We start from the raw sequence: 57671 nt of genomic DNA on the forward strand, positions 1-57671 counted from the left end.
CGCGACACTGGCAGTGTCGAGGTGGGGAGTTCGAGTCTCCCATGCTCCACATAGGAGACTGCGGTTCTTAACGTAAAATTTTGTGCCGCGTTCATATAGCAAATATATTTTATTAATGCTAATATTACGTAAATCCATAAAAATTTTATATATTTTCAGGAGGGCGTTAACGAATGGCAATAAGTCTATACAAGGGTCAAAAAGTTGACTTAACAAAGGGGAATCCGGGACTCTCCCGCTTGCTTGTCGGACTCGGCTGGGACACTAATAAATATAAAGGCGGGGCAGATTTTGATCTTGACGCGGCGGCATTTCTGCTCGGTTCGGACGGTAAAGTTACGAATGATATGGATTTCGTGTTCTATAATAATTTAAAGCACTATTCAGGAGCTGTGACTCATACGGGCGACAATTTAACAGGAGAAGGAGAAGGCGACGACGAAGTTATAAAAGTTGACCTCTCAAGAGTCCCCCCTATTATCAGCAAGATTACTTTTACAGTTACTATTCACGAGGCAGAACAGAGAAGACAGAATTTCGGCCAAGTTTCTAATGCTTATATTCACATTTTAGACGAGGCAAATAATAAAGAGTTAATACGCTATGATTTAGGAGAAGATTTCTCGGTTGAGACTGCTGTTGTTGTCGGTGAGATTTTCAGGAGCGGCTCAGACTGGAAATTTAACGCAATAGGTTCAGGCTATAAAGGCGGCTTGCGTGCTTTGTGCTTAGATTTCGGAGTAAACGTCTAAATGGATATACAAAGGGGATTCAGGGATAAGCTCGAAAAATATTTAAATCCTGCTAATATTTTTGATGTAGATATGAGCATATCGGGCGGCTCTGTCTATGATTTTTCCTGCTTCGGTGTTGACTCAAATAATAAGCTTTCTGATGATAGATACATGATATTCTATAATCAAAAGAGTTCGCCGAACAACGAGATAAAATATTCGTCTTACAATAACGGCGCAAAATTCAGCGTAAATCTTTCAAATCTGCCTGAGTCAATAAATAAACTTGTTTTCACGGCAAATATAGACGGCACCGGCACAATGAACGAAATAAAATCACACTCATTAATTATTAATTACCGCAATGAGCCCGTATTAATATGACTCTCACCGGCCAAGACTTTAATAATGAGCGCGCAATAATATCAATAGAAATTTACAGGAAAGACGGCTGGAGAATTGCAGCAATTGCTAACGGTTTTAACGGCGGATTAGGCGATTTATTAAAATTTTACGGCGGTCAAGAGATAAAATCAGAAAGTAAAGCACCTGAAGCACCCCGCAAACCCGTAGAACTCCGCAAAGGCCAGAAAGTAAATCTTGAGAAGAAAACTCCCGTACTGGGCGAAATCTCCATAAATCTTAACTGGCATCAAGGCACAAAATCGGGCGGCTTGTTTTCCATGTTTTCGTCAAAGTCTGAAGCTATAGATTTAGATTTAGGCTGCTTATTTGAGCTTAAAAACGGTCTAAAAGGTTCAGTTCAGGCACTGGGAGAAACTTTTGGAAGTCTTGATAATGTCCCGTATATTGCACTTGACGGCGATGACAGAACAGGAGCAAGCGAGGGCGGGGAGACTCTGAGAATCAACGGCGCAAAAATTTCACAGATAAAAAGAGTCTTGATTTACACGTTCATTTATGAAGGTATTGCTAACTGGCGCGAGGCTGATGGAGTAGTTACTGTTAAATGTCCCGGCAGTAATGATATTATCGTAAGAATGGACGAATATGACACCCGTAAAGGAATGTGCGCTATTGCAATGCTCGAAAACGTAAATAATGAAACTTTCAGCGTTGAAAAGCTCGTTAAATTCTTTGACGGCCACGTAGACATGGATAATAATTATAAGTGGGGACTCAGATGGGTTCACGGTACTAAATAAAATAATTTAATGAACACAAACGAAATTAATCAGCAAACTCTACAAGAAAAATTTGACGCTGATAAATCAAATGAATTTAATTTGTCACCCGGCGAATATCAGGGAGCTTTGAAAATTTCCCGGCCTTGTGTAATAAACGGTAACGGATCGACTCTATGGGCAAAACTCGGACCCGTCATATTAGTTAAATCGCCCGGAGTCGTTATAAAAAATTTACGCGTGGAAATCACAGAAGATGCCTCAACCCCTGAAGAGAAGACAGCAATAAAAACTATTTCGCCGGATACTAAATTAATTAATATAGAAGTCTCAGGAGATATTAAAGGCTTCCCGAACGAGCCTGACGCTTGGAATTTGCCGAGAATTATAAAATTAGGCAGTTTTGCAGCAGACAAAGCTAATTCTATAGCAGTAAATATTAACGCAGCTTCTGACTGTGAAATCGTGAATAACATCAAAGATACAAAAATTTTGCCGGAAAAACTCGCAAAAGGCAGCAATAAATTAATTATAAATATTTCAGCACTTAAAGATAACACGATTTTATACGGAAATATTTTCATTAAGACTCTAGTAACACGCAGAATTTATATCACCGGCCGATCTGTAAAGGGAGCTAAAGAATTTCATGACACGCCGGCACCTCCTGCTCCGCCTGCAAAAATTTCACCTGCATTTGAACTCGCAAAACGCGGTCAGAGATTTTCACTTGACTCGATTAAAGACGGCATAATAACAATAGAATTTACTCAAGACTCAATCAAGAAAGATTTTGACCTTGATGCATATATTTTCATGCTCAGATCAGATAATAAAGTGAGATCCGACGATGATTTAATTTTCTGGGGGAGTCAAGTTCAGAATCAAGCAATAAAGCTCGATAAGACAAAAATATTTATATCGCCCTCAAAAGTTGATCCTGAAATTGAAAAAATTTCCGTATGTTTCTCGATCTACGGCGATAACCCCGCGCAAAATTTTTCACTCTCAATCAATCCCGCAGTGAATATTTACGCGAATAATAAAAATTTTTGCAGGTTTGAATTTGACTCGCTCAATATCGAGAAATCTATAATTGCACTTGAGCTTTACAGGTATAATGGCAGCTGGAAAATTAATTTTGTCGGTGCAGGCTGGAAAAATGGATTAAAGCAGCTTTGTGAAAATTTCGGGCTGGAAGTCATGAATAATTAAAGAATTTATATTTTATATATTATATTTATGTATTGTATTATTATGAAAGGAGATTAATTTTTTATCATGTCAGACTATGTAAGAAGATTACCAGTTTATTTATTGCTTGATTGTTCGGGCTCTATGCTCGGCGCACCCATTGAGGCAGTAAAACAGGGAATCAAGACGCTTTTATCAGAACTCAAAGGAGACCCTCAAGCACTTGAGACGGCTTATTTATCAGTCATAACGTTTGAAAGCACAGCACAGCAAGTAGTACCATTGACGGAATTAATGCAATTTCAGGAGCCTAATTTGAACGCGGGCGGAATGACTGCACTTGGGGGAGCACTAAATGTATTAATGGACTGCATAAAAAACGAAGTCCGCAAATCTACAGAGAATCAAAAAGGGGACTGGCGGCCTATGGTCTTTATTATGACTGACGGCTATCCAACTGATGATAACGAATTAAACGCGGCGATATCAAAGCTTAAATCAATGAAGACTGCAAATATAATAGCTTGTTTATGCGGCGATGATGCTACACCCGATTTTTTACGGAAAATTACAGAGTGCGTCGTATGGATGAATCAAATTACTCCCGGAGCAATGGCGGCATTCTTTAAATGGGTATCAAGTTCTATCAAGATGACTTCTAGCAGCTTGAGCGCAAAACCGGGCGAAAATATACAGCTGCCTCCTCCTCCCAGCGGCTTTACGATTGTCCCATAAAAAAATAAAATTATGCCGGATTTAGTTAAAAATTTATATTTGGACTCAAAGCCTAAACAAGAGCCGGAAATAATTAAAAAAGTTTTTATCGCTATTGATAAGCCCGCAGAATCTCCCGCACCTGCTCCAAGCGCGAGTCCTGTTTTAGTTATTCCTGCTCCTAAGCCGTCAAGTGATAAAGAGAATCAAAGAATAATAAATCCTGTACTGCCAGCTCCTAAGCCTCTAAAAGATAAAGAAGTTACGGATAAGACAGCTTTATTATGGAAATATAACCCAGTCCCGGAGAATGAGCCGGAAGCTACTAAAGATTTTGTCTGCTGTACTCAAAAATTTTTAAACGGTGAATTCATTGCAGCAAGAGTCCGGGGCAAAAAGCATAAACATAACGGCACTAACTGTGATGACTGGTTCGAAATAGGCAGTGCGGGACAAATAGTTTTTGCTGCTGTATCAGACGGGGCAGGCTCTAAGAGATTATCAAGAATAGGCGCAAAATATTCGTGTCAATCAGCTGTCTATAACATGAGACAAGAATTTAATAAATTGCATCTTAGCGCAAATCCGCCGTTATTAGACTCGTCATCGCCTGACTTCTCGGAACTCGCAAAAAATGAATACGGAAAATTTATTGATATAGTAAAAAACTCTGTGAAAGCTGCGAATCAATCCGTAAAATTTCACGCTCAATCATGCGCGGCTGATCCTGATTACTGCGATTTGCTTGGCCGTGAACCTGAGCTAAAAGATTTCTCGGCTACTTTGCTTGTTGCTGCATTTATTCCATTAGGTGATGACGGTGCTGATAAACTTGTCATAACTTGTCAAATAGGCGACGGAATGATGGCACTTCTCAAGACTTCCGGCGAATATGATAAATCACTGCGCTTAATGGGAGATCCCGACACCGGCGAATTTTCCGGAGAAACAGATTTCTTGACTTCATTGACTGATGACATGTTAGACCGTAAAACAAAAATTGCTTTTTCCGACGCTGATTTATTTTTCATGATGTCCGACGGAGTTGCAGATGACTACTTCCCGAATAATCCTGAGATAATAAGGCTGTATTATGATTTGATTCTTAACAGCGTTCTCGACGGCGTGAAAATTACTGAGATGCCTTTAACTGCCGATGAAATCAATATAGCGAGAAAATTATTATATGAGCCGAATTTGACGGATTCTGATTCACAAAAATTAAACGCGCTGAGAAGTGATTACGAGAAAAAGCACCGCCCTGAAAAAATGTTGAAGAGCCTAGCAATATCATATCCTGCATTAACAGCAAATAATCAGAATCAAAGCGTGAAAATCCCTATTCAATATACAAATCGAATTTGTGAAGGTCTAAGCGCAATGCAAAAACGCAAAGTAACTATTAAAGATTTATGGAGCGTCAAAGATAGAGAGATTTTATCCCGAATCAGAAATAACCCGGATCCGAATTTAACGGAAAAAGAAAAAATTTTAGCATTATGGCTCGATAATTACACCGTGAGAAGTTCTGCCGATGATAGGACGCTCGTAATAATTAAATTTTCCAACGGAGAAATTAAATCATGAGCACTAATATAGCCGAAGCAATTTTATCAGACGGCACTAAATTGCCATATGTCGTAAACGATGACCCACCTAGAGGCGGAATGAAATATACTTATTTTGCTCCTGATAAATCATACGTCGTGCAATTCTTTAATAATCCCGCGGAAATAGCAAAGACTAATATCAAGAGCAGACTCGAGGCAATTATAGGCAAATATAACCCGACCCGTGCAGCTCAAGACGGGGGCGCGCAAGGAAATACACAACAAACAGCTAAATATTTTGCGAGTAAATTCTGCTGGCCGACTGCTATAATAAAATCGCCTGAATTCGGTATAGTATGCCCGACTTATCCCGGAAATTTTTTCTTTAGTGATACTTCTTCAGCCAAATTACCGCTAAATGGCCGGGACAAGAAAAGCAACTGGTTTACTTCTAAGAATCGCAAATATTTAAATCCGTCTGAGCTGGGCGATTTTCGATCAATGCTGCAAATAGCTATAATTCTTGCCCGTTCTATAAGACGTATGCATCAAGCCGGATTATCGCATTCTGATTTATCATGCAATAATGTATTAATAGATCCACGCTCAGGAACTTGCATAATAATTGATATAGACTCGCTTGTTGTGCCGGGGTTATTTCCGCCTGAAGTAGCAGGGACTCCGAAATATATAGCTCCTGAAGTACTTGAGACGACTTCACTGTCATTTAATGATAAAGCGAAAAAATTGCCGTGTGCTTATACAGATCTGCACGCTATGGCCGTATTAATTTATGAATATTTCTTTATGCGTCACCCATTGAGCGGCCCTAAAGTGTTTTCTAAGGCAAGTGCTGAAGAAGATGATTTCTTAGGTTTTGGCTCAAAGGCTTTATTTATCGAGAATCCTCATGATACTTCTAACCGGCCTAAAGATTTAAAGCTTACTATTAAAGATTTCGGCCCAAGTCTCGAAAAATTATTTTTGCGGGCATTTGTTGACGGTTTGCACAATCCTAACGCGCGGCCGGCTGCTATGGAATGGGAGAAGGCTTTGACTCAAGCGTGGGACTTATTACAGCCGTGTACAAATCCTAAATGCAGTGCTAAATGGTTTATTCTGCATGATCCGTGTAAACCTGTTTGTCCGTTCTGCGGTCATAAAGTCAATAATCATGATTTTATACGTCTTCAGCTTAAAAGCAACTTACGCGGAAATTCTGCACAGTGGCGGCCTGCTCAAGAAATTAACGTTTATGACGGTCTGCCTTTATTTGAGTGGCACATATTCCCGAATATTTACCCCGACGAGAAAGCAAACCGCGATTTAATGGCATATGTCCGCAAAGTAAATAATCAATGGCTGCTCATAAATCACAGTGTACAAGGTATGAAATCCCCCGGAGGCAATCTAGTACCTTCGGGGCAAGCGATTTTATTGAATAATGGAGCCGTTTTCCTTGCGTCTGATTCTCATAGGGGCGGCTATCTCGTTGAAGTCAAATCTTGAAATCATAAAGTGTCCAGCAAACTTGCTATAATTTCTGCTGCCTCTCCCCTCGTTATGCCGGTGAAATTCTGAATATTGATTTTACGGCCGGCGAGGGCGTTTATTTTCTCGGCAATTTTCGCGAACTCTTCAGCACTGATTATATCTTCAGCTCCGAAAATATTTATATCTTTAGGCTGCATTAAGTCATAAAGGCTCACTATTTGAATATTAGCAAATCTTTTATCATTTTCCGGAACGTCTGAATAATTACAGAGTGATAATTTTACGCCTGATTTCAATAATTCGCGCTGTACTTGTATAGCTTTTACTTCACGGGGCTGAATTTTTTGACTCACTGCGAGTGCTGCGAGGACTCCGGCGGCCTGTCCTGTCATCATTGTTATAGGCTGAACTCTTAACGCTCCTGATACGAGTCTTGACATTGATAAATTTTTTTCTGCTGCGATTAGTCCGTCAACTTTAGCGGGAATTAATATACTTAATGGGATCTGGAAATTTCCGACCGGTTTATGACTCGTTATAAATTCGCGCTTCTCGTCTAAATCCATATCTGAATCAGAGTCGGCCAAGTGCAGATCTAAATCATATCGCCCGATTGCTATAGCGTCATTAAATTCATTATTGCCGTTGTCGCCGTGATAACTCAAAGAGTTTCGATATAATTCTTCAGATGTAAGAGTATGAACACCTATAATGCGCCGTGATTCTCGAACATATGGGACGGGGGGTAAATGCCGGGCTATTTCCTGCCATTCTAAGGGCAAATCTTTAGCACATTCTGGGAGCTCGTTATATTCGTTGTCATCGACTGACCAGTTTTCGCCGAGTTCATTCTGAATATAATATATAAAATGTAGAGTCTTTATTAATGCGTCGCGTTCGACTCGTTTTCTCAAATTCAAGTCCGTTAAATATTCGACTGGGAGTCCGTATTGTCCGCGCCATTTATATTGTCCGGGGTAATCATTAGCCCAGTTCACGCAAGTTTTTGTAATGAGTTCCGGCTGTTCTGCGTCATAATTTCCGGGCAAAAATGAGTCCGGGAGTCCTCTATATGCATTATGAGTTATGAAATTTACAGGCGGTTTAACTGGGTAGACTCCTTCAAAGCCTGCTGCATCCTTAGAAACATAATTCTCATAGTTCCATTTTGCTGAATCATAACCGGGCAAAGGATTCAAAGGCTTTAAATTTGCGGGGATTCCTCCGGGATATTTGCGGATTATTGCCGTCCACGTTATATCTTGAATCATTGCGGGGCCTGCTCTGAATTCTGCGCCGGACATTGCTAGAACATCGCCGTATTCGCTAGCGTCAATTAAAATTTTGCATGATATATTTTTCCTGCCTTCAGGTGTCTGAATAATTACGCCTCTTACGCATAAAGTCTCGTTCAAATTTTCGCCCGATATAGATATAATTTTTTCTGTCAATACGCCTATAATCTGCGATTTATAAATTATATCGGGTTCGTCTTCTCCGCCGGCCATGAGTGATAAAATTTTCATTGCAACATGAGGCTCAATAGCTTTATTGCTTTTCTCCCAGTAACATGTCCCGATTGATTTGCCCCGGCTTGTGTAATATTCTTCAGCCCGCGTGATAAATTCTGCATATAAGCCGCTTGCTTGGCCGCTTAGATCGTCCATAGTAGAGACTCCGGCCGCAGTCATTTGTCCGCCTAATAAATTAGTAGGTTCGACAATTAAGACACTTGCTCCCATTTTTGAAGCCTGAATACCTGCACAAATTCCGCCCGTTCCTGCTCCTGCGATTATAATATCGTAGTCATCACGCAAATTATCAGCTAAAACGGGACTCGCTGCCAACGCACTAATAAATAAAGCAAGTAAAAATTTTCGCATAATCTACACCCTTTCTGTTACAATTTTGAAGCCTTCACGTGTGAGTCTTTCTTTGATTGCGTTAATCTGTTCGTTATTCAAAGTCTCAAGTGCCAATTTAAGAAAACAGCTAGTTATTGCCATGTTAGTATCTCCGTGATCATAATAGACTGATACGACATTTGCGCCGCACTCGGCAATAATTCTTGATACGTCCTGCAACTGCCCTGGCTTGTCGATTAATTGAATGGTGAGATTTATATTTCGTCCTGTCATCATCATGCCGCGCGTTATGACTCGCGATAAAATATTTACGTCAATATTTCCGCCCGATATTACACAGACAGTTTTCTTGCCTTCAACGGGTAATTTATGGAACATTTCAGCAGCTACACTGACAGCCCCGGCACCTTCTGCGATTAATTTCTGCTTCTCGATTAATTCAAGAATGGCCGCCGCGATTTCGTCTTCTGATACGCAGACAATATCATCTACATAATTCGAGATTATATTAAAAGTGTTTTCGCCGGGACTCTTTACTGCTATACCGTCGGCAAATGTAGATACACTTTCTAGTATTTCGCGGTTATGTGCCCTGAATGAATTATACATACTGGGTGCGCCTGCTGCCTGGACTCCATAAATTTTTACATCAGTTTTGAGTGATTTAATAGCAAACGCCACGCCTGAAATCAGCCCGCCGCCTCCTATGGGAACTATTACGGCCCCAACGTCTTCTAACTGGTCAAGAATTTCAAGCCCTATAGTTGCCTGACCTGCTATAACAAAATCGTCGTCATATGGGTGTATGAAAGTCGCTCCGGTCTCGTTTACAAGCTGGACGGCCCTGTCGTGTGCATCGTCGTAAGTGCCTTTAACGAGTTCTACATTTGCACCGAGTTTCTTTGTGCTGTCTACTTTCATGACTGGCGCGCTGTCCGGCATACAAATTGTTGAAGTTATACCTTTGCGGGCTGCTGACATTGCCACTCCCTGAGCGTGATTCCCTGCTGAACATGCAACTATTCCGCGTGATTTCTCCTCGTCCGATAATTGAGAGATTTTATAATACGCGCCTCGTAACTTGAAGCTCCCAGTTACCTGCAAATTTTCAGTCTTGAGATAAAGATTTTCGCTGATTTTGGGAGCTGCTATTAAATCCGTCTTTCTTGCGCATTCACGTAATATATAAGCCGCGTGATAAACTTTATCGAGTGTTAGCAAAATTTATTCCTTCTTTATTATTAATATTGCCTAATTATAAAGTAAATTTGCTTTGAATGAATAAAATTTTTTGAGTTCGTGATAAGAATTAAGAAATAAAGAAATCCCCCCCGCAGCCTGAATCACTACGAGGGGATAATATTTTATTAATAATTAATATGCTGACTGTACAAATTTAAGCACTGCCTTGTCCTTGCCTGCTTGAATCGTGATATATCCTGTTCTTGTTTTGCCCGTATTATTCGGCGTTACTGTGTAGTAAAAATCTACTCCCGCAACTTGGCCGCCTGAAGTTGATTCAAGTTCTATCCAGTTTACATCAGCTTTTGCCGTCCAGTTCTCATCAGTGTATAGTTTCGTCGAGTATAATTTGCCTTCTTTGCCGCCATCGGTTGAATTATCAGTAAGTGCGATTCTCGGAGGTCTGGGAAGAGTTATATTTACAAAGTTGCCCGAATGAGTTACTGCGCACCAATATTTAGGATAACCTAATATCCAGCTGTCATGACACCATGCGAAACCTTCATACCAAAGAGCGCGCCCCTTAATCATGAAATTTCGAGATGTTGAAGCCCAAATTGACTCAGTCCTCAAAGTTACAGAAGATTTTGCAGCCGTTGAAATTATCCATCCGCCGTCAGCAAACCCCGGATAATCAACATCTAGCAGCCATCTAGCAAGCCAGCTGCCGTTCGGCTTGGGTATTACTTCATAGTCTTGTCCCTGCCATGTCGTTGCGCTTGTATGACTCACTGATGCAGAAAATGAACTAGTTGCATCCGCAGCAAGTGCATTATTTTGTGTTCCGCCTTTGAACGATACCCCGCCGGTGAGACTCCAGCCCTTAGTGTCAGTATAGCTCTTATTTTTATTTACTGTCTGATCAGGCATATAATATACATGATCCCCGAATTTATAAACACGTTCAATGCTGGTAAATAGTCCGCTCGTTGCTCCGAGAATCACAGCGTAATTATAAGCTCCTGACCCGGGGATTTCTTTGCGAGTATATGTACCTTCATCTGCTGCTATAACGAGGCTTTGAGGCTGGGTATTAGCTCGGCTCATTATCAAGAAATAATCACAGTGATTCTTGAATGAGTGAAAACTTATCGCCCTATATTGTGAAAAAGTATTCCGGCTTATCTTGAACCCGCTCCAATATTTATTGAGTAATCTCTCATTATCAAAGTCGCATTTATCAGCAAAAACCTTAAAATTATTATTATTCTTGCCGAACTTGTTATAATAATCAGCAAATGACCATGAAACATTATCGGCCTTAGTAGTAGTTAATCCTGTTACAAGTTTTTGAATGTCTTCTGTAGTGTTCGCAGCAGTCTTTAATTTTGCCGTCAAAGTTCTCATATCATCGGCCGCGCTTTGAATTTCAGAGTCTAAACTATTCGCCCATATAAATAAATTTTCTACTCTTGAAATATGTAAATCGGCCTCTATTTCTTCAGGAGTCAACGGTGTAATATTGTCGGAGTCGTCCCCTGTGTGATCTCCGCTGATAGATATATCATTGCTGTAAATGTCAGGAGATTTTATTAATAAGTCGTCGCTTAATTCTTGAAAGTCTAGCATTTCACCGTAATTTGTATCACTGTCATCTACATATACAAAAGTGTGAGGCATTCCATCGGGTAAATATCTTAATGCTGCGGCTATAATCTCAAAATGAGGGTCTTTAGCGTCAACTACCGGCTCTGATAAGCAGTTATTATGATATTCGCTCAAAAGTGTTTCTATAGCGTCAATGTCTGCTGAGTCGGGATAAACAGCTGCGAGAATTACCCCGTTTTTATGGGCATTGATGAGACTTTCATAAAATAATCCGCTGTTCTCTTCGGGAATATTTTTATCGGCATCACTGAAGAAAATCATATCTCTTGAAGTTAGTGACTCAATTACAGAAATTGCGCCTTCTATGTCTGCCAAGTCAAGTTTTTCTGTAATTTTGCCGGTTAAATATGGAGTCAAGTCGCTATTAATTAAGCGTGAGTCCGTCAAACTTCCTGCGATAACATAACGGGGACTTGATGGAGTCGGGGTGTCAGGTTCATACGGGACGAAATTATTGCTGCTTCCTCCACCGCAGCCGGCACTAACAATTACAAATAAAGCAAGTGCAATAATTAATACTCTATAAAAATTTTGCGATTCATGCTGTAAATTACCTCTCTAAATCATGAAAATTTTTAACACGAATTATATAAAACTTGTAGAAATTTTTAAATATTGATTCACACTGATAGAGACAAATATTTTTGCAGGAATTATATATATCATGCCTCACACATTAAGAAACACTCTCAAATTTTTAGACTCTGACTCTATAATAAATAAAATATTTACGCGCAAAAAGCATACACAGAATTTTATCTCACACTGATAGAGGGTAAATATTTTTGCAGGGAATTATATATATCATGCCTTACACATTAAGCACTCTCAAAATTTTAGACTCTGACTCTATAATAAATGCGCAAATTATATAGAAAATTTAAATCATGCCTCACACATTTAGCAAAAATAAAACTAGAGTAAAATATTCACACACGCATAATTATAAATGGGAGGAATCTAATAATTGATCAAAGAATTACGAGATTATCAAGTCCGTGCTATTCGAGAAACTTATAAATGGCTGGCAGCAAATAAAGGCAATCCCTGTGTAGTTGCTCCGACTGGATCGGGGAAGGCTTATATAATCGCAGGTTTCTGTGAAGACATATTAAAGCGCGACCCTAACAGGAAAATTTTAGTGTTATCTCACGTCAAAGAATTACTTGTACAGGACGCAGAAAAAATTACACTCGCTTGGCCTGAAGCACCGGTCGGAATCTACAGCGCAGGACTCGGCAGTAAACAGACAAATATTATTACAGTCGCGGGGATTCAATCAATCTGGAAAAAAGCAAATGAACTCGGACATATCGATATGATAATTGTAGACGAGGCTCATACGATTCAAAACGAGGACTCCGGCATGTATAGGACTCTAATTTCTGACCTCAAAAAAATAAATCCTTCAATGCGTATAATCGGACTCACTGCTACACCGTATAGACTCGGGCAGGGGTTATTAACTGAAGGCGACGAGGCAATTTTTGACGCTTTAATTGAACCTGTTACTATTTCCGAACTCGTGAAGCGGGGATTTCTGGCAAAATTGACTTCAACATTTACGGACCTGCAAATGAACGTAGACGGAGTCAAAAAAGTTCAGGGAGATTTTGAGAAGCGCGAACTTGAGAGTCGAGTCAACAGCGAGAATATTAATTCAAAAGTTGTAGAAGAGACAATCAGGCGTGCGGGAGATCGTACGGCGTGGCTGATTTTCTGCGTAAGTATCTCACATGCCGAGGCAATGCGCGACGAATTTATTTCACACGGAGTCAACGCGGCGGCAATCACTAGCAAGACTTCAAATGAAGAGAGAGCTAAAATTTTTGCTGACTTCAAAGCGGGCAAAATCAAAGCAGTTACAAATGTCGGAGTCGCTACTACAGGATTTGATTATCCTGATATTGACGTTATAGTAATGGCACGGCCGACTCTTTCACCGGGATTATATGCTCAAATGAGCGGGCGGGGCATGAGAGTCAAAAGCAAGGGCCATCATCAAGACTGCATTGTTTTAGATTTCGCGGGTAATATAATACGTCATGGGCCGGTTACGAAAATTATTCCACCTCGCAGAATGGTAAACAAAGCAAAAAAATTTACAAGTGAGAATATAGGCGAACTCTTTAAAATCTGCCCGAAATGTCATAAAGCAGCGTTAAAACGAGCACGGGAATGTCCGCACTGTAAATATCAATTTAAGGAATTGAGCGAGCTTAACACGACCGAAAATATTATGGAGATTGACGAGTCATTTAATGACGAGAACGAGAGAAAGCCGGCACTTGAAAGAATGAACGTTAAAAGCTGGTACTGGAAAGTTATATACTCGAAAAAAGAAAGTATCCCGATGTTAAGAGTCGATTTTTACAGTCAAGACTTAATGCAGGGGCCGAAACAATTATTTTTGCGTTTAATGCATGATGATGTTCAGAAAAATAAATCATATAGAAATCTCAAGAGTCTTTTACAGGGAGTCAGAGTCCCGCCTTTGGAAGAATTGAACAGTGCCCGGGCTTTGCATTATTTAGCGGACACTATTAACGAACATTATTCGCCGCCTTCTTATATCGAGTATAAACAGGACGGAAAATTTATAATTATTAATAACTGGGGCTGGGAAGATTAATAAAATTTTTGCGCGTGAAAAATTAAATATATAACAAAATTTTTAGCTGTGTGAGTGATTGCTGTTACTTGAAAAATTTAATATTTTTGTAGCTGTAAATGTAGCTGTAAAAGTGTTATATTTTCTCGTAAAAATTTGTGCATAAAATAAATTAGGAGTAATATAATTTGCTGTTTTTTTTGCGTTACGTGATATTATTTTAGCATTATTTATTTTATCAGGAGGGTTAGGAAAGTTGAATCTGCAAACCGATAAAGTGAAAGTCTCAAATACAGGCGAGGGCGTGCAGGAAGTATTAAAGCTCGCAGAAAATTTCGCAGTAACAATCGGTCTTAACAGCAAAAATTCTCTTAGGCTGCGTTTACTGACAGAAGAAGCAATCAGCATGTTAAAATCAGTAACAAAAGATTTTCAGGCCGATTTATGGTTTGAGCAGGACAATAACACTTGCAAATTATATCTTGAGGGCAAATCTTCAAATATGGACTACGGACAGCGCAAAAATATTCTCGAACTCTCAAGCACAGGCCAAAATACTGAAAGACTCGGCATAATGGACAAAGTAAGAGAAATCTTTGAGGCCGGAATGTACGGACTTGAAGAAAGTTTTAAGCTCCAAAACGAGTCAGGAGCAGGAAATTTCAATTACGGCGCACTGGGAATGTTAGACGCGGGAATGTCTGAAGCTGTTTATGCGTGGTCAATGCAGAAATATAAGGACGAAATCAACGCAGCCCGCGAAAAAAATCAGGATTCACAAACTGATGAGGCAGCCGACGAGCTTGAGAAATCAATTATTGCGAATTTGGCCGATGATGTTCAAGTCGGAATCACCCGCGATAGTGTAAAATTAGTTATCACTAAAAAATTTTAGTATGTATTTATTCAGGAGGTAAAATTTATCATGTTAATCAACAAAGAAGCAAAGGGCGACGAACTTATAATCGCAATCGACGGAAGACTCGACACAACAACAGCACCCCAGCTCGAGGCAGAAATTAATTCAGGTCTTGAAGGAGTTAAAACGCTCACAATGGACATGTCAAAACTTGTTTATATTTCTTCAGCGGGACTCAGAGTCTTACTCAAGGCACAAAAAATTATGAACAAGCAAGGCAAAATGACAGTAATTAACGTTAATCAGGAAATTAAAGAAATTTTCGAAGTAACAGGCTTTGATGAGTTACTCACTATTGAATAATAAATAAATGAAGCGCAGAAACACGACTCTTGACATAGCGCGGGGTCTGGGAATAATCATCGTCTGCATTTATCATATTGTATACAGGCCTGAAAAGGGTTTAGCTGACATGTTAATACTCTGCGGGATCTGGTTTATATTGCCGTTTTTCTTTGTCATATCAGGATATTTATACAAGCCTCATAGATATTCAATAAGTGATTATATAATTCACAGGGGTAAATCTTTATTAATTCCGACTCTGAAATATACGATAACATTATTGCTTTTATGGGGGCTTTACTGCGTAATAATTCACGGAGAAACTCTCAAAGAATGGGCGCGCGATATAGTATTAACTTATTTGAGGCCGGAATTCTACAGATTATTAATTTCTCCGGATGTCAACACCGACGGCCTTATATATGACATGATTTCTACAGTATGGTTTATGTGGACGATGATATTTTCTGCGCCTTTATTTTATGGATTTGTAGAATTCACGAACAAGAGAGCCGCAAATTTATTTATTGTCTGTGCAGTGTTAATAATTATCAGCACTCTTTTACACCCATATAGAGCAAAATTTTCATGGAGTCTGACTCTTGTTCCCGTTTATGCTGCAATTTCTTTGTGCGGTTCATTTATGAAGACTCATGATTTAGTGAGTAAATTTTTTGCTGGTAATTATAAATATATTCTTGCAGTAATCGCGGCAGTTATTCACGTGAAAATATTTTACAAGTTCGCTAGTTTCTGGGTATTCTCGAACGAAATCGGGAATTCAGCAGCCGGAAATTTTGCAGTGTTAATATTTTTCCTGCAGACATTTATCGGCGGTTATGCTTATATAGTGCTGTGTGAATTAATAAATAAACTCGGCTTTCTTGAAAAAATTTTAGCTTTTATCGGGCAAAACTCGTTAATGTTCATGTTCACACATAGAATTTTCTCGACAATTTTCGCTGACATAATCGGAGCACCCATAAAAAGCTGGGAATTCTGGTACGTGCCATTCACAGCTGAAGCATTTATAAAGAGTCTCGGCGGCTTTATTTTCGCAATGATAATGTGTTCGATTTTAGCTTTTATCAGCAATAAAAGGAGTGCGGCCAAGTTATAGAATTATGAAATTGAGATTTAGACGTAATATAGCAGTAGAAATTATTGCAGGTGTCGTGATAGTTCTTGCTGCATTGACTCTAATAATAAGCATAATCGGCTATTATGAATTTACCGGTGCAATACAGGATCAATACGCTGACAGTGCATATAATACGGCTCGGACTGCGCGGGCTATGTTGAGTCTTGCATTTGTCAAGAGCAGCAATTACACCGGGACAGAGTGGCAGCGTCAATATAACCGCGTAAAACTCGAATGGAACAGGCTGGCAGTGACTCAAGACGCTACATATATATATTTATTCAAGGCTTCAGGCGATCAATATCAAGACGTAACTTTTTTAGTGAACGTTGCCAACCCTAAATTTACGAAATTAGGCGCGTATTCTCCCGGACATTCTTTTACTCAGACTGACCCCGTATATTTAAATGCATTCAGTGAGATTTACAGGGATAATAATTTAAGATCAGAATTTGCCAGTTACAGGCCCGAAACTGAATATCAATCAGGAAATCATGTTACAGTCTTTGTGCCTATTTACGAGATTCGAGAGGGCAAGGGCAATATTTTAGGAGTTATAGGCGTTGAGAGGCGCATGGAAGATTTAGACTCTGCTCGGTGGTCATATTTATATGGGACTCTCAGGGCTGCGGGGATTTTATTATTATTCGTGTTAATTATTTACGGGCTTTATTTAAATCGCAACTTGTTAGCACCGATTCAAAAAATTGCGAAAGAAGCTACACGATTTGCAAGAAAGAATACTTTACCCGATGAGTCACTAAGCGCGAATATACGCACAAAAAATGAAATAGGCCAGTTAGCACGGACTATTGACTCAATGGAAAGCGATATAATTAATTATGTCGAGAATTTAACGCGTGTAACTCAAGAAAAAGAACAGATAAAAGCCGAGTTAAACGTCGCTACACAGATACAAGCCGACATGCTGCCTAAAGACTTCCCGAACCGCAAAGAATTTGAATTATACGCCGCAATGAAGCCGGCTAAAGAGGTCGGGGGCGATTTCTATGACTTCTTTATGATTGATGATAATCATATTGCCCTAGTCATGGCCGATGTATCAGGGAAGGGAGTCCCTGCTGCTTTGTTTATGGTAATTGCTAAGACTCTAATCAAGAATCGCGCGTTAATGGGCGGGAGTCCTTCTGAAATTTTAGGCGACGTAAATAATCAATTATGCGAGGGCAATGAGGCGGATTTATTTGTAACTGTCTGGCTTGGAATTCTTGAGATCTCAACGGGCAAAATCACAGCGTCAAACGCAGGCCACGAATACCCGGCAGTAAATAACGACAGCGCAAATTATGAACTCGTCAAGACAAAGCAAAGCCCGGCACTTGCCACTATGGAAGGAATTAAATTCAGGCAGTACGAAATTGATTTACACAAGGGCGAGAATCTTTATATTTACACTGATGGAGTAGCAGAGGCCACTAACATAAATGAAGAGTTATTCGGGACTGATAGAATGTTAGAGGCTTTGAATCAGACAAAAAATTTTAATGCAAGCGAGATTTTAACTTATATGAAGAAAACAGTTGACGATTTCACAGGAGAAGCCCCGCAATTTGATGATATAACTATGCTTTGCCTGCGATACTTTGGAGGTGATTAATTTATGAAGGAACTAGAAATAGCAGCCGATATAAATAATCTTGATGAAGTTCTTGCGTTTATAGATGCTGACTTAGAAGAGAATGACTGCCCGCCTAAGACTCAAATGCAGCTCGATGTAGCCATTGAAGAATTATTTGTGAATATAGCTCATTATTCAGGCTCGGAACGCGCAATAATTCAGACCGAGATAAATTCAGAAATTGCCTCTATAACTTTTATAGACAGCGGAGTTTATTATGATCCTCTAGCAAAACCCGATCCCGATGTAACACTCTCAGCAGAAGAACGGCAAATCGGCGGACTTGGTATATATCTCGTCAAAAAAAGCATGGACTCAATGAATTACGAGCGCAGGGACGATAAAAATATTTTGACGATTACTAAGAGGCTTTCATAAATGAGTAATAAATTTAGCATAAAACTTTCAGCAATGGGAGCATTAAAATTTTCACTCAATGGCAGACTTGACTCGAACACTGCGCAGGATTTCCTAAATGCCGTAATATCAAATATCGGCGATAAACAAAATGTCTCGATTATATTAGACTGTAAAGGACTCGTCTATGTTTCAAGCGCGGGGCTGCGTTCAATGCTCAATATCAAGAAAAAAACCGGCTCGCCCGTGATTTTGATAAACGTATTGCCGGAAGTATATAATATTCTCGAAGTAACGGGATTCACTGAAATTCTTGATGTCGCACAAATTAGGGAGGATTCTATATCGTCAGAAATTAAGGAACTTGACAAAATTGACGGTCAATTAATCGGCGAAAACGGCGGAGTCTCAATTTACAGGACAAATTCAGACGAGTTATTGAAATTATATCCTGAAAGCGTGAATCTCAATGATATAGAGAACGAGCTAAATTATACGAAAATTGCATTTCTAAGCGGAGTCCCGACTCTGATTTCATGTTATGTCGTGAAATTTAATAATAGATACGGGCTTGTTTACGAGATGCCGAACGCTAAGACAGCCGCCTCAATGATAAATTTTCAGCCTATGAATCTAAACACTTATGCGAAAAATATGGGATTCACTCTCAAGCAAATTCACTCGTGCGATATTCAAGAGGGTATTTTGCCGAAGACAAGCGATTTATATTTGGATTATCTCAAGCGGGTAAGTGCTTATTATAAACCTGATGAGATCTCAAAACTTGCTGAAATAATACGCGCCATTCCTGAAAAGAAATCTTTTATTTATGGGAATTATCACGCCGGGAATGTCTTTATTCAGAATGACGAGATAATATTATTAAACATGTCGGGCGTAAGTGTCGGCAACCCTTTATATGACCTCGCAAAAAGTTATATGATTAATGTTCTCGAGTCAGAAATTTTTGCGAAAACTTTAATGGGATTTGATGTTAATCGAGCCAGTATATTTTCACATGTCATGTTATGCGCTTATTTCGGTTCGGTAAATATCACGGAGCAGGAAAGAGTCATAAAAATGGGTGCTTCTCTGTGTTCGGCATTATTACCGGGAATGGGCAAATTTTCACCTGAACAAATAGCGAATTTTACAGCAAAGGCACGGGCAAATATTTTCACAAATTTTGATGAGTATATCAAGATTTTATCTAGCATAAATTTTTAAGGAGGCTTTATATTTTTATCATGAAAAAATTTTTATGTGCATTATTAATATTATTATTAGTCAGCTCAACAAGTTTTGCGGCGGCCAAGAAACAAGGCAGGCACGATCAGAAATCCGTAAATGCAGGCGTATTAACTTATTTAGGCACGACCGAGTCAGAATTTCAGGAGAGTCTTGACGATTTGCGAAAAGCTGTAGCCCCGTTGATTCCCACTGATGAAGAAAAAGGAGAATGGGCAAGTTATGACCGTTTAGAAGGCTTTCTTGCTGATTTGGTGAAGACTCGCAGGGTTATCAAATTTTTTGACTCGTTAATGTCTATGGAGATGGCTTTACGTGCTCACAAGATTGACGAGCTTGCACTGCCTGAAGTTGTAGGATTATATCTCGTGCAAAATAATGACAAGTACGATATTTTATTCTCGCTTAACATGATGCCGTCAACTATTTCATTTGGATTCAAGAATGGAAATACTAAGCTGCAAAAAGAATTTAACTCGGCAATTTCAGCAATGAAGAAGGACGGGACATTAGCAAAACTTGAGAGTCAATATATTACAGACTTGGCCGGAAGTGAACCTAAAGCCGTAAAATTTCAGGAGTTCAAAGGCGCACAAACAATAAAAGTTGCTGTTACCGGAGATTTACCCCCTATAGATTTTATTGCGGCAAATGGGACTCCGACGGGATATAACACTGCGATTTTAAGCGAAATAGGAAAGCGGCTCAAGAAAAATATTAGACTCATTAGCATAGATGCAGGCGGGAGATCTGCGGCTTTAGCTTCAGAACGTGCTGATGTCGTTTTCTGGTATAGAAACACTGAAGGCTTGAATACTAATAAAGTTAAAGGCTTGCAGGGCAAAAATATCAACATGAAAGATTCTATTCAGGGTGTAATATTGTCAGAGCCATATTATACATGGGACACGGATATAATAATCGGAAGAAGAACGCAATAATTATATTTTATTCAGGAGGTATTGAATCATGCGTAAAATTTTGTTAGCTTTATTGCTTGTAATAGTTTTTGCTAGTATGAGTTTCTCAGCTCCGGCAAAAATCGGAATGCTTACACCGGTCGGACTTGACGAGTCAGGCGTTAAAGAATGGACAGAAAAAATTGCGAAACTTGAGGGCAAGACTGAAGAATTCACAAATAATAACGAAATCATATTTTATGAAAATTTAACGTCTATGCTCATGGCTCTTCAGGCGGGACAAATTGACAGAATGGCTTTATCTTCAATGCCGGCACGTTATATCGCAGCCCGTAACGAAAATTTAAATTATATCGATAATCATCACAATGCGATAATAGGCTACTCTTTAGCAGTTCCCGAGTCTAAACGCGCTATGTTAATGGGAATAAATCTCGCAATTTTTGACATGAAAGCAGACGGGACTCTCGCAAAATTAATGCGTAAATATATAGTCGAGCTCGGCAAGAATGACCCAGAACCCGTTATTATGCCTGTTATTCACGGTGAGCAGACTCTGAAAATCGCAGTAACAGGAGATTTGCCCGCGATGGATTGTATATTAGCAGACGGGACTCCAGCAGGATTTAACACGGCTTTTCTCGCTGAATTAAGCAAACGAATCAAGAAAAATTTTGAACTAGTAAGTATCTCTACAGGAGCGCGCGAGACTGCATTATCTTCCGGAAAAGTCGACATGTTATTCTGGACTCGTTCAGTTTATAACGACAAAGGCGAGAGAATGCCCTTCCCTCTTGATAATTTCACAGGTGTAGCAATTTCTGAGCCTTATTTGCTTGATTCACGTGCTGCACTTGAGCTTAAAAAATAGGAGGCCGCTATAATGAATATAAAGAAAAAAATTTTTTGTGCGTTAATTTTGCTTGTGTTAGCTGCTGTGAGTGTAAATGCATTCGAGATAAAATTAATAAAGCTCGGCTTACTGGCAAAAATGAATTCCACCGAGTCAGAATATACTAATACATGGAAAAAAACTTTTGCGCCTCATAATGAAATATTAAAGCTCAACGTCAAATTTTATGATAGTCTAAGTGCTATGCAGCTTGCTTTAACTAAGGGAGAAATCGATCAAATGGTTTTGCCCGAGTCAGTCGCAAATTATTTCTTGAACAGCACTCACAAAGATTTTGAGGCAGTACTCGCCTTGCCTTCACCGGGTAGGGGACTCGCTTTTGGATTTCTTGAATCTAATAAGAAATTACGCGACGAATTTAATCAAGCTCTGCAGATTTTGCGCGATGACTGGACTTTATCATCACTTGAAGGACTCTATATAAGCTCGATAACTAATGAAGATAATCTTGAGCCTATAGAATTCCCGAAATTTGAGAATGCCGAGACTATAAAAGTCGCTGTAACAGGAGATTTGCCGCCTATAGATTTTATTACACCTACGGGAGCTCCGGCTGGGTTTAATACTGCTGTGCTTGCTGAAATCGGGAGATTACTCAAGAAAAATATCGAGTGCGTAAATATTGAAGCAGGCGGAAGAAGTGCGGCTCTCTCATCGGGGCGTGTTGATGTCGTTTTCTGGTATGAGATTGACACAGCCGGCCGGGATAAAGCTGACATTCCCGACGGAGTTATTTTGTCATCGCCCTATTTCACATGGAATAAATTTATTCACATTAAGAAGATGCCCGAAAAAGTTAAGGGCGGAGCAAGTTGGCATTATAAGCGCGATTTCTTGAATCTTTACAGGAGATAATTATTTGTCATGAAAAAGTTTTTTGCGCTGATTATAATATTATTGCTTGCATGTCCGTTATTTGCTGCTGAAGTTCCCGAAGATTTAGAAGTAGGCTTCTTGACTCGGCTTAAGACAAATCCCGATGAGTTTTACAAGATAGTAAAAGAGTCATGGACGACTAAAGGCTGGGCAATTTTAGGCGGTAATCACTCGTTAAGCACGGCGAAATTTTATGATTCACTCTCGGCTATGCAGTTAGCACTAGATCGCAATGATATAGAAGAAATGATTTTGCCCGATTTTGTTGCTGAATATTTAATCAGGACTAATTCAAAATATACTGTGTCATGCATGTCAAGGGCTGAGACTATGAGTCTTTGCTTTGGATTCATGAGAGATAATAAATCTTTACTTGACAAATGGAATTCTGCCCTGCGTTCAATGAAAGCCGACTGGGTATTGATGGCCATAAATCAGAAATATTTAAAGGATTTCGCAGCGAGTAATAATCAATATGATTATATTTACGGTAATAATCCGAGAAAGGAGCGCGAAAAATTTGCGGTAAAACTCGAACACTTCCCCGGAGCTGATACAGTCAGAGTAGCAATTACAGGAGATTTGCCGCCGGTTGATTTCGTGAATGAACAGGGACTCCCGGCAGGTTTTAATGTTGCAGTGCTCGCAGAAATCGGCAGGCGTTTACGAGTCAACATTCAGCCCGTCCAAGTCGAAACAGGTTCAAGGGCAGCGGCTCTTGTGTCAGGTCGTGCGGACGTAGTTTTCTGGTTTGAAGTTGATAGATCAAAAGATGCCCAGTTAGATATACCCGACGGAATAATTTTCTCGGATTCATATTTGGACTGGAACACATTTTTACATGTTAGACTAGATGAGGAGTGATTTATTATGAAAAAATTTTTACTTGCTTTATTATTAATTGCGTTAATTGCGAGTTCGTCATTTGCCGCGAGTCATAGAGTCGGCCTTATTGAAAAAATTAACATAAACGCGTCGGACTTTGCAAAAGTTTATCCTGTAGGTTTTACGCGTGCTAATGAGAGTTTACCGGCTCCGACATTCAAATTTTATGACACTATTAATGCTATGCAGTTAGCTTTAAAGGCCGGAGAAATTGACGAGCTGGCATTTCCTGAAGTCGTAGCAAATTATTTAATGAGTGCTAACCCGAATTATTTAATAAATTGTGTTGTTGTCTTTAAAGATACTCAGCTGGCCTTTGCATTTGGCTTTAAGTCAGATAATGAATCTCTCAGGGACGAATTTAACAAGGCACTTGACGAGATAAAGCGCGACGGGACATTAATAACTCTTCAAGCACAATTTTTAACGCCTAATACGTCAATGATGGGAATTCCCACGCCGATTTATTTCACGAAATTTGACGGAGCTAGAACTATCAAAATCGCTGTAACAGGAGACTTGCCTCCGATTGATTATATTTCGCCAGATGGTAAGCCGGACGGGTTTAATGCTGCTTTACTGTCAGAAATTGCCCGGAGATTAAAATTTAACGTTGAATTCTTAAATATTGACTCACATGCAAGGGCTTCTGTTCTCTCATCAGGGCGGGCGGATTCAGTTTTCTGGTTTGAGATTCAGCGCGGACTAAAGACTCAGTCAGATGTGCCGGAGGGTATAATTTTGTCAGAGCCTTATTATAATTTTGACACGGTTTATCATTTGAAATTAGCTGATTAGCTTAATAGAAGGAGTAAAACATGACTCTCAGCGATATATTATATAAAATTTTGATTCAGGGCGGATCATACTGGACGATTCTTAAGGGCTTAGGCTCGACTGTAGAAATTTCTGTATATTCGCTTTTATTCGGGACAATACTGGGCGCGTTTGTGTGTATGCTCAGAATGTCAAAGATAACAATTTTGAGATTTCTTGCGACGGTTTATATAGTAATTTTGCGCGGGTCTCCTGTGTTAATGCTGTTAATGCTTATGTATTACGGGATTTTTGCGCGGAGTTCACTAGAGGCGAATACTATAGCAATTATCACATTTGCATTGAATGTAGCTGCCCATGTTGCCGAGTTATTAAGAGCGTCAATTAATGCTACTGATTACGGCCAAGTAGAAGCAGCTAGAACACTGGGATTTTCTGCGTTTCAAGCATTCAAGCTCGTTACTTTGCCGCAGATTGTTACAATAGCAAAGCCCGTTTATCAGTCTACAGTTATAAATTTAATTCAATGGACGAGCGTCGTCGGCTATGTGTCGATTACTGATTTAACGCGGGTAATTAATAATATAGCGTCAAGAACTATGCAGCCAATGATTACGATTATAATCGGCATGTTGATTTATTTGGCACTTGCTTATATAGTACACGGATTATTTGCGCTGTCTGATTATATGCAGGCTCGTAAAGAAAGAGAGGCCGCTGTTTATGAGTAAAATTTTTCAGCGTTATATTTCTCAAGTCAGAGTCAGCAGCGTTATTAGTACTCGTATAATATGCGTGTTTGCTGCTCGTTATGTTCATGACAGTAAAAAATTTTTAGAGACTCGCTATAATTCCGGGCATTATAATAATAGTGCTTTATTAAAGGAGGCTGCGTAATGAGCTTAATTCAAGTTAAAAATTTGTGTAAATCATTCGGGAGTCTTAAAGTCTTACAGGGCGTTAATCTCGAAGTTGACGAGGGCGAAAAAATTGCAATAATAGGCGGCTCAGGCTGCGGCAAAAGTGTATTCTTGCGTTCACTGGAATTATTAGAAGTCCCTGACAGCGGACAAATTTTTATAGACGGTGAAGAGATTACAGCGAGAAGTGCAGACGTTAATAGAATCAGGCGCAAAATGGGCATGGTCTATCAGAAATTTTATTTATTCTCGCACATGAATGTATTAGATAATTTGTGCCTTGCTCCCGTTAAACTTTTAGGAATTTCTCGCAAAGAAGCAGAAGAGCAGGCTATGGACTGGCTTGCAAAAGTCGGCTTAACTTCAAAAGCTCATTCAATGCCCGCTAAATTGTCAGGAGGTCAGCAGCAAAGAATCGCAATTTGCCGTTCACTCATGATGAAGCCGAAAGTTTTATTATTTGACGAGCCGACTAGCGCATTAGATCCCACTATGGTCGGGGAAGTTCTCGCTATGATTCGAATGCTCACAAAACATAATATGACTATGTTAATCGTAACTCATGAAATGAATTTTGCGCGTGAAGTTGCTGACAGAGTTTTATTTTTTGCCGACGGGGGGATTTATGAGCAGGGAACGCCGGATAAAATTTTTGACTCGCCTGAACGTGAAAAGACTATAGCATTTATTCGCAAATTAAAATATTTCACGTACGATATTAACTCGCGGCATTTTGACTTGTTAGCACTGCACGGGGGGATTCACAATTTCGCGGAGAAATACGGGATTGACTCAAAACTTTCATACAGGCTGCAATTATGCTGTGAGGAGCTTGTATACGAGATTATTTCAGGCTGCTATGATAATGACTCTCAAGTTGATATTAATATCAGCGTCTCATATTCAGAAGCCGACTCTACGACTTTAATAAATCTCACTGCCAAGAATGCGAAAAAATTCAACCCCTTTGAGATTAACGAGTCAGACGACGAAGAAAATATACATCTGGGAGTCGCCATGTTAAAGCGGATTTCTCAAGATATAAAATATAATTTTGACTCAGGCAGTAATAATATTGAAATTGTCTTAGGTGAAAGGAAGTAAAAATTTTTATGCGCAAGATTTTAGCGTTGATTTTAATATTAGCTGCGTTAAATATTCCTGCTTATGCTGTGAATTTACCCGATAAAGATATATTTATCATTTACACGAACGACGTACACTGCGGAATTGATGATCACATAGGTTATGATGGACTCGCTTATTACGTCAAGCAAATGAAAGAGTCAAATCCATATGTAACACTTGTAGATGCCGGAGACGCTGTGCAGGGTGATACAGTGGGCGCGATCTCTCACGGGCGATATATAATCGAGTTAATGAATTTCTTGAGCTATGATATTGCAGTACCCGGAAATCATGAATTTGATTACGGCTGGGGACAATTTGAGAATTTCGTCAAGAATCTCAAGTGCGGCTATCTTTCTTGTAACTTCAGGGATATAGCGGCGAATAAATTAATTTTGACACCGTATAAAATTTTGAATTACGGAAATGTAAAAGTTGCTTATGTCGGAATCTGCACGCCCGAAACTATGGTAAAATCAACGCCCATGACTTTTATGGACGAACACGGAAAATTTATATATGATTTTGACGGAGAAAGCACGGGTAAAAAGTTATGCGCTTCAGTCCAGAAAGCAGCCGATGACGCACGGGCAGCCGGAGCAGATTTTGTTGTAGCAGTCGGACATTTAGGCGAATATGAAGACATTATGAAAGAATGGAGCTCACCTTTTATAATCGCAAATACCCGCGGAATTGATGTATTAATTGACGGACATTCGCACGAGATAACGCCCTCGCTGAAAATCAAGAATCTTGACGGCCGCGAAATAAATATAACTCAATCGGGTACAAAATTAATGCGTATAGGCCAAGTTGTAATTCATACGGACGGGACTATAACGACGGGCTTAATTGACAAAGTTGACGGCAAAGACTCCGACACAGATAATTTAATTCAAGACATTAGAAAGCGTTATGAAGGCACGTTAAAATCTCATTTAGCTTATACTAGTTTTGATTTACTTGCTTTGAACGATCAAGGCGAGTGGCTTGTAAGGGACGGCGAGACAAATTTATGCAACCTCGCAGCAGACGGGGGACTCTATGCGGCAAAAGAGACGAAAACCGGACACGCTGATATTTCATTAATAAACGCCGGTGCACTCCGCAAAAATATTAAAGCCGGAGAAATTACATATAATGAAGCCTTATCAGTCCAGCCATTTGGCAATACTTTCGGGCTTTATGAGATGTCAGGCCAGACTATTCTTGACGAGTTAGAATTTGGCGCGAGACTCATTCCGAACAGATTCGGCGGTTTCTTGCATGTTGCCGGATTGACTTACACAATTAACGAGAAGATACCGACTCCCGTAAAACTTGACGATCATGGAAAATTTATAGGCATTGAGGGCGAACGCAGAGTCAGTGATGTACTTGTGAACGGCCAGCCTATTGACCCGAATAAAAAATATATAGTATCAGGGACAGATTTTGTCATACGAGGCGGCGGAGACGGGCATGTGTTCAAGGACGCAAAATTAATCGAACGTGATTTTATGGTCGATACTGATGTATTTGCGCATTATATAAAGTCTTTAGGTGTAATTCCTGAACGTTATAGCAAGTCCCAGAATAGAATCAAATTTGTGAAGTAATATATTTTATTCAAGCAAAAAAAAAATTAGAGGCTGATTCACTTATTGCGAGTCGGCCTCTAAATTATAATTATATTTATTTTCTGCGTTTTCTCGGCTTATTAGTTGCGTCCATATGATTTAAGGCTTTCTGTGCAGGCTCATAATTAGGGTTAATGCTTAGTGCTGTCTCGAACCATTGACGGGCTTCGGGACGTTTACCCATTGAGAGAGCTGTATCTCCGGCCTTGTATGCTGCTAAATAATCACTTGGATTCGAGTTTGCGAGTTCAACGTATTTATTATAAGCTCGTGCGCCTTTGAGTTTTCTTGCGTTTATATGAGCGACTCTTAACGTGTTAGCTTGTCCCGATGGGAGGCCGTAACTTGCAATAACTTTTGCGGGATCTGTTGATTTATTCTCGAATCCTCCGGAATTTGCGGGGACTGCTGCCGGTCTTGCTTTTCTGGGTGCCGGTTCGGGTTCGGGCGTGTATTCAGGCTCAGGCGTATAATTTTCTGTTGGAGTCTGTGCACTTCTCAAAGCGTTATCGAGTCCTTCAATATCAGAACCGAGCGAAGATCTTGGCCGTGATTTCGGGAATTCTTTACGTTTTGCTAAGTCTCTTGCTTCACTTGCTGAAATAGGAGCGATTTTATCTCCCCTGCGAATTAATGACACGTCGCCGCCTTCTTTAACGCCTCTTGCCATGCTGAATCCCGTTTGAACGTCCATAATCTGCACTACTGCTATAGTATTCGTCTTGCGCCCTAAAATATTCCCGTCCATGTCGTAGACTGCTTCACCTTCGGAAAAAACGCGGTATAATGCCCCTTTTCTAGCTCCTGAAGTTGCCCCGACACTTAATGTAATATCACGGCCGCCAGCTGATAGAACCTGCATATATTCGTCTGCTACAGTTTCACGGACTCTGACTCCTAATTTCGTTACAGCGTCTTCAACTGCCTTTGCTTCAACGCCGCTGATTGCAGTTCCTTCACTTGATGATATGCCGTAACCTGATACGCTCGTTGATTTGTCGGTCGCTGTGCCTGTCTCTGCCATTGATAAGACTACTTCACCGGTTGTAACGTTTACTATACGCATATCAATTGTAACATTTGCCGTGTAATTTGACTCGCTGAAATCAATCGGCAAAAATCCCGCGAATCCTGTAGATCCGTGCTTTGTCTCAAATTGAGTTACTGACCCGAAAATCATATATTGACAGCCCGCGAGTCTTCCTATTTGGACGGCCATATTTGCGTCAACAAGTCCCGACATTGACAGCCTATGTTCACGCCCTATATCTTCGAGTCTTTCACGTTCGATTACGGCAATTTTTTTAGAGTTCGTTATCATTCGCGTAAAAATATCTGTGATTATTTCTGCTTGGCGGTCATTCATGCCCGGTGCTTTATTGGCGAATCCCATCACGCCGATTCTGTAAACGTCTGCAGCTGATGCCGAACTGATTAACGCAATAACGAGAATAAATGCGATAAAAAATTTTCTCATGATAATAAATGCCTCCCTGCGATATTAAAACATTTGATACATTCCTGCTTCTACTGCTGACATTATAGCCTTATATGCCGCCTCGTCATCAGTATAACCGACTTGTTTGCCCATTGAGGTTTTGCCGCCTAATTTAGTCCCTCGTGAAGTTACTGCCATTATAGCCGCACTTGCCGTCCCTGTGTATAAATTAAATTCATTCAAGACGGGATAACCTGCGCTGACTCTTGCGACAACTGTAGCCGCCGCACTGTAACTCGCATTGAGCCTCATAATAGCGTCTACATTTCCTTCAAGTGCATAACGTGCTGCCTTAGCTCTTGCTGCTGCCTGTCTGATTCGTCTCATTTTTGCCTCGTCGACGACTCTATAGCCGTTACTTCTTAACATTTCGACAATAATAGCCTCGGCTGTCTTGACGTGTTGAGGGTTGTCGCCTGTTACTACGACTGCAATATCTCCTTTTTTCGGCAAAACACTGCGCCCGTTTTCAGTTGAGCCGCCGTTCATATAATCATATCCGGGCGATTCTACATAGTGATCTAGCTTCCCGCCGAGTCCTGCCCCGCTTGCTAGACTTGTGATTAATAATACGAGAATTAACGCAAGAAAAATTTTTCTCATTGATTGAGCCTCCCTTGTATTGAGTCAGTGCTTAAGCCCTCGATTTCAATATTTAATTCCGACAAACGCCCGGCAATTTCTCTAGCAGTCGTTGATTTGCCCTGAATCTTTAGAGTCATAGTCAAGACTTTAGATTTATAGCCCGTCTCAATTTCTCCGAGATCCCTTAATGAGTCCTCAATTTTTGCAGCGTCAGAGAATGAAGGCACGTCAATAATTTCAATCGTGATAAATTTTTCACCTACTTCGGGTTCAGTCTTTGCAGAGCCGGGAAGCTCAAGGGATTTCTTGACTCGTCCGTTAATAGTCTGCTGAGTTAATGACTCAATTTCTACGCCTAAATCAGACAAGAATGATGCAGTTTTCCGGGCTGTATTCTGTGAGACTAAATCAATTTCAAGCAAGTTATCATTATATGAACGCTCAAAGACTTCACCGGATTTTCCGGCCAATTCGCGCAATTTCTCTTCTATGTTCTCGACATCTTTAAATGAAGCGTCAGAAATTTTTATATTAACAGTGATTCCGCCCAGTGAACTCCCTGCAGAGGCCATATTATAAGCGATTTTATACACAATTTGTTCTGCTGCTATAGAAGCTGCCTGCTTGAAACATCTTGCGCCCCCGTCTTCTATAGTTTGAGCCGGTCTCTTGCCCGTTGACGCTGAAACAGTCTTAGAACTCACTTGATAGGCCGTTTGTGTTAAGACAGCTTTTAACTGCACAGTCCCGCTTACTCCGTATAATCTTATGCCGTGAATCTTTTGACTCGCGAAATGTGCCGCCGCTGCACGTCCTACAACTATAATATCAGCCCTGAGAGTCTTTGCTGCTTCTGATAATTTCATAGGGTCGTCAAATGCTTGAGCCGGATTCAAATGTAAAAGTGTTCTAGCTTGATCGGGATCTACAATCAAATATCCCGCGCGTTCAAATATTCGTAATAATTCGCTTTCAGTTGTAGAGATAAAAGGCGCAACACCTTCTACAGTCTCATCGATTAAAATCATGATTCTGGGATGTCCTATCATAGCAATAACTTCAGGGCCGAGAACTCCATCAAGTGCCTTCTCTTCGACTCTGCAGCTTCCTATGATATTTAATACGCCGTCCTTGTCAACTTTTTCGCTCAAAACTTTGAAATCTTTAACGAGTCCGCGAGTTTTCGAGAAAACTTTATCTTGAGTAACCGCGAAATTTTCCATTTCTGTAATGCCTGTAACACAAGCCCCGATTGCCTTCTCAAGTGCGTCGCGATATGCCATTCTCAAGGCCTCATCACGAGCTGCTTTTTTCTGGCCGTTCCTGACAGGTGCGTAACCTTCCGCATCATCAACGATATAATAACCGTTTTGAGTTATAACTCGTGCAAATGCTGGCATGACACAGGCAATTATTACAAGACACGCAAGTAATAACGCAAAAAATTTTTTCATTGTCTCACCTCGATAATCTTAACTGGCCTTTAACGGTGTAAGTATGTCCGTCCCATTCGCCTTGGGATATTTCGACATGATTCATAAAACCGCTGATTGGGCCGCGTTTAACTTTATGATATTTGCGCAGTAAATTTTTTTGCAGGTCAAGAATAGCACCGCGCCGAGCTATTGCCCTAGCTTGTGAGCGATTTACACCCTTTGGAGCAGTGCCGACACCCGACGCAGTGAGAATTATTACAAGCATAAAGAGTGATAATACACGCTTCATGATAAATTACCTGCTCACGATAATAACTTTGCAGTCCTTCCTGAAGTCATAAGAACTGCTGCGGATTTTTGCTGCTGCTGAATTCGATATAAATATATCCACGTTGCTTTTTCCGAGTCTTATTGCTTTAGCGACAATGGGATTATTTGCTACAAAAATTTCACCTTTTGCCGCGTTAATATTCGAGAAATAAGAACATATGCCGGACGATAAGAAGCTCGAACGATTAACAAAATTCATTCCGTAAACAGCACGGCCGCTCGCGTCATAGACCTGAAATGTCATAGAAGGCACATAGGGCAAATGTCTTACATCAATAACGAGTCCCGTATATCTTGCCTTCCCGCCTGTAGATTTTCGGGGAGTTCCGGGCTTTCTCGGTGCTCTAGGTGCGGGGGCTGGCTCAGGCTCTACGTCTTCATAAATTGTAATATCGGGGCCGGCTCCGACTTCAGGATATACAGCAGGGGCAGGGGGTAAACTGGGAGCGATAAGAGTTCTTATTTGTCCGAGTTTGATTCTGCCTTTCATGACGTAAGACTCGCCGTCCCATTCGCCGCTGGTTGCTTCAACATTTCTAATTATGCCGTGAAGTTCGGATCTGACTCTGTCTTCAGCCATAAAATTTTCCATGCGGGTATCAGCGTCAATCTGTACACCGACTAAGAATTCAAGCAAATTTCTCTGTAAATCGAGCATTGCCCCCCGCCGTGCGAGTGCCTTTGCTTGTGCGCCTTTTGTTCCCGTTGGAGCGACTGCCATTCCAGTGGCCTCGACATAATTATTTGTCCAGTCAACAAGCCCCTTTTCTTTCTGAGTAACAACCGGGGGATTATTTGCTGGAGTAGCAGCCGAGTCATCTTTGCCCGCAGTATGATCTACTTCTTCAAATGCGAGCGCAGGAGAAATTAATATTACAGCTAGAATTAATAACATCACTATAAAACGATAACGCTTCATAAATAAAACCTCCCTGTTAAAAATTTTAATGAGTGTATGTAAATTCTATCAGGTATTTATATATATTGCGTGAGTAAAAAAAAATTCCCCTCCTGTGTTAATGCTCACAAAAGGGGAGAAATTTTTATATTTTGCCGCAGTCTCTCATTTCGCAGAGTCTCACAAATGTATATCCTTGAGCTTTCAGGCCTTCTATTATTGCGGGAAGTGCTTTAACTGTATTAGGAACTCCTGAATGCATTAATATAATTGTGCCCGGTCTTGTACTCTTGAGAACTAAACGCGAAATCTCTTCAGCAGGCCGCCCTGTGTAATCTCCTGTGTTCAAGCTCCAAAGCCCTAAACACAAATTCATACGCCGCATCGCATTAAATATATTCATAGTGAACGAGCCGCCCGGAGGCCGCAAAAATCTTGTCTTATTCAGGCCAAGAGACTCTAACACTTCATCACAGCGTTCTGCTTCACGCATAATTTTTTCTACCCATAAACGAAATAATTTCGGGTGCGTGTAAGTATGATTTGCGAGTTCCTGACCTGATTTAGCAAGTTCAAGCGTTATATTTCCATAACGTTCGGCAAACTTTCCTACTACAAAAAATGTCGCGTGAACATCATAAGACTCAAGAACGCTCATAATTTCCTGCATACCTGACTCGCGCGGGCCGTCGTCAAAAGTTAATACAACTTCACGCACAAAAGGGTCTCCGGCGGCAATTCCGTATTTGCTCCTTTCGTCTGAGAGAGTCCCATATTCAAGACAAGCGAACAAAGCCAGACTCAGGAGCATTATTTTACGCAGCATATTTTTTCCTTATTTCTTGAACGGAGCTAATAAATCTTCGTCCCAGCCCACCGGCCTGAAGAATCCGCCGTAAAGTTTCGAGAGTGCTTCTTTCATTTCGGGACTCTGATAGGCTTTAACGACTTTGCTGTATAATTCGACTTTTGCGGGGTCTGCTAAATCTGAAGTCCTTGCCGCTATCAAATTCCAATATTCGTGCTCGCGTGCCTGATCTTCAAAAACTGCATCACTTGCCTTAAGTCCATAATCAAGGGCGTATGTGTCATTAATTACACCTGCCGTAATGTCGGGTAAAGCTGAAGGAATAGTGTTCGCTGCGAGTTCCTGAATAGTGATTTTAACGTTATATTTCTCGATGTCTTCTTTTGCGGGGTTGAAGCCTGCATCTTTCTTTAACGTGATTAATCCTGAAGTCGCTAAAACTTTTATTGCACGGCCTCCATTTGTCGGGTCATTTGGAATCGCTATCACGTCGCCGTCTTTGATCTCGTCTAATTTCTTAATCTTGATTGAATAGAGATTCAACGGCACAACAAAAGTATTTGCTATGTTCGTGAGTTTGTAGCCTCGGCTTGCGAGTTCGTCAGCAAAATAAATCTGATGCTGGAAACCGTTTAAATCAATATCTCCGTCAGCAAGTGCCCTGTTAGGAGTTACATAATCCGTGAATTGAATCACTTCGAGGGTTATTCCTTCTTTTGCGAGTAATTCTTTAGCAGGTGCCCACATTTCGTCATAAACGCTGCCGGTAACGCCGAGCCTTACTACTTGATCAGCATATGCACTGAAAGCAAGAATTAATACAAGAACTAACGCCGCTAAAAATTTCTTTGTCATAATAAATAACTTCCTTTCTGATTTAAATCTAAATCTATTAACACACGAGAAATTATATATCTCAATATGTTCACTTAATTATATACTTATTATGTATATGCAAAACACGTTTTATTCTAGTGAGTATTTTTCCGCGCAAAAAATTCTCCGAGCCACTGAACTAGACTCACTCCTAAGACTAATACTATAACAGTAACCCATGTAATATCTATCATGTTTCTATCATGGCCGTAACGAATCGCGAAATCTCCCAGTCCCCCGGCTCCTACAGCTCCGGCCATAGCAGTCAATCCCAGCAAACTAATAGCCGTTATTGTAATTGCTCGGATTATGGGCGCAAGACTTTCACGCAAATAAACTCGAAAAATTACCTCGAAAGGACTCGATCCCATTGATAAAGCCGCCTCAATTAGTCCCTTGTCAGTCTGAGCCAGTGCGCTTTCAATCTGCCGAGAAAAAAACGGAGTCGCCCCGAAAACTAAAGGCACTATTACACCACGCACATAAATAGCAGTTCCCATTATCCACCGTGAAAGGGGCATTAAAGCAGTCAGCAATATAATAAATGGAATTGACCGGAATAAATTTATAATTTTGTCTAAAACTTGATAGACTGGGCGATTTTCCATTATGCCGCCGGGCTTAGTTACTGTTAAGATTATGCCGAATATCAAGCCTAAGACATAACAAATACTGCCCGCCCATACTTCCATTAAAAGAGTATCTCCGCAGGCCTTCCAGAATTCAGGTAAACGCCGCATTAAGTTAGGCAATAAAGCATTGAGTTCTTGCATCTTGAATCACCTCGACACGTATATTTTTGCTCTTGTAATATTCTATTGCACGATTAATTTTTTCGCCGTCTCCGTTAAAGATTACTACAGTCCCGCCGACCATAGCACCCGCAACAATTTCAACGTCAGCAAGAATTATATTTATCTCAATGTCAAAAGCTCGTGACGCATAAGAAATTAACGGCTCCGACACATCAGCATGAACATATACAAGACGCGCCATTAATTCACCCGGCTTTAATTTGACCATAGGCGAGTCATCTTTTATTAACGTCTCAATTTTTGAGAGATTCGAGGTTGTGCGCACAAAATTTTTAGTTACTTCGTGCTGAGGATTGGAAAAAATTGTAAATACATCGCCGGACTCTATAATTCTGCCTGCGTCCATTACTGCAGCTTTTCGGCAAATATTCTTTACTACTTCCATTTCATGAGTAATTACTACGATTGTGAGACCGAGTATTTTATTTAATTCTTTGAGTAATTGCAGAATTGATCCCGTTGTTTGAGGATCTAGCGCGCTGGTTGCCTCATCACATAATAAAATTTTCGGGTCATTTGCGAGTGCTCGTGCGATTGCGACTCGTTGTTTCTGGCCTCCTGATAATTCGGACGGGTAGGCGTTTTCTTTATCAGAAATTTCTACGAGTTCTAACAGTGAACGCACCTTTTTTCTGACTTCATCGCGGGACAAGCCTTTTAACGGGTAAGCTACATTTTGCAAGACAGTGCGGGAAGGCATTAAATTAAATTGCTGGAATATCATTCCGATTTTAGTGCGAGCCTTATATAAATCTCTAGGCTTTAATTCTGTCATCTCTACACCGTCGATTCTGACATGGCCGGAGTCAGGGCGTTCGAGCAGATTTATGCAGCGTACAAGGGTAGATTTTCCTGCGCCGGAGAATCCTATAATCCCGTAAATTTCGCCGTCGTTTATTGTGAGTGATACGTCATTTACGGCGTGAATCTCTTTATTATTCTTGTCGGCATGAAATTTTTTAACAATATGTTCAAGCTCAATCAATTATAAATATTCCCTCCTGATAATAATATAAAAACGGGAAGCCGCTGATTTATTCACGTACTCCCCGCGATAAATTACAATGCTAAAAAATTTGCTCGATTTAGCCGATTTCAGCTATTAATTTCTCTACTGCCTCATGAGCGTCTGCAGGGAGTTTATCAATTCCGCCTCTTTCTGTGTCGCGCGATTTGATAAAGTTCAATCTATCCTGAAAACGTTTCTTTAACTGAGTGCGGTACTCGTCATTGCTTAAATCTGCATCAAAGCCGGGAATCTCCATTGTCTTAATGCCGCTCAATTTTCCGAATGGTACCCAGTTTGCTTTACCCTCGACAATGCGCTCAATTATCATTAAAGTATTCTCTTTGCCGACCGGTTTGCCCATGAAATTGCCAGTGTTGAGAATATAGCAGTCCACGCCGTCAGAAATTAACTGCTTGAATCTTTCATAGTCCATTCCGAGCGGGTATGTTCTGAACGGGTTAGCATAAGGCTCACAAACTAAAGCGTCAGGATCTACTCCGGGTGCTAAGTTTTCCGCGCTGGTTCTCTTTGTTGCAAGAGTCGCTCCTAATACTGAAGCAAGCGAGGGGCCTTCAAGTTTCAAGACAGGCGGGAGTGTCGGGTCTCTCATCAGCCAGAAAATAGCATTTAATGGCTCGTCAATTCTGTCTACTCTGTTGGGCGACCACATACGGGATTTAATTGCGCGTCCGTTGCCGTTTCTCACGTCTTCAGTAACTGCGATTAATTTTCCGTCAGCGTCCTTAACACAGCCGCAATTCTGCATTGTAAGCAAGAATTTATTATCAGGGCAGCCGATCGGATAATCTGCAACCTTGTCAAAATATGTAGGCTCTAATGCAATCGCGTATTTATCTTTGACGTTTACTACAAATGCATCATCATGCAAGACCATTACATCATATTTTCCGTCGTGCTTTGCGTGAGTTATTGTTGACTTGCCCGAACCTGACAGACCAAATGCCGCTAATACAAATTTTTTATTGCTGCCGTCCTTAAGTGTATATCTCTTGAGTCCGCCGTGACATGAAGCGTAACCGTTTCTAGCTGCGATACCCCATGCAAGTGTTAGAGTTCCTTTCTTTAATTCGCCGAAATATCTCAAACCTAAAACTATCGCGCAGTTCTCTTCAGGTGAGAAGAAAGCGAGTCCGAGCGGGAAGTCAGGGTGCGACCAGTCGGGATCAGCTACAAAGAAAATATCTCCGTCATGATCTGAAACGCGTCTTGATTTCTCGTATCTAGGTTTATAGGCTTCATTTGCGTACTGGAAATTAATCATCCAGTTATATAAATTATTCTCGTAACCTTCAGGCAAAATAATATGTGCGCTCGTCATAAAATCTTCGTCAAGTCCTACATATGCATCAGCTTGATATAATTTCTTGTAGCGCATGTTATATACTGCTTCACGGATAATCTTGCAATATTTTGCTACGTCTACATCAGGATAGCCCACTATTCTGCGGGCTGCGGCAGTTCGTCCGAAAATTGCTCCGTCATTGAATAATAAAACATTTGCGTCCATCGGTAATTCCTGCTCGGTGGGCTTATAAACGGGCATTCCTGTTAATTCGATTGTGCCGGGTGAATTCTTTGCTAAATTATAGGCCTCTTTGAGATCTAATACATGGTGAACGTTATTCCCGTAAAAAAGTGTTTCAATAGTTGTGCGCGGCTGTGCATGATATACTTTCTTGAAATTTTCAGGATCATAATATCCGATTGTTGACATATAAAAAATTTTTCCCCTTTCTGAATAAATAAAAAATTTTCAGGTTTTCGCGGTAATTATAACACTATAAATTATTTACTGCCCTTTTTTCTGTTACAAGACTTGCATAATAATTGACAATTTGACTCAACTGTCCGCCCGCCTTGACTCCACGGGGTTATGTGATCGGCCTCCATTTCCTTAATAGTGCAGTGCTTACCGCAAATTTTGCAGATTCCTTCTTGACGCTCATAGACTGCACGTTTTATCTTGTCCGTAAATTTCCGCAGGCTTAAATGTTTCTCTTCTCCGTCTATTAAGTATTCATATATTCCTGATAATTTCGTGATCTCGTCATCGTCTAAAAGCTCATGTAAACGGGAATTTAATTTTTTAGCGTCAAATTTTTTCGTGTGATAGCGATTATAATAATATCCCCAGTCAATGCCCTTCATTTTTGAGTCATTCTCAGGAAATAATACTTTTACCCAGTTTATTACGCCCTGAAAATACAGCCATAAATCATTACAGTTATCTTCGTGCTGATGCTGGGCCATATAATCAAAAATTTTGTCCCTGCCCTGCGTATTGTCCTTATCTGCTGCCCATTTTATAGCCGTCTCTAAATATTCCTGACGTTCGGGGCTCCCTGATAGATAATCTTTTGCGAGCCTGTATGCATCACAATTTCTCTTGCTGAATCTCATCCGCGCGTCATTCAGCCATGTACCTGTTAATGCTGCGTTGCGTTTTTCCTGATTCGTGAGCTTGACCCCTTCTATATTCACAATCTCGAACCAGTCCCGAATCTCGCTCGGCATTCCTTCACAGATATATATTATCAGCTTGTAATTCAAAATTTGTTCCTGCTCATCTGCGGCCAAGTTGTGAAATGCTAGACCGTCAACAGAAAAATTTCCGTGAACATACTGGCAAATACTTATTGTGCGCTGCTGACCGTCGAGAATCTCAAACGAGTCTGAATCTTTCTTGATCCAGTACATTACATTCAACGGGTAATTTTTGCGGACACTTCTTATAACGTCGTTGCGCTGTTTATCCTTGTAAATGAATTCCCGCTGAAATGCAGGACGAACATCAAGCCGACCCCCGTATGCCCGAACACCGGACTCAGCCGAGTCAATAAAGCCGTCAGATATTTCTTGTATAGTAAATTCCTTCATTGTGATTTGCATTATACCGCCCCCATTTATATTTTATTCTTGGCCGTGATGAATGATTGAATATGCCTTATTGCGCTCGGATATTTTGCGAACTAATATTCTTGCATATACGATTTGCAATTTTTTGTCGCTATTATCGGCGGTGTAATAAATGCCGCTGGGATTCGTTATTGCTATAGTTGCGCGTGTATTTGCTTTGCTCCCATTCGCTGTTGTGCCGTTCGGGTTATGTTGCACAGCGTTTATATATCGTTTTGTCGGCCACGCTTCTTTTGCAAACTCTTCGCGCCCCGTTGTAATTCCTAAAATCTCGAATTGTTCAGGATTGTATTTATCTAAAAAAGTAATCGGCACGCCCATAACGCCGTCATAATCGCAGGGTATATCTTGAACTTTGCTGACTTCTATAGCGTCATAATTATCATATTTAGGGAATTTATCGGGTGAATAATTCTCGATCATTGTAATAAATTCTTGATGTTCAGATACTGCCATATTTGTGAGCCATCGAACGCCTTTGACTCTGATAAATTTTCGTCCGTTTTCGTCAATGCCGCAGCCAGCCGCCTCTAAAGGGTAATTATCGGGAACGTTAAATTTTCTGTCGCCGCTGTGAATAGATATTCCTATCCACATTTTATTATGCATTATGAGCGGGAAGACTTCTTTATATGTTACTGCGTTGATATTGCCGAGAATTAAAAATTTTTTGTCATATTCGAATAACTGTGCAATATATTCGCGTAATAATGAATGCGGGGGATTAGTAACGACAATATCAGCGTCGCGCAAAAGTTCTAGACATTCAGGGCTTCTGAAATCGCCGTCTCCTTGTAATTTTCTCACTGAGCCGGGTATATTCTGCAATAAATATTTTATGTCAAGTAAATCTTGTCTTCCGTCGCCGTTGAAGTCTCTTAATTCCGTAATCTGTGCGCAGTATGGAGTCTTAATTACTTGTGTATTTTGCGAGTCATTATCATTGAATAATAAAAGCTGTTCTCCGGATATAGGGCTGCCTCTGTAACAAGTTGCCGTTAATTTTGCGAGTCCGAGCGCGTTAAAGTTCATAGCAAAGTACTTGAAAAAATTGCTCTCAAAGGGGTCATCACAATTACAAAAAATTTTTTTGCCTCTGAAGTGCGATTTATAGTGCTTTAACTCGTTTTCTATGTCGTCAAGCTGCGTATAAAACTCGTCTTGTTGAGCCTTTGCTGCCTGATGTAGTGCTTTATTGTCGGTCATTGAGTCAGTCCTCCGTGAAAAATGTATGATTAATTATAATATTTTATGAAAGAATTTGCGCTAAATTTCTGACTCGTTAAAATCATGAAAGATGCTATAATGAACGCAATCCGGCCGGGAAGGGTCGGAGGATCGCGTGGAAAATCAAAGATTGCCCAAGCGGGGAGGCTAACCCTACTCAGACTAGTCTAAGAAAGAAACAACCAATCTAGTGTGTGATCCACCAGCGTACGAGCCTAAAAATAAGCTCAAGGACTGTTGCGGATAATGAGATAATCTGTAATTGATGACTCCTGAAAAGTTTTGCGGGAGAAGTGAATTAATAAGCTCCTCCCGTGTTAATTTGCTAATAATATTTCTTGAGAGCGTCGACTCTTTCTCTAGTTGCTTCCGTGTATGCTTCCTCGAAAGTATAGCCCTCTTCACGCATTAATTTTCTTGCTGCCCTGTCGCGTCCTGATTTAATCCATTGACGCTGTTCTTTTCTGAGCTGCTCAAATTCGCGTCCCGTTAATACGTCCTTCAAGCCGTCCCAAACTTGAGCTAATTCTCTATCAGCCTGCAGAAAATCCGGTGAATTCTTGCGCAAAATTTTGTAATCCGCATCGCTCAAAGCAAAGGCCGCCCCGACAAGCAATAATAATAATAATAATACTGCACAAAATAAACGTCTCATTAATTAATTACCTCCTGATTTAGAGATTTAGATTTACGAGATTTCATAAACGATAATATTATAAGTCCCAGCGCAATAGCAATTAATATACCTGAAATTAACGGCCTGAAACGCACCCACGCGACCGCAATAACTATTAACGACCATGCGAGGCCCAGCAAGAAAGCAACAAAGCCCGTCAAAGCTCCGATTATTGAGCCGACAAATGGTATTACATCGCCTAAGATTGATAAAGGCCGGAATATAATATTAAGACTCATAATAATAGCTAGAGTTCCCACGAGTCTAAGAATCCAAGACATGATTTTATTTGACGTTCTTGCATGTTCGAACATGTCGGACATTGAGACTCTGCCCATTTCAAGACGGCTGAAATTATATCCGTTAGTTGCTTTATATTGCGAGAAAGTATTTCCGGAGACCTGCGCAATTATTGAAATATCAGCGGGAAGAATCTGAGTGAATGATATTCTAACGTCGCCGATTTCAGGATTGCCGGGATTTGAGCCTAAATAAATAGTGCTGCCCGACGCATGAATTAAGCCGCGTTTACTGCCCTGTACTAACAAAAGATTTTGTGCTGCCCTTGCGTCAAAGCTGGTAATGTTAAAAGCAATTTCGCCGCCTATAGAATGAATCAGGAAATCAGGCAATTTATAAGCTCCGAAATCTACATCTTTAGCCCATATTGAAGAGTCATCAAGTTTAGCGATAATTTTATTGCTATTCTTATATGAAGGATCCCTGAAATTCTGCGAGTCAATCGGCTCTGAAGTCCATTCTTTATTATATGTGTATGTTGTAACAGTCTCTTCACCGCCGCCGAGTTTTTTACGGGTCTCGCTCTCTTCGTGTTCTTCCCATTGATAAAATTCTGCCTCGCGTTTAAGATTTATGGCATTAACACTTATTCCGAAAATGGGATCGCGCAAAATTTCTTTAGTGTCAGCCCGCCCCGTCGCATGAATTACTTGATTATTAAGCGATGAGTCTATCTTGCTGATATCGTTTAATTCTTGAGCAAGTGACTCGGCCTCACCGATTGCCCCCGCTGTCTTGAATGTGCGCCCTTCGTTCCACCATAAAAGCCAAGTGCCCGCACAAAGTATTATGATTCCTATTATAATGCCGCTGAATGATTCGCCGAGCCTTTGAAACCAGTTCTTACTGGTAACTTCTGTATATGCCATAATAAAAGCCTCCTTATTAAGATTTACATGATTATATTTTATAATAAGCGCAAAATTATTTATATTTATCTGGGAGGTATGTATAAATGTCTCTAAATAATTTCATGGCAATAGCAGCACTCGCAATGTCAATGGCCGCAGCAAATCCGGGAAATACTCCAGCGAATAACGTAGAAGTATGGCAAGATCCGACTTATGATTTTACACAGATCCGCAAAATTTTTGTAATGCCTGTTGAAGCAGATCTTGAGGCCGGGCAGACTCTAATTCCTGAAAAGCAGCTCGCAAAGAATCTCGAATTATGGGCAATGTCCGGAATGAACGCAGCAATCAAGAAAGGCGCAGTAATTGTGAAAACTTTTGATGCTTTAGTTCAGGACATGAATTTTATCTACGGCGAATATGACGAGAATTTATTTTTTTCGCGAGCTTTAGAGATGGGCTATAAAGGTTTTGTGCGAATAACAGTAAATCAGGCCTTCAAAACTGAACACATAGCCGAGTCATATCGAACTTACACAGAATACCGCGAAATCGAACACAGGGACCGCTGGGGACGATTAATTGAAGTTACTAGAATCCCCGAAGAACGCACGGAATTTATACCCGCCCACGATATAACATATTTGCACACAGTCTGTCAGCCTCAATTATATTTAAGTGAAGACCCGAACGGAGATTATAAGGCAGCAGCAGTCTATACAATTTTCAGGGAATATAACGGCGGCCAAGTACTGGGAGTCGTTGAAAATATTCTGAAGGCCTCACTACAAAGTTTATTCACATTCAAGAATGGACTCAAACCGCGCAGAAGATAGCAATTACAGCAAGATATAAAACTTTCACGCCCTCTGAAATATAAATAATCAACAGGGGGCAAATTATTTACTTAATATTATAAATTTTTCGCTTGCAATAAATATTTTATATTGATATATTACAAGTTAGTAAATAAATTTTTCCTGAAAATTATTACTTGCATAAATAAAATATGAATGGAGATATTATCATGATTAGCGCGCTGGATTTTGCCGAACCTTTTTTCAGTCTCGACCTCGTACAAAATGAGAAAGAATACAAAATTGACTCAAATAGTCTCATTATAAACTTGGCCGAGCGTTCTAATTCTACTATGTATATCAAGGGCGCGGGGATTCCTCCGTTGAAGGCTGCAATCGCTAAAGGGTGCATTATTAGTGATATTTCGCTCGCACTTGTCGTGAAAGATTATGAACGCTGTAATATTAACGACATTCCCACTATACAAGCAATAAAACGCACTTGGAAGACAATTTATGAATGTTCCGGAATGGAGCGGCACAAAGGACTCCCCTATTATAAATCGCCTAAGTTCAAAATGGGTGAAGGCCGTAATCATATCGAGTTAAATTTTTGCTTTGTCTCCGAACCTCTTGCACCGTCCGGGCCTCATCAGTTACACGACAGAAATTTTGACGAAGTTCACGCTCAAATCTTAGGCTACGGAAAAATGCAGAAATTCACAACTAACGATATTAATACTTATTTCGGCGAATATATTATGGCACCGGGGATAATTCACGATAAATTTTATGACGCGTCAGGAGAATATCCTTGGCACCAGTATCAAAGCATTACTCCCTGCGTTTACTGCCCGATCGAACTTGATAGATAAATAAATATTTTCAGGAGGCATAAAATGTTATTCAGCGTCTGCGCAGTTGATAGAGATTTAAGCCCTGATGTTCCCTTCCCGTTAAGACAAAAGAGTTATAGAGAATGCGCCAGTGTTGCCGAGTCTCTAGGTTTTAACGGTATAGAGTTACAGATTCAAGATCCCGCGGGCTATGATGCTAAAGAATTACGGAAAATTTTAGACTTTTACGGCTTGAGAGCTTCAGCAATAACAACGGGGCTTGCTTATACTTTCGAGGGGTTGAGCTTGTCCCACCCTGATAATAATATAAGGCACAAGGCAGTCGAACGTATGCAAAGACAGTTAGACCTAGCAAGAGTCTTAGACTCTCAAATTCTAATCGGCTACATGAGGGGACGAAAACAGCCCGGCCAGAGTGACGAAGACTACGAGGCAATTTTGACGGACTCACTCGGTGAAGTTGCAGACTACGGCGCAAATATCGGAGCGGCTACAGTTTTCGAGCAAATTAATCATCATGACGGCGACGTGTTTAATTCTACAGACAGGACTATGAGATTTCTTGAAAAATTTAATAATGACTGGCTGCTATATAACGGTGATACTTATCACATGATAGAAGAAGATTCAGACATTCCCGCAGCAATAAATAGATCTTTATCAAAATTGTCATTATTTCACGTGTCAGATTATGGCCGAATGCTCCCGGACGGTAAACACTTTAATTTTGAGCCGGCAGCAGAGACTCTCATAAAAGCAGGCTATAATAAATGGGTAACGATTGAAGCAAAGCCCTTACCTGATACTATATCAGCGTGTTCACGAGGGATTAATTATTTAAGATATATGTTCAGAAACAGCGAAAAACTTTAATATAAAAATTTTTATGCAATAAGGAGGAATCTATAAATCATGAAAGCAGCAATAAATAAACCTATCACAATCGGAGTAATAGGCACGGGCTACGGGTGCATACTTCACGGCAACGGTTACGAGAATATGGGCGGAATTCCCATAAGACTCAAGACAATTTGCGGCGGCAGTAATCGCAGTAAGGCCGAGTCAATGAAGGAACGCTATAATTTTGAAGTCCTGACTATGGACTGGCACGACATAATTAATGACCCTGAAATTGACGTAGTTGATATTCTCACAAATCAAACTCTTCATGTTCCGATTGCTAAGGCAGCATTTAAAGCAGGTAAGCACGTAATTTGCGAGAAACCTTTGACGGGCTATGTCGGCAGCGGTGAAGATAATATCGGGCATAATGTATCTAAAAAATTTATGTATGACGAGATTATAAAGCAAATGGACGAACTTAGAGAAATTTTCAGGGCAAGCGGCAAAAAATTCATGTACGCAGAGAATCAAGTTTATGCGACACCGATTCAGAAGGCAGCGGAAATTATACGCAAGAAAAAAAGTAAAATTATGCTCATGAACAGCGAGAATCTTTTAATCGGGTCAAGTTCTCCTAAGGGCGGACACTGGAACGAGATCGGCGGCGGCACTATGATGAGAAACGGGATTCACGGTCTAACTGCAATGCTTTATCTCAAGAAACAAGAAGCTCAAGCAAGGGGAGAAGATTTCAAGATTGTTAGTGTAGTTGCTGATACAGGCGTTCAGACTCAAGCAATCGAGAAAGAATCACACCGTTATGTAAACGCCCGCCCTGTAGACGTTGAAGATGTCTGCATTGTAACTGTAACATTCAGCGATAATACAAAGGCTGTAGTGCTGTGTTCTGATGCAGTTCTCGGAGGCTCGCGAAACACTGTAAATATTTATGCTCATGACTCTTCATTTAGGTGTAACTTGAATCCGTGCGATATTCTTAATACTTACTTTATGGACGAAGAGAATCTTGACGACGTATATATTTCTGAAATGCTGCCAATGAAAAGGGGCTGGAATCAGGCTTTTGTCTCTGATGAAGTTATACGCGGCTACACTGGAGAATTACGCGATTTTATGGAGTGCGTGGCATTTGATAGAGAACCTCAAGCAGATTTTGATCTAGCTTATAACGTAATGAGAGTAATTTATTCGGCCTATATCTCAACAGAAGAAGGACGCAGAGTCTTTCTTGACTAAATAAATTATAAATATTGAATCATCAGCATATAAATAACAGTCCCGGCCGTTATGCTTAAAAGTGTACTGCGCTTCCATATTTGCAGCAATATTACTATCAGGCAGGCGGCCATTTCTTTGACTCCATGTGATTCACGCAGACAGTAAATTACAAGCATAGCCATTACTGAATAAGGCAATACCCGGCCAAGATATATAATAAATTTCGGGCAGCTCCGACTGAACGCTATAAACGGCAAGAATCGCAATAATATAGTAACCGCTCCGGAAATAAGAATTATATATAGCGCGTAATTATTCATGATTAGTCTTGATCCGTCCTTTCACGCAAAATAAACAGTGAAATAATTATTAATATCATCGAGGGAATCAAGAAATTTTTTGCGCCGAATATAACAAGGCATAATATACTCGCAATAAAGCCCGTGAGACTCGCATAATGATTATCTGAATTAAGCCACTGTTCAACGCAGATACTTATAAATAGGGCAGTCAAAGCAAAGTCAATACCACGCGAGTCAAACTTTAACATTTGACCGAGCAGCCCGCCCGCAAAACTCCCAGTAAGCCAATATACATGATTCAATAACGAGACAAGCAAGCAATAATCTTTATTATCTGACTCACATACGAGCGAATATGTCTCATCAGTCAAAGCGTAAATCAAATAAAATTTTTTGAGCCCGTGAATATCCTGATAGCGTTTAATCATTGTAAGGCCGTAAAATAAATGTCGTGCGCTTATCATTAAAGCAGTGAGTCCCGCCCCCGCGAGCGAGACCCCTGACGTAAATAAATCTATCGCAGCAAATTGCATAGTTCCCGAATAAATAGCTACTCCCATGAATAACGCCCAGAAAGCATTATAGCCCTTTGCTGATAATAATATGCCAAATCCAAACCCGAGCACTATATACCCTGTCATAACAGGCAAAGTATCTCGTAAAGCACTCTTTATGACTCCTGAAGTGCACATTTAAGCTCTTCTCCGTCAAGATTTATATTTATCACTGACTCGCCCTCCGGTAATTTTTCCGACAAAATAAAATCCGCGAGTCTATCTTCCAGCATTGACTGTATTGCACGTCTTAACGGTCTAGCTCCGTATTTAGGTTTATAGCCCTTCTCCAAAATTTTAGCTTTGACCTCATCAGGAACAGAAATTTTTACGCCTTTAGTGTCAAGTCTCACTGATAAATCATCGAGCATATTATCAATAATCTTAAGCAGGCTGTCACGTGAAAGAGGCTTAAACACGGCCATTTCGTCAATACGATTCAGGAATTCCGGCCTAAAAAGTTTATTTGCTTCGTCGAGAATAATTTTTTTTGTGCGTTCCCAGTCGCGTTCAGATTGAGACTCGGCACTGATTCCAAAGCCTAAAGAGTTACCTTGCTGAGCTTCCTTTGCTCCCACGTTGCTGGTCATGATTATAACGGTGTTGCGAAAATCTACCTTGCGCCCCTGTCCGTCAGTTAATCGGCCGTCATCTAAAATTTGCAGCAAAATATTAAAAATTTCAGGGTGGGCTTTCTCTATCTCGTCAAATAAAATAACGCTGTAGGGTTTACGCCTTACCATTTCGGTTAATTTTCCGCCGTTCTCGTGTCCTACATAGCCGGGGGGTGAGCCGACAAGTTTAGAAACCTCGTGACGTTCCATGTATTCGCTCATATCGATTCGAATCATAGCGTCATCTTTGCCGAACATGAATCTTGCAAGACACCGAGCGAGTTCAGTTTTGCCGACTCCCGTGGGTCCCATAAATAGAAAACTTCCGATCGGGCGGCGTTCGTCTCTGAGTCCTGTTCTTGCGCGTCTAATTGCCCTAGCTACTGCACTGACTGCCTCATCTTGGCCGATTAAGCGTTTAGAGATTTCTTCTTCCATCTTTAATAATCTGCTAGTTTCTGCCTCTGTCAATTGCTTAACGGGGACTCCGGTCTGCTCGGCAACTATTGAGGCAATATCTTCGGCTGTAATTTTCCGGCGTTCATTCTTGCGGGTATTCTTCCATTCTTTGAGGGCGTTATCTAATTCTTCAGAGATTTTATATTCGCTGTCTCTTAACTCTGTAGCTTTCTCATATTTTTCTGACTGGACGGCCTGCTCTTTTTCTTTCTTGACGGCATCTAATTTTTTCTCGATCTCTCTAATATAATCAGGAATTTCAAGCGATAATAAACGGGTCCGCGCTCCTGCCTCGTCAATTAAATCTATTCCCTTATCCGGCAAAAATCTATCTTGAATATATCTTGATGATAATTTTGCAGCTGCGTCAATTGCCTCGTCAGTAAATTCTACGTTGTGATGATTCTCGTATCTATCTTTGAGTCCCTGCAGAATCAATACAGAGTCATTTACATCGGGTTCATCGACTTGAATCGGCTGGAATCTTCTTTCAAGTGCTGCGTCTTTCTCGATATATTTTCTGTATTCGTCCTGAGTAGTTGCGCCTATGACCTGAAAAGCTCCCCGCGATAGTTCAGGCTTCAAGATATTTGCTGCGTCCGTTGATCCTTCAGCATTGCCCGCGCCTATAATCGTGTGAACTTCATCGACAAATAAAATTATATCGCCCTTGCTGTCTGTTAATTCTTTCACGATTCGGCGTAATCTCTCTTCAAATTCACCGCGATATTTTGTGCCTGCTACAAGAGTTCCCATATTTAACTGTACGATTCGTTTATTTTGCAGAGGTTCGGGGGCTGTTCCTGACGCTATGAATCTTGCAAGACCTTCAACGACTGCAGTCTTTCCGACTCCTGGTTCGCCGATTAATACGGGATTAGATTTTGTCCGCCTGCATAAAACTTGCATGACCCGCTTAATTTCCTTCTCGCGTCCTATAACCGGGTCAAGTTCGCCGTTTCTTGCGCGTTCTGTTAAATCCGTGCCTAAATTATCAAGTGTCGGAGTCTTAATTTTTACATTGCGTTTTGTGTCATTTCCTGACGCTGTAGGAATATTAGCCTTTGAAGGAGTCCCCGATAAGACTTCATTAATTTGCTTAAGCACGGCCATAGGAGTCAAACCCATTTTCTTGAATTGCTGGGCAGTGAGTCCGGAGTCATCCGCTAAGATTCCTAATAAAATATGCTCGGTATCAACATAATTTACACCCATTTTGCGGGCTTCGTGCATTGCTAGATCGAGGGCTTTATTTGCGCGGGGACTCACGGGAAGATCTACGGGCTTTGTGAGAACGTCGGGAGAATTTCCGCCGATTAATTCACGAATATGAGCGGCCAAGTCAGCAGGATTAACGCCTAAATTCTGCAGGGCCTGACAAGCAACTCCGTCGCCCTCCTGAAGTAGACCAAGTAATAAATGCTCGGCCTCTACCATTGAATGACCCATATTTAAAGCCTCATGATGTGCTAATTGTATGACTCTCTTGCCTCGTTCTGTAAAGAATTGCCACATAAAAAATTTTATTCTCCTTTCTACTTATTATATTATGACTCTATCAGCATTAAACTTGTGAGCATGTGCCTTAACATATCGGCGTTATTTTCTTGTCTGGCTGAATCGTCAATATCATTTAATTGCGCTTGATTATCGGACTCTTTTAGTGCGATCTCAATTAAGAGTCTTTCTCGGCCTGTTATTAATTCGCGATCCTGCAAATATTCTAATAAGCGTCTTGCTTCACTGATTGATATAGAATTCCCGATTATGTCATTTAAATGTGAAGATTTCTGCTCAGGACTTGAACATGTTATCTTGAGAATCTTTATATAACCGCTCCCGCCTCGTCTGCTCTCGATTAAGTAGCCTTGTTCGGGACTGAATCGGCTTCTAAGCACGTAATTAATTTGACTCGGTACACAGCCGAAAATTTCCGCTAATTCCTTGCGCCTAAGTTGTATAAAATCCTCGTCTTCCTGTTCATTAAGTAAGTCTAGTAAATATTTCTCAATCTCACGCGTTAAATTATTATTCATGATTACATTTTGCCCCTCCTGAAATTTATTTATATATAATTATATTTGCTAGGTCAGTGATAATCAATATAAAAATTTTTTGCGAACGTGAAAGATTTTATAATTTATTGCCCGCGCATAGTTTATCCCGCCCACTCGCCCGCCCTAGATAATTTATTCCCCGCGCAACGAGTAAAATTCTGCCATTGTCCTGTTAGTATGAATCAGCACCGAGCTTTGATTAAATTCTTTGATTAACTCATCTGATGCAGTGTGAACTTGTTTAATATTCGTGTCGCTTAAATAAATTACGAGCGTATATTCATGAAAGACTCGCCCGCTTTCGTCCCGCCAGCCTCCTAATGCTTCAGTAATCGTGAATCCGTCAAAATATTTTGCTAAAATTTTATCGAGCCTAATTTTTGCCTCATCATGAGTAAATACAGGATTGTTTGAGTCTTTATCATTTGTGCCGAGATAAATAATATATTGAACATCGCCGGACTCTTTTACGAGCATATAACAGTTAAACCCAGCAATACACACAGCAAGCAATGAAATAATACAGGTGAAAATCATAAACTTTTTTGACATAATAATAAACCCTCCCGGAAATATTTTAATCACTATTTATTTATTCAGTCTAGCAAGAGATATGAAAATATAAAATTTTGCTTTGACTTATAAGTCCAGTGCTTACTAAGCAATAAACGAGATAACTAGAAAACTTTTTGCCGAGATAGACTCAATTATTCCTGAAATATTTTATTATGAAATTTGCCCGCTAAAAATTTAATACATAACAAAAAAATTTCCTCTGTAAATCTTTGCTACAACATGAATTAGATAACATTTTTGTATTAGTAAATGTATTAGTAAAAATTTTATCCCATGAAATAATTTCCAGCTTGATTAATAATTTGTCGTGCTATTCTATCATGTTATAGTAGAATTAACATATATTAATGGAGAGTGAATAAATTTTGAACGTGAACGAAAACGAGAATATTTTAGAAATCTTGCATTATCCTAACGCGGTATTATTAAAGAAGTCCGACCCTGTAGACAAATTTGATGACGAACTCGCTAAATTAATCAAGTCATTATTTGCCACAATGTATGCATCTAACGGCGTGGGACTGGCTGCTCCTCAAGTGGGGATCTTGAAAAAATTAGCCGTAATTGAATACGAAGATAATAAAATTGTCCTGATAAATCCTAAAGTTATCGAGAAAAAGGGACTTCAAGACGACGAAGAGGGCTGCTTGAGCTTCCCGGGAATTTATGCGCATGTAAACCGGCCTCAATGGGTCAAAATCGAGACTCTTGACGAACAGGGCAATAAAAAATTTATTGAGGCTGAGGGATATACTGCGCGGGCTGTACTGCACGAAATGGATCACTTAGAGGGCAAATTATTTATTGATTATCTCTCAAATCTCAAGAAAAACGCAATCCGCAAAAAAGTTTCTAAGCACACGGGGGGACATTTTTAGATGTACTGGCTTATAGGGACGGGACAATTTGCGGCAATGTGTCTTGAAGGCTTGAATAAACGCGGCTTTGAATTCAGCAAAATTATAACGGGACTGCCTACTAAATCAGGACGAGGCAATAAAGAAATCCCCTCACCAGTCGAAATAAAAGCAAACTCACTCGGACTCGAAATAACACGAACGGGCAGACTTGCAAATAACAGCGAATTAATTTCAGAACTTGAACGCGAAAATCCTAAAATAATTTTTGTGATTGATTTCGGACAACTCATAAAAGAGCCTTTCTTGTCGCATATGTGTATAAACATTCACCCGTCATTATTGCCGGAATATAGGGGAGCTGCTCCGATTCAGCGCGCATTACTCGATAACAAAACAAAAACGGGAGTAACTTTATTCAGGCTCGTTAAGGAAATGGACGCGGGGGAGATTTTAGCACAATCCGGAAAAATTATTTTGCCCGAATATAACGCGTCTGATTTATATAAGATTCTTGCTGAAACTGGCTGCGACTTGGCCGGAGAAAATATTAATAATTTAGTATTTACTCCGCAAAATGAGAATCTAGCAACTTATGCAAATAAACTCGATAAGGGCGAATTTATACTATCATTTAATATGTCAGCAAAAAAATTTTATAACACAGTCAGGGCGCTTGACATGTCGGGCGGGGCTTATATTTTCGTGCGAGGTAAGAGAGTCAAAATTTGGCGTTGTGAATTAATAAATAATTTGAGCGATTCAGAACCGGGCAAAATTTTAGATTTAAGCGAGTCTATAATTATTTCTTGTGCTGATAAAGCCGTCTCATTGCTTGAAGTCCAGTCAGAGGGCCGGAAAATCTGCACAGGGCTTGAATGGGCGCGGGGGATGAGACTCAAAGCGGGCGAAATTTTATGATTCAGCAAATTATGTAAAATGCGATATAATTAATTCAATCATAACAATATTTAGCAAAGAAAAAGGGCAGGTGCTTCTATGCAGTTTTCTTGGCCGGAAGGAAAATTATTATCTGGACAATCAAATATCGAAGAAGTGTGCGTCAAGGCAAATAAACTCTTTGACGGGAAAATTTTAAATCTGCGCTGTGATGAAGTTAAGACTCCGTCTGGGCGCATTGCCTCGCGTGAAGTAGTCGAACACAAAGCGGCCGTCGGTATGCTCGTAGTTACAAATCGTAAAAGTGTCTTGCTCGTGAAGCAATATAGATACGCAGTGCACGAGGAGACTCTCGAAATTTGCGCCGGACTCATCGAAGAAGGAGAAGACCCTAAACAATCAGCCGAACGTGAAATGCAGGAAGAATTAAATGTCAAGGCAAAGAGTCTCTATAAAATAGGGGATTTTTACGCCTCGCCGGGATTCTGCACTGAAATTTTTACGTTATTTATTGCTGAAGATTTAGAGGAGTCTTCACTGCCTCAGGACGAAGACGAGAATGTTTCAGTTTATGAGGCAGCAATTAAAGATATTCCGGCAATGATTAGGGACGGCAAAATAAGGGACTCGAAGACGTTTGCGGCGTTATCGTGGCTTATGGCGAAGGAGGGGATCGCCCCTGAAAGATAATGCTGTAGTCGCGTCGTTGTTGTTGTAGTATTTCGGGAAGCAATAAAAATTTTTTATATTATTTTAACAGGAGAGATTAATTTAACATGTTAAACAATTTCAAGATTACAGGAAAACTCACGATCGGATTCGGCATTGTGCTGCTTTTATTCGGAGTCGCGGTGTTCTTCTCATGGACTAATATTTCAAGCGTGCAGCATGATGTTAGCTTCCTTCAGTTAGTTACGAATAATACAGTAAAAATTGCGTCTGAATTAAATTCTACTGTCAGCTGGATTCGTGCGGCAATTCGCGATTTAAGATACTCAGAGAGCGACGAGGACATGGAAAAACTTGCGGGCTATGTATCTTCTTTGCGGACTTCACTAGAGAAAGGCAAAAGAATGTACGCAGAACACCCGGAATTAACTGTTCTGTCTAATTTAAGCGAAATGGAAAATATTTTGCGCTCAAGTGAGTCAACTATGAATAGAACTTTCCAGATGATTCACACAAAGCGCACAGTTTCAGCCACTCTCACAAAGGAAATCGAGAAAATGATCGCGCTTTTAGAAAATGTTATCGATATGCAGTACAAGATAACACTTCAGAACTTGAAAGGAAATCTTGAGGGAATTGACTTCGAGACTGATATTAATAGAATCCGAGTCGTTGAAGATTTGCAGCTGGCCTTTGCTACAACAGCAAGCAATTATTATCAGGCTATGTGGCTCAGAAGTCCAAAAATGATGAATGACATAGTACAGGAATTAATTAACGGCGAAAACGCTTATAACAGATTTTATGAGCAAGCGAGATTTAAAGAAGTACGCGACATTATGGCAACAGGGCGCGGAACTTTCACGACTCTGAAAAACGGTTTTAATGATGTTCTTACGTCATTCACTCAGACAGATCCGGCATTTCAGGCTTTATTAGCTGACGGTATCAAGCTGCGTGATATTTCAGATAAACTCACGGATGAAGGCATTAATAGAATCGTAGGACTTTCACAAGGCGTATTTGATTCACTTAGCAGCACTATGACTCTTGTTATTGCCCTTGCAGTCGCAGCTATAGTTATCGGTATCGGAATCGCATTATATATCGCAAAATCAATTTCCAAACCTCTTGGCCGAGTCGTTGAACTTTGCGGAAATGCACGCGATGGCGATATGTCAATCGTTCGTGATGATTTCCATTATGAGGGCAAGGACGAACTCGGAGAACTGGGCGACGCTTTATCAGAAATGTTTGCAGCACTCAGCACAGCAATCGGGGATATTCGCGGACTGGCAGTTGAGAGTCACGAGAAAGCAGGCAGCATGAAAGATGACGCGGGCAAAAACTTAGATTACGCTAATAATGTTAGATCTAGTGTTGCTAATGTCGTTAAATTAATGGAAAATAACTCGTCATCATTGCAGGAAAGCAACGCAGGAACCGAAGAAATGTCGGCGGCCTCAATGACAAGCGCACAGGCAGCAACAGACTGCGCAGAATTTATCTCTAACATGACAACAGTAACCGGCAATGCAGTCGACACAGTCAAAGAAGCAATCGCAAATATCGCAATACTTCAACGCAAGACCAAAGAAAGCGGCGTTAAACTTCAGGAACTCGTCGAGAGCGTAAATAAAATCACAGAATTTGTCGGAGAAATTACTTCAATAGCCGACCAGACGAATTTATTAGCACTCAACGCAGCAATCGAGGCAGCCAGAGCAGGAGAAGCAGGCAGGGGATTCGCAGTCGTCGCCGAGTCAGTACGTAAACTCGCAGAAGATTCAAGCCGTGCCGCTGAAAATGTCAGGAGCTTAATCGAGACATTACAGACAAGTGCAAGCGAAACTAAGACATCAAGCGATGAGACAAGCATTTTACTTGACGAGACTACAGAGAAGGCAAACGGTGCACAGGATTCACTCGCTGAAGCAATGAGCCAGATCGACAAAGCAAATGACAGAATCCAGAATATCGCCGCAGTTGCTCAGGAGCAGGCAGCATCAAGCCGGGAAATCGCCGCAGGAATCGACAACGTTACGAAATCAACAACTGAAATTCTTGAGCACTTAGAGAGTATCAAGAACGACATGGACGAGACCGCGACAATAGCAGAGAGAGCCGCACAGGGTGCAGTTGATCAAACAAATTTAGTCGAGAACATTACGGAAGCACTCTCAACATTCAAGATCGAAGAGACAACAGGCCCCGTAAAAGGAAGTTCACAGCGCAAGGCACTCCCGGCAAAAGGCAAGAAGAAATAATTTAATTCTCGCTTGATAATTTAAAACTTGAAAATTTTTTACTGGAGGGATTGATTTATTCAAAGTCTCTCCAGTTTTTTATGGCATAATATTTATATTTTCATGAAGGGAGATATTTATATGAGAGTCAAGAAAATTTTATTTGCGTTGGCTATAATATTTATTTTAGCTGGTACTGCATTTGCTGATTCAAGGGTCGAAATGATTCGCTGGAAGTGTTCAGATTGCGGCAAAGAGTTTTACACGTTCAAAGGCGATTACACGCTCGATGATTTAGTTTTCAGGGATCATAAACATCAATCTGATACACTCTTCAAATTAAGTAATAGAAATTGGCATATAGATAATTGCAGAGGCTCAAAGGCTCATAGTTTCAGGCGTTCAAATGACAGGTCATATAGAGTCTCGGAGTTATCAAGAATGCTGAATAAAATTATTGCAGTCAGGCGCGGGGGATCATTACGAGTCAATCTCATTGAGTGGCGTTGCAAATTATGCGGCAAAACTTTTTATTCACTCGGCGATAATCTGAATATTAAGCGGTCAGACAAACAGCATGATAAAGTTTTATCACTAGGGAGCCGGCGTTCGATTCCTAGATGCTCAAACAGGGATAATCATAATATTCACGTTTTCGAGAGAAGGAGATCAAGCAGTGCAAGAAGCTGGGAGATTGCGGGACTGCTCGATGATATTTACTGGGTGAAGGACTAATTTTTTTAAGACTCATAGAATCAAGAAAGAGACAAGGTTTTAACGCCCTGCCTCTTTTTTTTTGCGGAATAAATATTTATTTTCCAGCCTGATTAACTTTAAGTTCTGTTTCTTCCGTTAAGTTGTCTCCGACCTTAGCAGTGAATTTTATCGTGCCTATTCTGGGAGAACCGTTATTCTCGGCAACCTGAAATCTTATAGGATATTGATTCTCGCCTGTTGCACTGCCGCTCGTTTCTGTGAATGTGATCCAGTCTACATCTGATGACACTGTCCAGCTGCCTTCAGAAAGTACACTGAATCCAAGTCCGGCGGATTTGTCTCCCTTTGCGTCGATGTCAAAAGTTTTCATCTCGACCCATGAATGTTTAGGCATATCGAGATTTACTACACCGTACTTATCAAATCTCGGATATCTTCGTCCGCCGTCCCACTCGTAATTACCACTCCACGTAACGCCTTCGCCTTCTCCAAAGCAGAAGCCCTCTCTCCAGAAGAAATTAACTCTCATGAGAAGTGTTTTAGTATCTTGTTTGCTCCATATGGATTTATCGACCTGCTATATCCATTCGCTCTTAAAGCTGAGAGATCTTCTTGAAGCGCTCGTTGAACTTATCCCCATGTAGATGCCGTGATTCTCGAGGTCGTCATGCCAAGCCCAGCTGTTATGAGGTCCCTCAACATCTCCTGTCCATTCAACATTTGTATCATTTATTGATAAGGGGGACGCTGTAATTTCCCAGTCGCTTGTTGTCCATGTAACATTTGATGAATGCGAGACACCGCCGGTAATTTTTAAATCGAGAGCGTTGCTCACAGCTCCTATTTCTCCGCCGACACTCCATGTCATGCCTTCCGTAAAAGTTTTATTTTTCGGGACATTTGTAGGGATATAGTCTCCAAGCCCGACTTCATTTGTTGAGAGATCTTTATTTTCTTTGCCGCCTACGACACTGCAAATATAGCTGTTAAATCCGAATATGCCCGTGTAGCCTGAAAGATAATTGACATAATTTGTGTATCCATAACGGCCAAATTCTCCGCCTCCCTGATACCAAGTAAATTCGTGATCCATTTGATCTTTATAATTCAGCGGAGTTGTTGTTGTGTTTGTCTGTACAAGATAATAATCGCAATGATACTTATATGAATGGCAGGCGTAAACAGTTACTGAAACTTGGCTTCTGCGTCTTATATCGGCCTTGTCTCCTCCGATTGCGCCTCCCCATGGTCTATAACCGTCCTGTCTGTGATTGCATTCAATCGTTACTTTCTGAGCGTCGGCTATTCTTGTGAGCTCATTATTTTCGTCGGCTATGCGTGCTTCGATTGAGTTTGCTTCAGAGTTTGACTCCATTGCCATATCTGTTAAACTTGCGCACCAGTTATAATAACTTCTCCAGCGGTCAACATTGAAGAAGAATCCATCCGGGTCTTCAATAGGCAATGTTGATTCTTTCTTGTCCTCGTCTGAAGTAACATCGCTCGAAGAAATTATATTGCCGTCAGAATCATAATATATAACTTTGTCCTCTGAAATTTCGTAGCTTGCGTAATTGTCCGTTGAAGTAACTTCTATGTCATCACTTGTTCTGATATCGGACATAACTGCGTCGCCAGCTAATAAGGCCTGATAATTGAAAGAAAACGTGCGGCCGTCAATAGTACGTTTTGCGATTGCGAATAACTCAATACGTTTTTTGCTGCTTTCCATTACGTAATTACCCTCAAGCCCGACAGCCTCAAGAGTCCTGTTAATATAATCTTCATCGGGATAAATCAATAAAATATTATATTCGTTTGCGTAATCACGGCTGATTTTATCTGCGCTGAATAATAGAATGTCGAGAGCAACAAGACTTAATTCATCGTCCTGATATTTTTCGCGGAGTGCTTGTTCTTCTTCATCAGTAATGCAATAAACCCATGATTGAGG

Annotated in this window: 56 protein-coding genes (1 of these 56 running past the window's edge); 32 read left to right on the forward strand and 24 right to left on the reverse strand. The window is 40.5% G+C overall.

The features are described from left to right. Window positions 1-173 precede the first annotated feature (173 nt). The 7 genes from IJS99_04145 to IJS99_04175 all read left to right on the forward strand — a co-directional run bounded on the left by IJS99_04145 (window position 174) and on the right by IJS99_04175 (window position 6846). The gene (locus IJS99_04145; protein MBQ7561016.1) at window positions 174-752 is read left to right on the forward strand and encodes a TerD family protein; all 579 of its coding nucleotides are present in this window, start codon (window positions 174-176) and stop codon (window positions 750-752) included. Continuing rightward, a complete protein-coding gene (locus IJS99_04150; GenBank protein ID MBQ7561017.1) occupies window positions 753-1118 on the forward strand; it encodes a TerD family protein in 366 nt (121 codons plus the stop codon). After that, a complete protein-coding gene (locus IJS99_04155; protein ID MBQ7561018.1) occupies window positions 1115-1900 on the forward strand; it encodes a TerD family protein in 786 nt (261 codons plus the stop codon). Before IJS99_04150 ends, IJS99_04155 begins: the two co-directional genes overlap by 4 nt. Before the next feature lie 9 nt (window positions 1901-1909). After that, window positions 1910-3094 (forward strand): TerD family protein, encoded by a 1185-nt coding sequence (locus IJS99_04160; GenBank protein ID MBQ7561019.1) that lies wholly within the window; start codon window positions 1910-1912, stop codon window positions 3092-3094. Window positions 3095-3160: 66 nt separating this feature from the next. Continuing rightward, on the forward strand, window positions 3161-3808 hold the full coding sequence (locus IJS99_04165; protein MBQ7561020.1) for a VWA domain-containing protein: 648 nt from the start codon (window positions 3161-3163) through the stop codon (window positions 3806-3808). Between the two features lie 12 nt (window positions 3809-3820). Then, window positions 3821-5374: a protein phosphatase 2C domain-containing protein gene (locus tag IJS99_04170; GenBank protein MBQ7561021.1), complete on the forward strand. Its 1554-nt coding sequence runs from the start codon at window positions 3821-3823 to the stop codon at window positions 5372-5374. Continuing rightward, window positions 5371-6846, forward strand: coding sequence for a hypothetical protein (locus IJS99_04175; protein ID MBQ7561022.1), 1476 nt, complete (start codon window positions 5371-5373; stop codon window positions 6844-6846). Before IJS99_04170 ends, IJS99_04175 begins: the two co-directional genes overlap by 4 nt. Window positions 6847-6848: 2 nt before the next feature. Here IJS99_04175 and IJS99_04180 read toward each other — a convergent pair whose 3' ends face one another. The 3 genes from IJS99_04180 to IJS99_04190 form a co-directional block, all read right to left on the reverse strand. After that, the gene (locus tag IJS99_04180) at window positions 6849-8714 is read right to left on the reverse strand and encodes an FAD-dependent oxidoreductase (GenBank protein MBQ7561023.1); all 1866 of its coding nucleotides are present in this window, start codon (window positions 8712-8714) and stop codon (window positions 6849-6851) included. A 3-nt stretch (window positions 8715-8717) separates the two neighbouring features. Beyond that, a complete protein-coding gene (locus IJS99_04185; GenBank protein ID MBQ7561024.1) occupies window positions 8718-9917 on the reverse strand; it encodes a threonine ammonia-lyase in 1200 nt (399 codons plus the stop codon). A 153-nt stretch (window positions 9918-10070) separates the two neighbouring features. After that, window positions 10071-11933 carry a BACON domain-containing protein gene (locus IJS99_04190; GenBank protein ID MBQ7561025.1) on the reverse strand — a complete coding sequence of 621 codons (1863 nt, stop codon included), beginning with the start codon at window positions 11931-11933 and terminating at the stop codon, window positions 10071-10073. Between the two features lie 580 nt (window positions 11934-12513). On the opposite strand from IJS99_04190, the gene IJS99_04195 reads away from it, so the two are divergent. From IJS99_04195 to IJS99_04270, 16 genes are all read left to right on the forward strand, one after another. Then, on the forward strand, window positions 12514-14178 hold the full coding sequence (locus tag IJS99_04195) for a DEAD/DEAH box helicase (protein MBQ7561026.1): 1665 nt from the start codon (window positions 12514-12516) through the stop codon (window positions 14176-14178). 235 nt (window positions 14179-14413) lie between these two features. Further along, complete coding sequence (locus IJS99_04200; GenBank protein ID MBQ7561027.1) at window positions 14414-15052, forward strand: hypothetical protein; 639 nt, start codon at window positions 14414-14416, stop codon at window positions 15050-15052. Window positions 15053-15082: 30 nt separating this feature from the next. After that, complete coding sequence (locus IJS99_04205; GenBank protein MBQ7561028.1) at window positions 15083-15379, forward strand: STAS domain-containing protein; 297 nt, start codon at window positions 15083-15085, stop codon at window positions 15377-15379. Window positions 15380-15386: 7 nt separating this feature from the next. Continuing rightward, window positions 15387-16481 (forward strand): acyltransferase family protein, encoded by a 1095-nt coding sequence (locus tag IJS99_04210; GenBank protein ID MBQ7561029.1) that lies wholly within the window; start codon window positions 15387-15389, stop codon window positions 16479-16481. Between the two features lie 4 nt (window positions 16482-16485). Further along, on the forward strand, window positions 16486-18120 hold the full coding sequence (locus IJS99_04215) for a SpoIIE family protein phosphatase (protein ID MBQ7561030.1): 1635 nt from the start codon (window positions 16486-16488) through the stop codon (window positions 18118-18120). 3 nt (window positions 18121-18123) lie between these two features. Further along, window positions 18124-18519, forward strand: a complete 396-nt coding sequence (locus tag IJS99_04220) for an ATP-binding protein (protein MBQ7561031.1) — start codon at window positions 18124-18126, stop codon at window positions 18517-18519. Further along, window positions 18520-19725, forward strand: a complete 1206-nt coding sequence (locus tag IJS99_04225) for an STAS domain-containing protein (GenBank protein ID MBQ7561032.1) — start codon at window positions 18520-18522, stop codon at window positions 19723-19725. A 20-nt stretch (window positions 19726-19745) separates the two neighbouring features. Further along, window positions 19746-20687: a transporter substrate-binding domain-containing protein gene (locus IJS99_04230; protein MBQ7561033.1), complete on the forward strand. Its 942-nt coding sequence runs from the start codon at window positions 19746-19748 to the stop codon at window positions 20685-20687. 28 nt (window positions 20688-20715) lie between these two features. After that, window positions 20716-21537, forward strand: coding sequence for a transporter substrate-binding domain-containing protein (locus IJS99_04235; protein MBQ7561034.1), 822 nt, complete (start codon window positions 20716-20718; stop codon window positions 21535-21537). A gap of 12 nt (window positions 21538-21549) precedes the next feature. After that, the gene (locus IJS99_04240; GenBank protein ID MBQ7561035.1) at window positions 21550-22434 is read left to right on the forward strand and encodes a transporter substrate-binding domain-containing protein; all 885 of its coding nucleotides are present in this window, start codon (window positions 21550-21552) and stop codon (window positions 22432-22434) included. 9 nt (window positions 22435-22443) lie between these two features. Further along, window positions 22444-23319, forward strand: a complete 876-nt coding sequence (locus tag IJS99_04245; protein MBQ7561036.1) for a transporter substrate-binding domain-containing protein — start codon at window positions 22444-22446, stop codon at window positions 23317-23319. A gap of 6 nt (window positions 23320-23325) precedes the next feature. Next, on the forward strand, window positions 23326-24138 hold the full coding sequence (locus tag IJS99_04250) for a transporter substrate-binding domain-containing protein (GenBank protein ID MBQ7561037.1): 813 nt from the start codon (window positions 23326-23328) through the stop codon (window positions 24136-24138). A 20-nt stretch (window positions 24139-24158) separates the two neighbouring features. Then, a complete protein-coding gene (locus IJS99_04255) occupies window positions 24159-24848 on the forward strand; it encodes an amino acid ABC transporter permease (GenBank protein ID MBQ7561038.1) in 690 nt (229 codons plus the stop codon). After that, entirely contained in the window at window positions 24841-25014 is a 174-nt protein-coding gene (locus IJS99_04260) for a hypothetical protein (GenBank protein MBQ7561039.1), read from the forward strand. The genes IJS99_04255 and IJS99_04260 overlap by 8 nt, the downstream gene beginning before the upstream one ends. Beyond that, the gene (locus IJS99_04265; protein MBQ7561040.1) at window positions 25014-26141 is read left to right on the forward strand and encodes an ATP-binding cassette domain-containing protein; all 1128 of its coding nucleotides are present in this window, start codon (window positions 25014-25016) and stop codon (window positions 26139-26141) included. The genes IJS99_04260 and IJS99_04265 overlap by 1 nt, the downstream gene beginning before the upstream one ends. A gap of 8 nt (window positions 26142-26149) precedes the next feature. Further along, window positions 26150-27763: a bifunctional metallophosphatase/5'-nucleotidase gene (locus IJS99_04270; protein ID MBQ7561041.1), complete on the forward strand. Its 1614-nt coding sequence runs from the start codon at window positions 26150-26152 to the stop codon at window positions 27761-27763. Between the two features lie 76 nt (window positions 27764-27839). On the opposite strand, the gene IJS99_04275 is transcribed toward IJS99_04270, so the two are convergent. From IJS99_04275 to IJS99_04340, 14 genes are all read right to left on the reverse strand, one after another. Next, a complete protein-coding gene (locus IJS99_04275; protein MBQ7561042.1) occupies window positions 27840-29261 on the reverse strand; it encodes a hypothetical protein in 1422 nt (473 codons plus the stop codon). A 24-nt stretch (window positions 29262-29285) separates the two neighbouring features. Then, window positions 29286-29885 carry a hypothetical protein gene (locus tag IJS99_04280; GenBank protein MBQ7561043.1) on the reverse strand — a complete coding sequence of 200 codons (600 nt, stop codon included), beginning with the start codon at window positions 29883-29885 and terminating at the stop codon, window positions 29286-29288. After that, window positions 29882-31321: a hypothetical protein gene (locus IJS99_04285; protein ID MBQ7561044.1), complete on the reverse strand. Its 1440-nt coding sequence runs from the start codon at window positions 31319-31321 to the stop codon at window positions 29882-29884. Before IJS99_04285 ends, IJS99_04280 begins: the two co-directional genes overlap by 4 nt. A gap of 4 nt (window positions 31322-31325) precedes the next feature. Next, window positions 31326-31592: a hypothetical protein gene (locus IJS99_04290; protein MBQ7561045.1), complete on the reverse strand. Its 267-nt coding sequence runs from the start codon at window positions 31590-31592 to the stop codon at window positions 31326-31328. A 6-nt stretch (window positions 31593-31598) separates the two neighbouring features. Next, a complete protein-coding gene (locus tag IJS99_04295; GenBank protein MBQ7561046.1) occupies window positions 31599-32552 on the reverse strand; it encodes a hypothetical protein in 954 nt (317 codons plus the stop codon). Window positions 32553-32676: 124 nt separating this feature from the next. After that, window positions 32677-33357, reverse strand: a complete 681-nt coding sequence (locus IJS99_04300) for a polysaccharide deacetylase family protein (protein MBQ7561047.1) — start codon at window positions 33355-33357, stop codon at window positions 32677-32679. Between the two features lie 9 nt (window positions 33358-33366). Continuing rightward, window positions 33367-34194, reverse strand: a complete 828-nt coding sequence (locus IJS99_04305; protein MBQ7561048.1) for a MetQ/NlpA family ABC transporter substrate-binding protein — start codon at window positions 34192-34194, stop codon at window positions 33367-33369. 116 nt (window positions 34195-34310) lie between these two features. Next, a complete protein-coding gene (locus IJS99_04310; protein ID MBQ7561049.1) occupies window positions 34311-34955 on the reverse strand; it encodes an ABC transporter permease in 645 nt (214 codons plus the stop codon). 4 nt (window positions 34956-34959) lie between these two features. Then, complete coding sequence (locus IJS99_04315) at window positions 34960-36015, reverse strand: ATP-binding cassette domain-containing protein (GenBank protein MBQ7561050.1); 1056 nt, start codon at window positions 36013-36015, stop codon at window positions 34960-34962. Window positions 36016-36115: 100 nt separating this feature from the next. After that, window positions 36116-37774: a phosphoenolpyruvate carboxykinase (ATP) gene (locus IJS99_04320; protein ID MBQ7561051.1), complete on the reverse strand. Its 1659-nt coding sequence runs from the start codon at window positions 37772-37774 to the stop codon at window positions 36116-36118. Between the two features lie 71 nt (window positions 37775-37845). Then, a complete protein-coding gene (locus tag IJS99_04325) occupies window positions 37846-38949 on the reverse strand; it encodes a DUF262 domain-containing protein (GenBank protein MBQ7561052.1) in 1104 nt (367 codons plus the stop codon). A gap of 21 nt (window positions 38950-38970) precedes the next feature. Further along, the gene (locus tag IJS99_04330) at window positions 38971-40182 is read right to left on the reverse strand and encodes an adenine-specific methyltransferase EcoRI family protein (GenBank protein ID MBQ7561053.1); all 1212 of its coding nucleotides are present in this window, start codon (window positions 40180-40182) and stop codon (window positions 38971-38973) included. Window positions 40183-40528: 346 nt separating this feature from the next. Next, entirely contained in the window at window positions 40529-40858 is a 330-nt protein-coding gene (locus tag IJS99_04335; protein MBQ7561054.1) for a DUF1311 domain-containing protein, read from the reverse strand. Beyond that, window positions 40858-42048: a TMEM43 family protein gene (locus tag IJS99_04340; protein MBQ7561055.1), complete on the reverse strand. Its 1191-nt coding sequence runs from the start codon at window positions 42046-42048 to the stop codon at window positions 40858-40860. Before IJS99_04340 ends, IJS99_04335 begins: the two co-directional genes overlap by 1 nt. Before the next feature lie 86 nt (window positions 42049-42134). On the opposite strand from IJS99_04340, the gene IJS99_04345 reads away from it, so the two are divergent. The 4 genes from IJS99_04345 (at window position 42135) to IJS99_04360 (ending at window position 45784) form a co-directional block, all read left to right on the forward strand. Further along, window positions 42135-42866 (forward strand): hypothetical protein, encoded by a 732-nt coding sequence (locus IJS99_04345; protein ID MBQ7561056.1) that lies wholly within the window; start codon window positions 42135-42137, stop codon window positions 42864-42866. Window positions 42867-43057: 191 nt separating this feature from the next. Next, complete coding sequence (locus IJS99_04350; GenBank protein MBQ7561057.1) at window positions 43058-43702, forward strand: hypothetical protein; 645 nt, start codon at window positions 43058-43060, stop codon at window positions 43700-43702. A 24-nt stretch (window positions 43703-43726) separates the two neighbouring features. Further along, on the forward strand, window positions 43727-44557 hold the full coding sequence (locus tag IJS99_04355) for a sugar phosphate isomerase/epimerase (protein MBQ7561058.1): 831 nt from the start codon (window positions 43727-43729) through the stop codon (window positions 44555-44557). Window positions 44558-44596: 39 nt separating this feature from the next. After that, the gene (locus tag IJS99_04360) at window positions 44597-45784 is read left to right on the forward strand and encodes a Gfo/Idh/MocA family oxidoreductase (protein MBQ7561059.1); all 1188 of its coding nucleotides are present in this window, start codon (window positions 44597-44599) and stop codon (window positions 45782-45784) included. 5 nt (window positions 45785-45789) lie between these two features. On the opposite strand, the gene IJS99_04365 is transcribed toward IJS99_04360, so the two are convergent. The 5 genes from IJS99_04365 to IJS99_04385 form a co-directional block, all read right to left on the reverse strand. After that, a complete protein-coding gene (locus IJS99_04365; protein MBQ7561060.1) occupies window positions 45790-46086 on the reverse strand; it encodes an AzlD domain-containing protein in 297 nt (98 codons plus the stop codon). Window positions 46087-46088: 2 nt separating this feature from the next. Continuing rightward, a complete protein-coding gene (locus tag IJS99_04370) occupies window positions 46089-46760 on the reverse strand; it encodes an AzlC family ABC transporter permease (GenBank protein MBQ7561061.1) in 672 nt (223 codons plus the stop codon). Then, entirely contained in the window at window positions 46739-49210 is a 2472-nt protein-coding gene (locus tag IJS99_04375; protein MBQ7561062.1) for an ATP-dependent Clp protease ATP-binding subunit, read from the reverse strand. Before IJS99_04375 ends, IJS99_04370 begins: the two co-directional genes overlap by 22 nt. Before the next feature lie 32 nt (window positions 49211-49242). Next, window positions 49243-49731 carry a CtsR family transcriptional regulator gene (locus tag IJS99_04380; GenBank protein ID MBQ7561063.1) on the reverse strand — a complete coding sequence of 163 codons (489 nt, stop codon included), beginning with the start codon at window positions 49729-49731 and terminating at the stop codon, window positions 49243-49245. Window positions 49732-49884: 153 nt separating this feature from the next. Beyond that, entirely contained in the window at window positions 49885-50304 is a 420-nt protein-coding gene (locus tag IJS99_04385) for a DUF3574 domain-containing protein (protein ID MBQ7561064.1), read from the reverse strand. A gap of 413 nt (window positions 50305-50717) precedes the next feature. Here IJS99_04385 and def point away from each other — a divergent pair, with 413 nt between their 5' ends. The 5 genes from def (at window position 50718) to IJS99_04410 (ending at window position 55735) form a co-directional block, all read left to right on the forward strand. Beyond that, window positions 50718-51206, forward strand: coding sequence for a peptide deformylase (gene def / locus IJS99_04390; protein ID MBQ7561065.1), 489 nt, complete (start codon window positions 50718-50720; stop codon window positions 51204-51206). Continuing rightward, the gene (gene fmt / locus IJS99_04395) at window positions 51207-52106 is read left to right on the forward strand and encodes a methionyl-tRNA formyltransferase (protein ID MBQ7561066.1); all 900 of its coding nucleotides are present in this window, start codon (window positions 51207-51209) and stop codon (window positions 52104-52106) included. It abuts the gene before it with no gap. Between the two features lie 78 nt (window positions 52107-52184). Continuing rightward, a complete protein-coding gene (locus tag IJS99_04400) occupies window positions 52185-52775 on the forward strand; it encodes an NUDIX hydrolase (protein MBQ7561067.1) in 591 nt (196 codons plus the stop codon). Window positions 52776-52861: 86 nt separating this feature from the next. Continuing rightward, the gene (locus IJS99_04405) at window positions 52862-55021 is read left to right on the forward strand and encodes a methyl-accepting chemotaxis protein (GenBank protein ID MBQ7561068.1); all 2160 of its coding nucleotides are present in this window, start codon (window positions 52862-52864) and stop codon (window positions 55019-55021) included. Between the two features lie 120 nt (window positions 55022-55141). Then, window positions 55142-55735, forward strand: coding sequence for a hypothetical protein (locus IJS99_04410; protein ID MBQ7561069.1), 594 nt, complete (start codon window positions 55142-55144; stop codon window positions 55733-55735). Between the two features lie 76 nt (window positions 55736-55811). Here the strand turns inward: IJS99_04410 and IJS99_04415 are convergent, their stop codons facing one another. Together IJS99_04415 and IJS99_04420 are read right to left on the reverse strand one after the other, a co-directional pair. After that, on the reverse strand, window positions 55812-56246 hold the full coding sequence (locus tag IJS99_04415) for a BACON domain-containing protein (protein ID MBQ7561070.1): 435 nt from the start codon (window positions 56244-56246) through the stop codon (window positions 55812-55814). Window positions 56247-56294: 48 nt separating this feature from the next. Beyond that, on the reverse strand, window positions 56295-57671 hold the 3' portion of the coding sequence (locus tag IJS99_04420; GenBank protein ID MBQ7561071.1) for a leukocidin family pore-forming toxin. Its footprint extends 69 nt past the window's final position; 1377 of the gene's 1446 nt are visible here — the last part of the coding sequence; its start codon lies off the right edge, out of view; it ends in the stop codon at window positions 56295-56297.

It is taken from the genome of Synergistaceae bacterium, assembly GCA_017444345.1.
Lineage (GTDB): Bacteria > Synergistota > Synergistia > Synergistales > Aminobacteriaceae > JAFUXM01.

Excerpts from the sequence above, each read along its gene's own strand:
- IJS99_04305 (MBQ7561048.1), bottom strand. The coding sequence starts at position 34,194 with ATGACAAAGAAATTTTTAGCGGCGTTAGTTCTTGTATTAATTCTTGCT.
- IJS99_04275 (MBQ7561042.1), bottom strand. The coding sequence starts at position 29,261 with ATGAGAAAATTTTTTATCGCATTTATTCTCGTTATTGCGTTAATCAGT.
- IJS99_04150 (MBQ7561017.1), top strand. The coding sequence starts at position 753 with ATGGATATACAAAGGGGATTCAGGGATAAGCTCGAAAAATATTTAAAT.
- IJS99_04335 (MBQ7561054.1), bottom strand. The coding sequence starts at position 40,858 with ATGAGACGTTTATTTTGTGCAGTATTATTATTATTATTATTGCTTGTC.
- IJS99_04265 (MBQ7561040.1), top strand. The coding sequence starts at position 25,014 with ATGAGCTTAATTCAAGTTAAAAATTTGTGTAAATCATTCGGGAGTCTT.
- IJS99_04255 (MBQ7561038.1), top strand. The coding sequence starts at position 24,159 with ATGACTCTCAGCGATATATTATATAAAATTTTGATTCAGGGCGGATCA.
- IJS99_04360 (MBQ7561059.1), top strand. The coding sequence starts at position 44,597 with ATGAAAGCAGCAATAAATAAACCTATCACAATCGGAGTAATAGGCACG.
- IJS99_04405 (MBQ7561068.1), top strand. The coding sequence starts at position 52,862 with ATGTTAAACAATTTCAAGATTACAGGAAAACTCACGATCGGATTCGGC.
- IJS99_04215 (MBQ7561030.1), top strand. The coding sequence starts at position 16,486 with ATGAAATTGAGATTTAGACGTAATATAGCAGTAGAAATTATTGCAGGT.
- IJS99_04365 (MBQ7561060.1), bottom strand. The coding sequence starts at position 46,086 with ATGAATAATTACGCGCTATATATAATTCTTATTTCCGGAGCGGTTACT.
- IJS99_04300 (MBQ7561047.1), bottom strand. The coding sequence starts at position 33,357 with ATGCTGCGTAAAATAATGCTCCTGAGTCTGGCTTTGTTCGCTTGTCTT.
- IJS99_04320 (MBQ7561051.1), bottom strand. The coding sequence starts at position 37,774 with ATGTCAACAATCGGATATTATGATCCTGAAAATTTCAAGAAAGTATAT.
- IJS99_04325 (MBQ7561052.1), bottom strand. The coding sequence starts at position 38,949 with ATGCAAATCACAATGAAGGAATTTACTATACAAGAAATATCTGACGGC.
- IJS99_04180 (MBQ7561023.1), bottom strand. The coding sequence starts at position 8,714 with ATGCGAAAATTTTTACTTGCTTTATTTATTAGTGCGTTGGCAGCGAGT.
- IJS99_04220 (MBQ7561031.1), top strand. The coding sequence starts at position 18,124 with ATGAAGGAACTAGAAATAGCAGCCGATATAAATAATCTTGATGAAGTT.
- IJS99_04175 (MBQ7561022.1), top strand. The coding sequence starts at position 5,371 with ATGAGCACTAATATAGCCGAAGCAATTTTATCAGACGGCACTAAATTG.
- IJS99_04355 (MBQ7561058.1), top strand. The coding sequence starts at position 43,727 with ATGTTATTCAGCGTCTGCGCAGTTGATAGAGATTTAAGCCCTGATGTT.
- IJS99_04375 (MBQ7561062.1), bottom strand. The coding sequence starts at position 49,210 with ATGTGGCAATTCTTTACAGAACGAGGCAAGAGAGTCATACAATTAGCA.
- IJS99_04260 (MBQ7561039.1), top strand. The coding sequence starts at position 24,841 with ATGAGTAAAATTTTTCAGCGTTATATTTCTCAAGTCAGAGTCAGCAGC.
- IJS99_04330 (MBQ7561053.1), bottom strand. The coding sequence starts at position 40,182 with ATGACCGACAATAAAGCACTACATCAGGCAGCAAAGGCTCAACAAGAC.
- IJS99_04295 (MBQ7561046.1), bottom strand. The coding sequence starts at position 32,552 with ATGAAGCGTTATCGTTTTATAGTGATGTTATTAATTCTAGCTGTAATA.
- IJS99_04280 (MBQ7561043.1), bottom strand. The coding sequence starts at position 29,885 with ATGAGAAAAATTTTTCTTGCGTTAATTCTCGTATTATTAATCACAAGT.
- IJS99_04155 (MBQ7561018.1), top strand. The coding sequence starts at position 1,115 with ATGACTCTCACCGGCCAAGACTTTAATAATGAGCGCGCAATAATATCA.
- IJS99_04290 (MBQ7561045.1), bottom strand. The coding sequence starts at position 31,592 with ATGAAGCGTGTATTATCACTCTTTATGCTTGTAATAATTCTCACTGCG.
- IJS99_04345 (MBQ7561056.1), top strand. The coding sequence starts at position 42,135 with ATGTCTCTAAATAATTTCATGGCAATAGCAGCACTCGCAATGTCAATG.
- IJS99_04230 (MBQ7561033.1), top strand. The coding sequence starts at position 19,746 with ATGAAAAAATTTTTATGTGCATTATTAATATTATTATTAGTCAGCTCA.
- IJS99_04210 (MBQ7561029.1), top strand. The coding sequence starts at position 15,387 with ATGAAGCGCAGAAACACGACTCTTGACATAGCGCGGGGTCTGGGAATA.
- IJS99_04245 (MBQ7561036.1), top strand. The coding sequence starts at position 22,444 with ATGAAAAAGTTTTTTGCGCTGATTATAATATTATTGCTTGCATGTCCG.
- IJS99_04225 (MBQ7561032.1), top strand. The coding sequence starts at position 18,520 with ATGAGTAATAAATTTAGCATAAAACTTTCAGCAATGGGAGCATTAAAA.
- IJS99_04145 (MBQ7561016.1), top strand. The coding sequence starts at position 174 with ATGGCAATAAGTCTATACAAGGGTCAAAAAGTTGACTTAACAAAGGGG.
- IJS99_04370 (MBQ7561061.1), bottom strand. The coding sequence starts at position 46,760 with ATGTGCACTTCAGGAGTCATAAAGAGTGCTTTACGAGATACTTTGCCT.
- IJS99_04235 (MBQ7561034.1), top strand. The coding sequence starts at position 20,716 with ATGCGTAAAATTTTGTTAGCTTTATTGCTTGTAATAGTTTTTGCTAGT.
- IJS99_04170 (MBQ7561021.1), top strand. The coding sequence starts at position 3,821 with ATGCCGGATTTAGTTAAAAATTTATATTTGGACTCAAAGCCTAAACAA.
- IJS99_04285 (MBQ7561044.1), bottom strand. The coding sequence starts at position 31,321 with ATGAAAAAATTTTTTGCGTTATTACTTGCGTGTCTTGTAATAATTGCC.
- IJS99_04310 (MBQ7561049.1), bottom strand. The coding sequence starts at position 34,955 with ATGCGGCGTTTACCTGAATTCTGGAAGGCCTGCGGAGATACTCTTTTA.
- fmt (MBQ7561066.1), top strand. The coding sequence starts at position 51,207 with ATGTACTGGCTTATAGGGACGGGACAATTTGCGGCAATGTGTCTTGAA.
- IJS99_04340 (MBQ7561055.1), bottom strand. The coding sequence starts at position 42,048 with ATGGCATATACAGAAGTTACCAGTAAGAACTGGTTTCAAAGGCTCGGC.
- IJS99_04160 (MBQ7561019.1), top strand. The coding sequence starts at position 1,910 with ATGAACACAAACGAAATTAATCAGCAAACTCTACAAGAAAAATTTGAC.
- IJS99_04400 (MBQ7561067.1), top strand. The coding sequence starts at position 52,185 with ATGCAGTTTTCTTGGCCGGAAGGAAAATTATTATCTGGACAATCAAAT.
- IJS99_04240 (MBQ7561035.1), top strand. The coding sequence starts at position 21,550 with ATGAATATAAAGAAAAAAATTTTTTGTGCGTTAATTTTGCTTGTGTTA.
- IJS99_04165 (MBQ7561020.1), top strand. The coding sequence starts at position 3,161 with ATGTCAGACTATGTAAGAAGATTACCAGTTTATTTATTGCTTGATTGT.
- IJS99_04250 (MBQ7561037.1), top strand. The coding sequence starts at position 23,326 with ATGAAAAAATTTTTACTTGCTTTATTATTAATTGCGTTAATTGCGAGT.
- IJS99_04410 (MBQ7561069.1), top strand. The coding sequence starts at position 55,142 with ATGAGAGTCAAGAAAATTTTATTTGCGTTGGCTATAATATTTATTTTA.
- IJS99_04385 (MBQ7561064.1), bottom strand. The coding sequence starts at position 50,304 with ATGTCAAAAAAGTTTATGATTTTCACCTGTATTATTTCATTGCTTGCT.
- IJS99_04205 (MBQ7561028.1), top strand. The coding sequence starts at position 15,083 with ATGTTAATCAACAAAGAAGCAAAGGGCGACGAACTTATAATCGCAATC.
- IJS99_04350 (MBQ7561057.1), top strand. The coding sequence starts at position 43,058 with ATGATTAGCGCGCTGGATTTTGCCGAACCTTTTTTCAGTCTCGACCTC.
- IJS99_04270 (MBQ7561041.1), top strand. The coding sequence starts at position 26,150 with ATGCGCAAGATTTTAGCGTTGATTTTAATATTAGCTGCGTTAAATATT.
- IJS99_04415 (MBQ7561070.1), bottom strand. The coding sequence starts at position 56,246 with ATGAGAGTTAATTTCTTCTGGAGAGAGGGCTTCTGCTTTGGAGAAGGC.
- IJS99_04380 (MBQ7561063.1), bottom strand. The coding sequence starts at position 49,731 with ATGAATAATAATTTAACGCGTGAGATTGAGAAATATTTACTAGACTTA.